The sequence below is a fragment of the Thalassotalea eurytherma genome (assembly GCF_030161415.1).
Taxonomy (GTDB): Bacteria; Pseudomonadota; Gammaproteobacteria; order Enterobacterales; family Alteromonadaceae; genus Thalassotalea_G; species Thalassotalea_G eurytherma.
Map to the genome: position 1 here is coordinate 57,672 of NZ_BSSU01000013.1, position 57,671 is coordinate 115,342.

General features: G+C 39.3%; 54 protein-coding genes, 1 other RNA gene and 1 pseudogene (2 of these 56 cut by a window edge). 38 read left to right on the top strand and 18 right to left on the bottom strand.

The genetic code is table 11. The features are described from left to right. Window positions 1-688, top strand: partial view of an SLC13 family permease gene (locus tag QQK02_RS13440; RefSeq protein WP_284208585.1) — the 3' end only. Its footprint begins 695 nt before the window's first position; only the last 688 of its 1,383 coding nucleotides appear in the window; the start codon falls outside the window, past its left edge; its stop codon occupies window positions 686-688. A gap of 54 nt (window positions 689-742) precedes the next feature. On the opposite strand, the gene dsbB is transcribed toward QQK02_RS13440, so the two are convergent. Then, the gene (gene dsbB / locus QQK02_RS13445) at window positions 743-1,261 is read right to left on the bottom strand and encodes a disulfide bond formation protein DsbB (RefSeq protein WP_284208586.1); all 519 of its coding nucleotides are present in this window, start codon (window positions 1,259-1,261) and stop codon (window positions 743-745) included. A gap of 71 nt (window positions 1,262-1,332) precedes the next feature. Further along, on the bottom strand, window positions 1,333-2,925 hold the full coding sequence (gene nhaB, locus QQK02_RS13450; protein ID WP_284208587.1) for a sodium/proton antiporter NhaB: 1,593 nt from the start codon (window positions 2,923-2,925) through the stop codon (window positions 1,333-1,335). A gap of 220 nt (window positions 2,926-3,145) precedes the next feature. Between nhaB and fadR the strand changes: the two genes are divergently transcribed. Further along, window positions 3,146-3,856, top strand: a complete 711-nt coding sequence (fadR, locus tag QQK02_RS13455) for a fatty acid metabolism transcriptional regulator FadR (RefSeq protein WP_284208588.1) — start codon at window positions 3,146-3,148, stop codon at window positions 3,854-3,856. A gap of 26 nt (window positions 3,857-3,882) precedes the next feature. Here fadR and QQK02_RS13460 read toward each other — a convergent pair whose 3' ends face one another. From QQK02_RS13460 to QQK02_RS13470, 3 genes are read right to left on the bottom strand one after another with little or no spacing between them, the layout of a single operon-like run. Further along, entirely contained in the window at window positions 3,883-5,397 is a 1,515-nt protein-coding gene (locus QQK02_RS13460; RefSeq protein ID WP_284208589.1) for a SpoVR family protein, read from the bottom strand. Window positions 5,398-5,408: 11 nt separating this feature from the next. Further along, a complete protein-coding gene (locus tag QQK02_RS13465) occupies window positions 5,409-6,686 on the bottom strand; it encodes a YeaH/YhbH family protein (RefSeq protein WP_284208590.1) in 1,278 nt (425 codons plus the stop codon). A gap of 12 nt (window positions 6,687-6,698) precedes the next feature. Beyond that, entirely contained in the window at window positions 6,699-8,633 is a 1,935-nt protein-coding gene (locus QQK02_RS13470) for a PrkA family serine protein kinase (RefSeq protein ID WP_284208591.1), read from the bottom strand. A 322-nt stretch (window positions 8,634-8,955) separates the two neighbouring features. Here QQK02_RS13470 and QQK02_RS13475 point away from each other — a divergent pair, with 322 nt between their 5' ends. From QQK02_RS13475 to QQK02_RS13485, 3 genes are read left to right on the top strand one after another with little or no spacing between them, the layout of a single operon-like run. Then, the gene (locus QQK02_RS13475; RefSeq protein ID WP_284208592.1) at window positions 8,956-10,575 is read left to right on the top strand and encodes a methyl-accepting chemotaxis protein; all 1,620 of its coding nucleotides are present in this window, start codon (window positions 8,956-8,958) and stop codon (window positions 10,573-10,575) included. A 34-nt stretch (window positions 10,576-10,609) separates the two neighbouring features. Beyond that, window positions 10,610-11,758, top strand: a complete 1,149-nt coding sequence (locus QQK02_RS13480) for a porin family protein (RefSeq protein ID WP_284208593.1) — start codon at window positions 10,610-10,612, stop codon at window positions 11,756-11,758. An 11-nt stretch (window positions 11,759-11,769) separates the two neighbouring features. Beyond that, window positions 11,770-12,186 carry a type 2 periplasmic-binding domain-containing protein gene (locus QQK02_RS13485; protein ID WP_284208594.1) on the top strand — a complete coding sequence of 139 codons (417 nt, stop codon included), beginning with the start codon at window positions 11,770-11,772 and terminating at the stop codon, window positions 12,184-12,186. A gap of 46 nt (window positions 12,187-12,232) precedes the next feature. Here the strand turns inward: QQK02_RS13485 and QQK02_RS13490 are convergent. Beyond that, window positions 12,233-13,323 (bottom strand): annotated as a pseudogene (locus QQK02_RS13490) (integrase core domain-containing protein). Between the two features lie 241 nt (window positions 13,324-13,564). On the opposite strand from QQK02_RS13490, the gene QQK02_RS13495 reads away from it, so the two are divergent. The 3 genes from QQK02_RS13495 to QQK02_RS13505 are packed head-to-tail and all read left to right on the top strand — an operon-like array spanning window position 13,565 to window position 16,788. Continuing rightward, window positions 13,565-15,184, top strand: coding sequence for a methyl-accepting chemotaxis protein (locus tag QQK02_RS13495; RefSeq protein WP_284208595.1), 1,620 nt, complete (start codon window positions 13,565-13,567; stop codon window positions 15,182-15,184). Between the two features lie 38 nt (window positions 15,185-15,222). Continuing rightward, window positions 15,223-16,362, top strand: a complete 1,140-nt coding sequence (locus QQK02_RS13500) for a porin (RefSeq protein WP_284208596.1) — start codon at window positions 15,223-15,225, stop codon at window positions 16,360-16,362. A 9-nt stretch (window positions 16,363-16,371) separates the two neighbouring features. Then, window positions 16,372-16,788: a type 2 periplasmic-binding domain-containing protein gene (locus tag QQK02_RS13505; RefSeq protein ID WP_284208597.1), complete on the top strand. Its 417-nt coding sequence runs from the start codon at window positions 16,372-16,374 to the stop codon at window positions 16,786-16,788. A gap of 74 nt (window positions 16,789-16,862) precedes the next feature. Here the strand turns inward: QQK02_RS13505 and sodB are convergent, their stop codons facing one another. Further along, entirely contained in the window at window positions 16,863-17,447 is a 585-nt protein-coding gene (sodB, locus tag QQK02_RS13510) for a superoxide dismutase [Fe] (protein WP_284208598.1), read from the bottom strand. Between the two features lie 253 nt (window positions 17,448-17,700). Here sodB and grxD point away from each other — a divergent pair, with 253 nt between their 5' ends. The 3 genes from grxD (at window position 17,701) to QQK02_RS13525 (ending at window position 19,243) form a co-directional block, all read left to right on the top strand. After that, window positions 17,701-18,033: a Grx4 family monothiol glutaredoxin gene (grxD, locus tag QQK02_RS13515; RefSeq protein WP_284208599.1), complete on the top strand. Its 333-nt coding sequence runs from the start codon at window positions 17,701-17,703 to the stop codon at window positions 18,031-18,033. Window positions 18,034-18,144: 111 nt separating this feature from the next. Next, window positions 18,145-18,750 carry a peroxiredoxin gene (locus QQK02_RS13520; protein ID WP_284208600.1) on the top strand — a complete coding sequence of 202 codons (606 nt, stop codon included), beginning with the start codon at window positions 18,145-18,147 and terminating at the stop codon, window positions 18,748-18,750. A 136-nt stretch (window positions 18,751-18,886) separates the two neighbouring features. Then, window positions 18,887-19,243, top strand: a complete 357-nt coding sequence (locus QQK02_RS13525) for a hypothetical protein (protein ID WP_284208601.1) — start codon at window positions 18,887-18,889, stop codon at window positions 19,241-19,243. 1 nt (window position 19,244) lies between these two features. On the opposite strand, the gene rnt is transcribed toward QQK02_RS13525, so the two are convergent. Continuing rightward, the gene (gene rnt, locus QQK02_RS13530) at window positions 19,245-19,967 is read right to left on the bottom strand and encodes a ribonuclease T (RefSeq protein WP_284208602.1); all 723 of its coding nucleotides are present in this window, start codon (window positions 19,965-19,967) and stop codon (window positions 19,245-19,247) included. Window positions 19,968-20,117: 150 nt separating this feature from the next. On the opposite strand from rnt, the gene QQK02_RS13535 reads away from it, so the two are divergent. Both QQK02_RS13535 and QQK02_RS13540 read left to right on the top strand, forming a co-directional pair. After that, complete coding sequence (locus QQK02_RS13535; RefSeq protein WP_284208659.1) at window positions 20,118-20,984, top strand: flagellar protein MotY; 867 nt, start codon at window positions 20,118-20,120, stop codon at window positions 20,982-20,984. A gap of 112 nt (window positions 20,985-21,096) precedes the next feature. Next, the gene (locus QQK02_RS13540) at window positions 21,097-22,923 is read left to right on the top strand and encodes a M1 family metallopeptidase (RefSeq protein ID WP_284208660.1); all 1,827 of its coding nucleotides are present in this window, start codon (window positions 21,097-21,099) and stop codon (window positions 22,921-22,923) included. 49 nt (window positions 22,924-22,972) lie between these two features. Here the strand turns inward: QQK02_RS13540 and QQK02_RS13545 are convergent, their stop codons facing one another. Genes QQK02_RS13545 through pspF form a run of 6 tightly spaced genes read right to left on the bottom strand, consistent with a single transcriptional unit; the run spans window position 22,973 to window position 29,386 of the window. Then, on the bottom strand, window positions 22,973-23,758 hold the full coding sequence (locus QQK02_RS13545) for an ATP-binding cassette domain-containing protein (RefSeq protein WP_284208603.1): 786 nt from the start codon (window positions 23,756-23,758) through the stop codon (window positions 22,973-22,975). Continuing rightward, window positions 23,755-24,750, bottom strand: coding sequence for a peptide ABC transporter ATP-binding protein (locus QQK02_RS13550; RefSeq protein ID WP_284208604.1), 996 nt, complete (start codon window positions 24,748-24,750; stop codon window positions 23,755-23,757). Before QQK02_RS13550 ends, QQK02_RS13545 begins: the two co-directional genes overlap by 4 nt. Continuing rightward, window positions 24,750-25,643 (bottom strand): ABC transporter permease subunit, encoded by an 894-nt coding sequence (locus QQK02_RS13555; protein WP_284208605.1) that lies wholly within the window; start codon window positions 25,641-25,643, stop codon window positions 24,750-24,752. Before QQK02_RS13555 ends, QQK02_RS13550 begins: the two co-directional genes overlap by 1 nt. Next, window positions 25,633-26,661, bottom strand: a complete 1,029-nt coding sequence (locus tag QQK02_RS13560; protein WP_284208606.1) for an ABC transporter permease — start codon at window positions 26,659-26,661, stop codon at window positions 25,633-25,635. Before QQK02_RS13560 ends, QQK02_RS13555 begins: the two co-directional genes overlap by 11 nt. Then, window positions 26,662-28,305: an ABC transporter substrate-binding protein gene (locus QQK02_RS13565; protein ID WP_284208607.1), complete on the bottom strand. Its 1,644-nt coding sequence runs from the start codon at window positions 28,303-28,305 to the stop codon at window positions 26,662-26,664. Then, complete coding sequence (gene pspF / locus QQK02_RS13570; protein ID WP_284208608.1) at window positions 28,292-29,386, bottom strand: phage shock protein operon transcriptional activator; 1,095 nt, start codon at window positions 29,384-29,386, stop codon at window positions 28,292-28,294. The genes QQK02_RS13565 and pspF overlap by 14 nt, the downstream gene beginning before the upstream one ends. A 195-nt stretch (window positions 29,387-29,581) precedes the next feature. Here pspF and pspA point away from each other — a divergent pair, with 195 nt between their 5' ends. The 12 genes from pspA to ffs all read left to right on the top strand — a co-directional run bounded on the left by pspA (window position 29,582) and on the right by ffs (window position 39,637). Next, window positions 29,582-30,250, top strand: a complete 669-nt coding sequence (gene pspA / locus QQK02_RS13575) for a phage shock protein PspA (protein WP_284208609.1) — start codon at window positions 29,582-29,584, stop codon at window positions 30,248-30,250. 25 nt (window positions 30,251-30,275) lie between these two features. Continuing rightward, window positions 30,276-30,509, top strand: coding sequence for an envelope stress response membrane protein PspB (pspB, locus tag QQK02_RS13580; RefSeq protein WP_284208610.1), 234 nt, complete (start codon window positions 30,276-30,278; stop codon window positions 30,507-30,509). Beyond that, window positions 30,499-30,942, top strand: coding sequence for an envelope stress response membrane protein PspC (pspC, locus tag QQK02_RS13585; RefSeq protein ID WP_284208611.1), 444 nt, complete (start codon window positions 30,499-30,501; stop codon window positions 30,940-30,942). The genes pspB and pspC overlap by 11 nt, the downstream gene beginning before the upstream one ends. Before the next feature lie 143 nt (window positions 30,943-31,085). Beyond that, entirely contained in the window at window positions 31,086-32,519 is a 1,434-nt protein-coding gene (locus QQK02_RS13590) for a YcjX family GTP-binding protein (protein ID WP_284208612.1), read from the top strand. After that, window positions 32,516-33,541, top strand: a complete 1,026-nt coding sequence (locus QQK02_RS13595; protein ID WP_284208613.1) for a YcjF family protein — start codon at window positions 32,516-32,518, stop codon at window positions 33,539-33,541. Before QQK02_RS13590 ends, QQK02_RS13595 begins: the two co-directional genes overlap by 4 nt. Before the next feature lie 229 nt (window positions 33,542-33,770). Continuing rightward, the gene (phhA, locus tag QQK02_RS13600) at window positions 33,771-34,583 is read left to right on the top strand and encodes a phenylalanine 4-monooxygenase (protein WP_284208615.1); all 813 of its coding nucleotides are present in this window, start codon (window positions 33,771-33,773) and stop codon (window positions 34,581-34,583) included. 9 nt (window positions 34,584-34,592) lie between these two features. Further along, window positions 34,593-34,931, top strand: coding sequence for a 4a-hydroxytetrahydrobiopterin dehydratase (locus QQK02_RS13605; protein WP_284208616.1), 339 nt, complete (start codon window positions 34,593-34,595; stop codon window positions 34,929-34,931). Window positions 34,932-35,027: 96 nt separating this feature from the next. Continuing rightward, window positions 35,028-36,581 (top strand): transcriptional regulator TyrR, encoded by a 1,554-nt coding sequence (gene tyrR / locus QQK02_RS13610; RefSeq protein ID WP_284208617.1) that lies wholly within the window; start codon window positions 35,028-35,030, stop codon window positions 36,579-36,581. 159 nt (window positions 36,582-36,740) lie between these two features. After that, window positions 36,741-37,733 carry a fumarylacetoacetate hydrolase family protein gene (locus tag QQK02_RS13615; protein WP_284208618.1) on the top strand — a complete coding sequence of 331 codons (993 nt, stop codon included), beginning with the start codon at window positions 36,741-36,743 and terminating at the stop codon, window positions 37,731-37,733. Beyond that, window positions 37,733-38,368 (top strand): maleylacetoacetate isomerase, encoded by a 636-nt coding sequence (gene maiA / locus QQK02_RS13620; protein ID WP_284208619.1) that lies wholly within the window; start codon window positions 37,733-37,735, stop codon window positions 38,366-38,368. Before QQK02_RS13615 ends, maiA begins: the two co-directional genes overlap by 1 nt. Before the next feature lie 165 nt (window positions 38,369-38,533). Further along, window positions 38,534-39,421: a DUF3014 domain-containing protein gene (locus QQK02_RS13625; RefSeq protein WP_284208620.1), complete on the top strand. Its 888-nt coding sequence runs from the start codon at window positions 38,534-38,536 to the stop codon at window positions 39,419-39,421. Window positions 39,422-39,539: 118 nt separating this feature from the next. Beyond that, an RNA gene (ffs, locus tag QQK02_RS13630) (signal recognition particle sRNA small type) lies at window positions 39,540-39,637 on the top strand. A 106-nt stretch (window positions 39,638-39,743) separates the two neighbouring features. Here ffs and QQK02_RS13635 read toward each other — a convergent pair. Next, window positions 39,744-40,010 (bottom strand): late competence development ComFB family protein, encoded by a 267-nt coding sequence (locus QQK02_RS13635; RefSeq protein WP_284208621.1) that lies wholly within the window; start codon window positions 40,008-40,010, stop codon window positions 39,744-39,746. A 168-nt stretch (window positions 40,011-40,178) separates the two neighbouring features. On the opposite strand from QQK02_RS13635, the gene QQK02_RS13640 reads away from it, so the two are divergent. Further along, a complete protein-coding gene (locus QQK02_RS13640; protein ID WP_284208622.1) occupies window positions 40,179-41,264 on the top strand; it encodes a tryptophan 2,3-dioxygenase family protein in 1,086 nt (361 codons plus the stop codon). Here the strand turns inward: QQK02_RS13640 and priC are convergent. Together priC and QQK02_RS13650 are read right to left on the bottom strand one after the other, a co-directional pair. Continuing rightward, window positions 41,254-41,844: a primosomal replication protein PriC gene (priC, locus tag QQK02_RS13645; RefSeq protein WP_284208623.1), complete on the bottom strand. Its 591-nt coding sequence runs from the start codon at window positions 41,842-41,844 to the stop codon at window positions 41,254-41,256. The genes QQK02_RS13640 and priC overlap by 11 nt on opposite strands. A gap of 4 nt (window positions 41,845-41,848) precedes the next feature. Then, window positions 41,849-42,610: a TSUP family transporter gene (locus tag QQK02_RS13650; RefSeq protein WP_284208624.1), complete on the bottom strand. Its 762-nt coding sequence runs from the start codon at window positions 42,608-42,610 to the stop codon at window positions 41,849-41,851. A 534-nt stretch (window positions 42,611-43,144) separates the two neighbouring features. Between QQK02_RS13650 and QQK02_RS13655 the strand changes: the two genes are divergently transcribed. The 4 genes from QQK02_RS13655 to QQK02_RS13670 all read left to right on the top strand — a co-directional run bounded on the left by QQK02_RS13655 (window position 43,145) and on the right by QQK02_RS13670 (window position 50,011). Beyond that, window positions 43,145-45,967 carry a TonB-dependent receptor domain-containing protein gene (locus QQK02_RS13655; protein ID WP_284208625.1) on the top strand — a complete coding sequence of 941 codons (2,823 nt, stop codon included), beginning with the start codon at window positions 43,145-43,147 and terminating at the stop codon, window positions 45,965-45,967. Between the two features lie 172 nt (window positions 45,968-46,139). Beyond that, window positions 46,140-47,963: a tetratricopeptide repeat protein gene (locus tag QQK02_RS13660; RefSeq protein ID WP_284208626.1), complete on the top strand. Its 1,824-nt coding sequence runs from the start codon at window positions 46,140-46,142 to the stop codon at window positions 47,961-47,963. 1 nt (window position 47,964) lies between these two features. Next, the gene (locus QQK02_RS13665; protein ID WP_284208627.1) at window positions 47,965-48,855 is read left to right on the top strand and encodes a class I SAM-dependent methyltransferase; all 891 of its coding nucleotides are present in this window, start codon (window positions 47,965-47,967) and stop codon (window positions 48,853-48,855) included. After that, window positions 48,848-50,011 carry an aspartyl/asparaginyl beta-hydroxylase domain-containing protein gene (locus tag QQK02_RS13670; protein WP_284208628.1) on the top strand — a complete coding sequence of 388 codons (1,164 nt, stop codon included), beginning with the start codon at window positions 48,848-48,850 and terminating at the stop codon, window positions 50,009-50,011. Before QQK02_RS13665 ends, QQK02_RS13670 begins: the two co-directional genes overlap by 8 nt. Before the next feature lie 12 nt (window positions 50,012-50,023). On the opposite strand, the gene QQK02_RS13675 is transcribed toward QQK02_RS13670, so the two are convergent. Further along, complete coding sequence (locus QQK02_RS13675; protein WP_284208629.1) at window positions 50,024-51,856, bottom strand: tetratricopeptide repeat-containing sulfotransferase family protein; 1,833 nt, start codon at window positions 51,854-51,856, stop codon at window positions 50,024-50,026. Window positions 51,857-51,954: 98 nt separating this feature from the next. On the opposite strand from QQK02_RS13675, the gene QQK02_RS13680 reads away from it, so the two are divergent. The 8 genes from QQK02_RS13680 to QQK02_RS13715 form a co-directional block, all read left to right on the top strand. Further along, complete coding sequence (locus QQK02_RS13680) at window positions 51,955-52,671, top strand: 2OG-Fe(II) oxygenase (RefSeq protein ID WP_284208630.1); 717 nt, start codon at window positions 51,955-51,957, stop codon at window positions 52,669-52,671. Between the two features lie 19 nt (window positions 52,672-52,690). Beyond that, a complete protein-coding gene (locus QQK02_RS13685; RefSeq protein ID WP_284208631.1) occupies window positions 52,691-53,380 on the top strand; it encodes a 2OG-Fe(II) oxygenase in 690 nt (229 codons plus the stop codon). A 368-nt stretch (window positions 53,381-53,748) separates the two neighbouring features. Beyond that, complete coding sequence (locus QQK02_RS13690; protein ID WP_284208632.1) at window positions 53,749-54,528, top strand: DUF3450 domain-containing protein; 780 nt, start codon at window positions 53,749-53,751, stop codon at window positions 54,526-54,528. After that, a complete protein-coding gene (locus QQK02_RS13695; protein WP_284208633.1) occupies window positions 54,528-55,877 on the top strand; it encodes a MotA/TolQ/ExbB proton channel family protein in 1,350 nt (449 codons plus the stop codon). The genes QQK02_RS13690 and QQK02_RS13695 overlap by 1 nt, the downstream gene beginning before the upstream one ends. After that, on the top strand, window positions 55,877-56,401 hold the full coding sequence (locus tag QQK02_RS13700; protein WP_284208634.1) for a MotA/TolQ/ExbB proton channel family protein: 525 nt from the start codon (window positions 55,877-55,879) through the stop codon (window positions 56,399-56,401). The genes QQK02_RS13695 and QQK02_RS13700 overlap by 1 nt, the downstream gene beginning before the upstream one ends. Before the next feature lie 12 nt (window positions 56,402-56,413). Then, a complete protein-coding gene (locus QQK02_RS13705) occupies window positions 56,414-56,815 on the top strand; it encodes an ExbD/TolR family protein (RefSeq protein ID WP_284208636.1) in 402 nt (133 codons plus the stop codon). 3 nt (window positions 56,816-56,818) lie between these two features. After that, complete coding sequence (locus tag QQK02_RS13710) at window positions 56,819-57,436, top strand: energy transducer TonB (protein ID WP_284208637.1); 618 nt, start codon at window positions 56,819-56,821, stop codon at window positions 57,434-57,436. Between the two features lie 2 nt (window positions 57,437-57,438). Next, window positions 57,439-57,671, top strand: partial view of a tetratricopeptide repeat protein gene (locus QQK02_RS13715; protein WP_284208638.1) — the beginning only. It continues 1,036 nt past the right edge of the window; only the first 233 of its 1,269 coding nucleotides appear in the window; it begins with the start codon at window positions 57,439-57,441; its stop codon lies off the right edge, out of view.

The window sequence follows — 57,671 nt, forward strand, 5'->3', positions numbered from 1 at the left end:
TGTAAAAAGTAAACTGTCGCTATCTTTACCTGAATTAAAGCCTTGGACTATTGCTGAGCGTCGCGTTCTATGGGTTTTTGGCCTTACCGCGCTAGCTTGGATAACACGCCAAGAGCCATTTGGTGGATGGACAGCTTTATTTGGACTAAAGGGCATTGGAGATAGTACTGTAGCGTTAACTGCCGTCGTTATTATGTTTATTGTGCCAGATGGTAAGAAAAGTCGTTTACTCGACTGGCAAACAGCGCAAAGCATTCCGTGGGGCATGCTACTGTTATTTGCTGGTGGTATTGCAATCGCGAAAGGGTTTGTTGCTTCAGGGTTAAGTGATTTACTCGGACAGTGGTTAACAAGTTTTGCCAATATTAATGTTTTCTTGCTCATTATTATTGTTTGTTTAGTCATCACCTATTTAACTGAAATTACAAGCAATACTGCAACGGCGACCTTGCTACTGCCAATTTTAGGTGTAACTGCTGTTTCGTTAGGTCTCGACCCATTATTGCTTATGGTGCCCGCAACCATCTGTGCTAGCTGCGCGTTTATGTTACCTGTTGCAACTGCGCCAAATGCAATTGTTTATGGCACCGGTAAAGTACAAATTAAAGAAATGGTACATGAAGGCTTTGTACTAAGTTTGATAACCGTATGCGTCGTTTCGTCGGTAAGTTATATGATGTTATCTTAGTGACAATTGATAGAAAAAAGCACGCAGATAGCGTGCTTTTTTGTTGTTAAATAACTATAAGCGCTTATAGACTTTTAGTGTACTTGCCAACACAACTAGCCAAATTAGGCTGTAGGTGGCAAAAACAATAATCATCCATTCTGGCATTGAATAACCTAAAAATTGCCAGCTGATCTTCCCGCAATCGCCGGTTGCAGCAAATATACTTGGTAACCATTCATGCAGTGGTGCCCAGCTAGGGAAATTAGGGACAACTTCACAGCTAAATAGGAAAGACATGCTGGATGTTTGCATTTCAACATGCTCTAAGGCAATGACTAACCCCCATATTGCACCAAGCCCCCAGCTTGCAAAAGCTAGTATTCTCGCGGTGATATTATCACTGCCAATAAAGCCAATAATACCTGCAAACAAAATACCGAATATTGCAACACGCTGGTAAATACACATGATGCATGGTTCTAAATTTAAAATATATTGAAAATAAAGAGCACAACCTTCAAAAACTAAAGCACTAAAAGCGAGTAATAGCCAAGCTTGTGGGTTGTTATGTAAATTAGCAAAAAATTTCACTGTGTTTCCTGTTGTTATTATTGTCGATAAAAAAGCGCCCTAAGGCGCTTTTTCATTATTACCAATTTTTTCTAGTGACTGCCAGTAGAATCTTCCATAGCTTCTGTAACTGTGTGGTGATTAATCCACCCCTTGTCATAGAAATCTTGCGTCATGGTTTCTAATTGGCCAGAAGAAATCGCTAACAAACCAACAATCGTTAATACAATTGTGTATGGGAATGCCATGATAACCATTCGGCCATAAGACAATCTAATTAATGGTGCAAGTGCTGACGTTAATAAGAATAAGAACGCTGCTTGACCATTTGGTGTAGCGACACTTGGTAAATTCGTACCTGTGTTGATTGCTACAGCAAGAAGATCGAACTGATCACGTGTGATTTGACCCGCGAGTAATGCTTTCTTCACTTCTGTAATATACACCGTGCCAACAAATACATTGTCACTGACCATCGATAGGAAACCGTTGGCCAGGTAGAACATGACAAGTTGCATGTTGCCTTCAAAGCCTAATACCCAAGTAATAACAGGCGTAAATAGTTGTTGATCGATAATAACCGCTACAACCGCGAAAAAGACCGCTAATAATGCTGTAAATGGCAAGGCTTCTTCAAACGCATGACCAATTTGATGTTCTTCTGTTACACCGGTAAAAGATGTTGCTAAGATGATAACTGTTAAACCAATTAAACCTACAGCAGCCAAATGCAATGCTAAGGCAACGATTAACCAAACGCCAACAACACCTTGCATAACTAACTGAACTTTATCTTGGCGTGTACGGTTTTTTGATTCTTCTTTATCAAACTTTTTAAGCACATTTAGTACGTTTGTTGGAATTTCAACACCGTAACTAAACCACTTCAGTTTCTCTAACGCGATACAAGTAATTAAACCAGCAACAAGCACAGGAAAAGTAACAGGTGACATTCGAATAGCGAACTCTACAAACTGCCAACCTGCTTGATGGCCAATAATTAAGTTTTGTGGCTCACCTACAATCGTACACACACCACCAAGTGCAGTACCAACACCTGCATGCATTAATAAGTTTCTTAAAAATGAGCGGAATTGCTCTAAATCTTCTCTAGAAAACTCGGTTACTTCAACATCTTGCGTGTGATCGTGATCGTGATGTGTTTGTTTACCTGAAGCGACTTTATGATAAACCGAATAAAAGCCGACCGCGACACTAATGATAACTGCGATCACAGTTAAGGCATCGAGAAAGGCTGATAGGAATGCACTAGCAAAACAAAACAGCACAGAAACCCAAATTTTAGATTTAACATTGGTTATTATTTTGGTGAATAGAAACAGCAATAAGTTCTTCATGAAGTAGATACCTGCTACCATAAAGATCAGTAACAATAGTACTTCAATATTGATTTGGATTTCGTGCATCACTTGATAGGGGGTTGTCATACCGATCACAACCGCTTCAATCGCGAGTAAGCCACCAGGCTGCAATGGATAACATTTTAAAGCCATCGCCAGCGTAAAAATGAACTCTAATACTAATGCCCAGCCAGCAATATACGGGCTGACAAAAAAGTAAAGAATTGGGTTTAATATTAAGAAGAAAATGATCGCGTTCTTATACCATTCAGGTGAATTACCTAGAAAGTTTTTATAAAACGCATTCATAAACGATTGCTGCATGTTAGACCTTTCAAATTATTAGTTTTATGCAAGCCCAGATACTGAGTTTGCCTTTTGTGTTCAATATATCACACTATGTTTAGCAATTTTAATAGTAACAATGCAAAAGAACGTATCATATATGGAAAATAAGGTTAATTAGTTTTATCAAACTTGTTTGAAAGTAATCTTCTGGTACAATCAGTTGAATTGACAAATTTAAAAGGGTTTAAAAGGCCGCATGGTAATTAAAGCACATAGTCCTGCAGGTTTTGCTGAGCAGTGGATAGTTGAATCTATTTGGAATGGTGGCTTCCCGCCTGGTTCTATATTGCCAGCGGAACGCGAATTGTCTGAATTAATTGGTGTAACCCGAACAACCCTACGTGAAGTATTGCAACGTTTAGCAAGAGACGGCTGGCTAACAATAAAACATGGAAAGCCAACAAAAGTTAACGATTTCTGGGAAACGTCAAGTTTAAACATCTTAGAAACGCTAGCGCAACTTGATCAAGACGGTATTCCAGATCTTGTTGATAACTTAATGGCTGCTCGCACTAATATTAGTGCAATATATGTGCGTGGTGCGATCAAGAATAATCCTGAGAAAACCATTGAAATCTTAAAGTCGCATGAAGAGGTTTCAGACGACGGTGACTCATTTGCAGATTTTGATTACCGCCTAAACAAAGAACTAGCAATAGCTTCAGGTAACCCTATTTATTTACTAATTTTAAATGGCTTTGCTGGTTTATATTCTCGCTTAGGTGGCTTATATTTTGCCAATCCAAAAGGTCGAGATATTTCACGTAAGTATTATCAAAAACTGGTACAACTGGCTGAAGCTGGCGAATTTGATGATGCAGTATTCGCTGTACGTAAATATGGTATTGAGTCTGGTCGTTTATGGTTAGAGCTTAAAGAAGACGTATTGAAAGAATTAGTTGAATAACGCTAATTGATAAATAAAAAGCGAGCTTAGCTCGCTTTTTTTGTTTCTGGCTCTGGCCATTGAGACAAAACCTTTTGTGAACCACTGTTTGATTCTTCAACAAGCTTAACGTCAAACTTCCACAAGTAATTTAAATGTTGTAAAACGTCTTTGTGATTATTAGCTAATGGCACGTCACTTTGTGGTGTGTAGCACAGGGTAAGTGAACGATCTCCATCTACGTCTGCATCAGTTATTTGGATATTCGATTCTAAAATACTCAGGTTATACTGCTCTGAAAGCTTACTTCTTATTTCTTTATAGCCCGCCTCATTGTGAATCGCACTCACTTCCACATAACTATTGTTTTGATCATCGTGAATGTTAAAAAATTTCATGTCTCGCATTAACTTGGGTGATAGGTATTGCAATATAAAGCTCTCATCTTTGAAGTTTTCCATTGCAAAATGCACGGTTTCAAGCCAGTCAGCACCTGCTATTTCAGGAAACCATTGTTTGTCTTCTTGCGTTGGTGCCTCGCATATTCTCTTTATATCCATAAACATATTAAAACCAAGTGCATAAGGATTAATGCCGGAATAAAATTTACTGTCATAACTTGGTTGACTGACAACATTTGTGTGGTTGTGTAAGAACTCCATCATAAATTTGTCGGTTACTTTCCCTTCGTCGTATAAGTGGTTCAAAATCGTATAGTGCCAAAAGCAAGCCCAGCCCTCATTCATCACTTGAGTCTGTTTTTGTGGATAAAAGTATTGGGAAATTTTTCTAACAATTCTGACGAGTTCTCGTTGCCACGGGGCGAGTAATGGTGCGTTTTTCTCAATGAAATAAAGAATATTTTCTTGCGGTTCTCTGGGGAATCTATGTGCTGTTGATGCCTTGTTTTCTTTCTGCTCAGGCAAGGTACGCCACAATAAGTTTACTTGAGATTGTAAATATTCCGCGCGCTCTTCTTGCTTTTTTAGCTCTTCATCAAGTGATAATTTTTGAGGGCGTTTATATCTATCAACGCCATGATTCATTAATGCATGGCATGCATCTAAACATGTCTCAACTTCGTCTATTCCATACTTTTGTTCACATTTGGCAACATAGTTTTTTGCAAACAGTAGATAGTCGATAATAGAGCTAGCATCAGTCCATGATTTGAATAAATAGTTATTTTTGAAAAAGGAATTGTGCCCATAACAAGCGTGCGCCATTACAAGTGCCTGCATAGTTACAGAGTTTTCTTCCATGAGATAGGCAATACAAGGATCAGAATTTATGACAATTTCGTAGGCTAGCCCCATATAACCACGTTTATATGTCTGCTCAGTTTCAATAAATTTTTTGCCAAATGTCCAGTGGTTGTAACCAATTGGCATGCCAATACTGGCATAGGCATCCATCATTTGTTCAGCGGTGATGACCTCAATTTGATTCGGGTATGTAGATAACCGATAATGCTTTGCAACCCGTTCAATTTCATCTTGATAGGTTTGTAATAAAGGAAATGTCCAGTCTGGACCGTCATCTAATGGGGTTGAATTAGCCATGATCAGTCTCCTTAAGCTGCTTGAGCTGACTTTTTGCTAAATAGCTCTCGAAACACAGGGTAAATATCTTCTGCTGACTTAATATGGGACATGGCAAAATGTGGTTGAGATTTTTGCACAAGTTCATATTGTTGCCACAAGGTTTGGTGGGCTCTTTGCGTTATTTCTATGTAACTAAAATAACGACATTTAGGCATTAGTGATTGCTCTAACAACTGTCTGCAGTGGGGAGAGTCGTCAGCCCAGTTATCGCCATCCGAAGCTTGAGCACCATATATATTCCATTGAGAGTCACTGTAGCGTTGTTCAATGATTTCCTTCATGAGTTCAAGGGCGCTAGAAGCAATCGTGCCGCCAGTTTCTTGGGAATAGAAGAACTCTTGCTCATCTACTTCTTTTGCCTGTGTATGATGACGAATATAAACCACATCAATTGATTTATATGTTTTAGTTAAAAATAAATAAAGCAAAATGTAGAAACGCTTGGCGATGTCTTTAGTTGCTTGATCCATAGAGCCTGAGACATCCATCAGGCAAAACATGACCGCTTTTGATGTTGGCACTGCTTGTTTGGCGTAGTTTCTATAACGCAAATCAAAACTGTCGATAAAGGGGACTTTTGCAATCTTCGCCTCTAACTCTGCTATTGCTTTTACTAGACGTTTTCGCGCTTGCGTTTCAGCGACAGGTGAAGCGTCTAACTTACTTAATTCATCTTTTAAGCTTTTTAATTCACGGCGTTTGCTACTTGTCATTGCAATACGACGAGCTATAGAGCCTTGAAGTGATTTTACAATATCAATATTAGCGGGCACACCTTCGGCACAATAGCCATTACGAACCGTTTTATACTCAATAAGCTTATCAAGCTGATTCTTTTCGAGGTTAGGAAGCTCAAGATTTTCAAATAGAATATTTAAATACTCATCTTTTGATATTGAAAATACGAAATCGTCATTACCTTCGCCATCGGCACTGGCATTTCCTTCGCCACTGCCTTGGCCTTGGCCACCTTGGGGGCGCGGAATTTTATCTCCTGGGCTAAATTGGTCATTGCCCGGGTGAACTTGATCTCTAACGCCACCTTTACCACGATGAAACATCGGCTCAGACAAATCTTTCTTAGTGATAGATACGTCTTCTCCTGAGTTAACATCGGTAACACCACGTTTATTGATTGCACCTTCAACTGACTGCTTTATTTGGTTTTTATACCGCCTTATAAAGCGCTGTCGATTGACGGTACTTTTATTTTTCGCGTTAAGTCTGCGATCGATAAAATTTGCCATATGGCCCCCTAATTAAGTTGACTTCCTTACGCGTAAATACCATTCCGATAAGAGTCTGACTTGTTTTTGGGTGTAGCCTTTGTCCATCATTCTTTCGACAAAGTTGTCGTGCTTTTTCTGATCTTCGGAAGATGTTTTCGTGTTAAACGAAATCACCGGCAACAGATCTTCCGTATTAGAAAACATTTTCTTCTCAATCACAGATTTGAGTTTCTCATAGCTTGTCCAATTTGGGTTTTGGCCATTGTTGTTCGCTTTTGCACGAAGGACGAAATTGACAATTTCATTGCGAAAATCTTTAGGGTTACTGATACCCGCAGGTTTTTCTATTTTCTCCAATTCGTTATTAAGAGCTTCTCGATCAAATAACTGTCCTGTTTCTGTATCTCTGTACTCTTGGTCTTGTATCCAAAAGTCGGCATAGGTCACATATCGATCAAAAATATTTTGCCCATACTCTGAGTAGGACTCTAGGTAAGCTGTTTGAATTTCTTTTCCAATGAAGTCGATGTATTCAGGAATTAAAAACTCTTTAATAAACGATAAATATTTCTCTGCCGTTTCTTGTGGAAGTTGTTCTCGTTCTATTTGTTGCTCTAGCACGTAAAATAAGTGTACTGGATTGGCAGCAACCTCTATGTGATCAAAGTTAAAAACTCGTGACAGAATTTTAAAAGCAAAGCGCGTTGACAGCCCAGACATACCCTCATCAACACCAGCAAAATCACGATACTCTTGGTATGACTTTGCTTTAGGATCTGTATCTTTGAGACTATCACCGTCATACACTCTCATTTTCGAATACAAGCTTGAGTTTTCAGGGGCCTTTAAACGAGACAGGACACTGAATTTTGCGAGTGTTTCAAACGTATCAGGCGCGCACTGTGCATTACTAAGCTCACTATTTTCAATTAATTTTTGATAAATCTTAACTTCTTCGGTAACACGCATACAATAGGGTACTTTGACGATATACACCCGATCAAGAAACGCCTCATTATTCTTATTATTGCGGAATGTTTGCCATTCTGATTCGTTGGAGTGAGCCAATATAATGCCGTCAAAAGGCAATGCGGATAAGCCTTCTGTAGGATTGTAATTGCCTTCTTGTGTCGCGGTTAATAATGGGTGTAATACTTTAATCGGTGCTTTAAACATCTCAACAAATTCCATAACACCTTGGTTAGCACGACATAGCGCACCTGAGTAGCTATAGGCATCAGCATCATTTTGTGCAAAGTGTTCTAATTGCCTGATATCAACTTTACCCACTAACGCAGAAATATCTTGATTGTTATCATCGCCGGGCTCTGTTTTAGCGATTGCTAATTGGTCAAGAATTGACGGGTAAACCTTTACCACTTCAAACTGGGCAATATCACCTTTAAACTCATGCAGGCGTTTTGCAGCCCAAGGCGACATAATTGTTTTTAGGTAACGTTTAGAAACGCCATATTCTTCTTGTAAAATTTTACTATCTGCATGGGCGTCAAATAAGCAAAAAGGATGATCGTTTACAGGGCTACATTGGCCATTGGCACTTAATACATAAATAGGTTCTTGTTGCATCAGCGCTTTGAGTTTCTCTGCAAGAGACGATTTACCACCGCCAACTGGCCCTAATAAATAAAGAATTTGCTTTTGTTCCTCTAACCCTTGAGATGCATGAGTGAGGTAGGAAACAATTTGCTCAATAGCTTCTTCCATACCGTAAAACTCAGAAAAAGCAGGATAACGCGCAATGACACGGTTAGAAAAAATCCTACTTAGCCTGGCATCTGACGAAGTGTCGATCATCTCGGGCTTGCCGATAGCATGAAGCAACCGTTGTGCTGCACTGGCATAAGCCATCGGGCTTTCGCGACATATATCTAGAAACTCTTGAATACTGTAACGCTCTTGTAACGCTTCGTCGTAACGACTTTTGAAATGTTGAAAAATAGACATATCCCCTCCAACGCTTTTCACGAAATTGGTTACTAATAAAGTAGACCGGGAAAATAAGAGACCTACTTTAAGCCTAGTTGCTTTACCGAAAATTTCGAGGAAATTTAATAAATTGTTGCGCCATCGATCATAGAAACAAATGCGAAACAAAAAACACCTTCTTTACTATGTTGTGTGGAAGCGCTTTCCATTAGAATCCTCGGTCATTAAATACACGGTTTACTTAGTACTATTCGTTTGGATACAAATAGATAACAATCTTTGACATATGGAAGCTAACGGAACTGATGCTTTGATTAAATAAATGAACTGGGAACACTTAATGAACTGGTTTAAAGCACTATCTATTCAAGTAAAAATATTATTGATTCCAATAGTCGGTTTGATTGGTTTTAGCACATATTTAACGACTAGCTTAATCAACATTAACAAAGCAGAAGCAATGCTAACTAATGCTTATCAGGTTGAGTATAGGTTACTTACGGCGTCTGAGTTTGGTTTGGTGAAGCTTGATAAAATACGTGAAACGTTAAGTAGCGCTGTAACTATGGGCGAAGCAGAGTTAATCGTTAGTGCCAACAAAACGGCAACAGAAATCAACGACCGATTACATCAACAAATTCCGCTTGATACTAACAGCGGGGAATTTCTAAAGCAGTGGTTAATAGATTTCGATAGTTATTATCAAAATACCGTAAGTTTAACTAAGGAAATGGTTGATGGAGTAGCTGACTTTGACCTAGTTGCAGACAAAGCAGCGCGAGTCAATTCTCAATATCAAGCGTTGGAAAGTGAGTTACAAAAGTTTCAAGAAACCCATTTGTCATTATTTGATAACGCATTTATTAATGTTATCGAGACCGCTGAGTCAAACGGAAAAATCGGCTTATTCGTTGGTATTGTTACAATTGTCATTCTTTTTGCAGTTGCTATTCCTATCGCTATGACAGCGAAAAAGAGTTCGGCCGATATTATTAACTCAATGCGCGACATCGCACAGGAGAACGGTGATTTAACTGTTCGACTGTCAACGACCAGCAAAGATGAAATAGGTGAGCTTGTTCACTGGTTTAATAGTTTTATCGAAAAACTACAGGGTGTAATAAAGAACGTAGTTGAAACAGCTAAACCGATTGAAAGTACTGCGCACAATATTCAGTCGCTATCAAATCAAACAATTACGTCTTTCAAAACGCAAAGCGATGCAGTAGTTCATTCTCGCCAATCAGTCGAGGAAATGAGCCACTCGGTCGCTGATATTACCAGAAATGCAGCTGATGCAGCTGATGCAGCCTCTAATGCCAACCATGAAGCTGAACAGGGCAGAGAGGTTGTGCAACAAACGGTAGAGGGTATTACAGAGCTGTCAAATATAGTGGCCGAAGCTGCTGAAACAATTAATCAGCTTCAAGAAGATACTAGTCAGGTGAATGTGGTGTTAGATGTCATCAAAGGTATCGCAGAACAGACAAATTTACTCGCCTTAAACGCTGCAATTGAAGCTGCGCGCGCTGGTGAACAAGGTAGAGGATTTGCGGTTGTCGCAGATGAGGTGAGAAATCTAGCATCAAGAACACAAGAATCGACGGAAGAAATTAACCTAATGCTTGAAAAGTTACAATTGGCTGCCGGCAAAGCAGTTGAAATGATGGATAACTCGCGTTCAAGTGTTGAAGTATCTGTTGAAAGTGCCAATCAAGCGGGTGAACGCTTAAGTGTAATCACCAGTACAGTGAATACCATTTCGGATATGAATGGTGCAATTGCCGTTGCTACGGAAGAACAAAATACGGTAGCGGGGCTAATGGTTGGTCAAGTTGAAGATATTCAACAATGCGCTGACGAAGCCTCATTAGCATCTAATGAAATTGCGAGTGTTTCAAATCAATTAAACGACTTGGCGATCGAACTCGCTAAGGTTACCAGTAAATTTAAAGTATAAACATCATAAGTGCCTTAATTGGCGGGATAAATAAATGAAAACAAAACTAAGTATGATTGTGCTAGCAAGTATGATCAGTGCTCCATCGTTTGCTGCAGATATTGAACGGAATGGCTTCGCCTCTATTGTTGCCGGCCAAACAACATCGTCAGATCAAGAATTTGATGGTTACACAAATGATTTAACTTTCGATAACGGCTCAATCATCGGCTTACAAGCTACGTCTGATTTAGGCAACGGTTTAGGTATGACTGCTCAGATTATCGCTAAGGGCGAAGATGGCTGGGACCCTGAATTTGCATGGGCTTATTTGAGCTATGATTTTACAGATGATACTCGTGTACTTGTTGGTCGCCAACGCGCACCCTTTTACATGTACTCTGACTATATCGACGTGTCATACGCTTACCCATGGATCACACCGCCAAGTGGTGTCTACAGTTTACCATTTGACGCGATTAACGGTGTTTCAATCATTCATAGTATGCAAATCGGACAGTTTGATACAACAACTCACGTGTCATACGGTCAGAACTCTGAACCAACTGAAGTTTTAGGCGAATTGGTTGACGTTGATGTAGAAAGTGTTGTGATTGGCTCATTTACTGCCAATCGCGATTGGTTAACATTGCGTGCTGCTTATGCGGTTGCTAACGTGTCTTTTTATGGAGATGAAGGTTCTAGTATTGATCAGATAGCTGACCTGGCGGCAATCTGGGAGGGGTTAGGTTATAGCAATATAGCAAATGGTCTTGTTTCGAATAGCGATCAAGGTTCATTTTTACAAGTAGGTTTTCAAATTGATCATAATGACTGGTTATTTGTCGGTGAATATACCGAAGTTGATCTAAGTGATTCAGTTATTGGTAAAGATGATTCATTTTATGTGATGGCTGGTAAACGTTTTGACAATATCATGCTACATGTTACTTATGGGCAAGATAACTCAGCCGGTAAATTACTAACGTCAGGTATTACTGAACCAGCATTTGTTGACTTAGTTGCGGCTACTGATGCTGCCATGAACTCACAAAATGAAGATTCTAATTTTGCAACAGTAGGTGCTCGTTGGGATTTTCATGAAGCGGCCGCTTTAAAGTTTGAATACACGAAACACTCAGATGATTTAAATGGCTTGAATGATGCTGACGTTGTTCGTATGGCATTCGTAACCGTATTTTAGGGAGATATATTATGAAGTTAATAATAAAAGGGGTAATAGTTGTGATTAGCTTAATGTCATCTGTGGTGTTGGCAGAGGTAGCTGTTGTTGTTAATACCACTAACGCAAACAGTTTGGCAAATAGTGACGTTTCGCGAATTTTTCTAGGTAAGATGAAAAGCTTTCCTGATGGCTCTTCAACGATACCCGTAAACTTAGAATCTGGCAGCACAGTGCGCGGTGAGTTTGAAGAAAAAGCACTAGGTAAAAGCTCTAGCCAGGTTAAAGCTTATTGGTCTAAGCAGGTTTTCTCTGGCAAAGGGAAGCCACCAAAGGAGCTTGCCAGTGATGCTGACATTATTCGTTTTGTAAGCGCAACACCAGGAGCTATTGGCTACGTTGATGCAACAAGTGTCAACGACAAAGTAAAGGTTATCGCAAAATATTAGCGTGATGCTGCATGGTCGGCCCAAACATGGGTTGACACAATTATAGTTAAAACGCCTGATGTATGTCATCGGGCGTTTGTATTTTAAGGTCCTGTGTGGCCTTCGTTGATTTTAGATAGCGATTGACTGTTCTAGCATTTTTCTAGCCTCCTCACGACTGTTTGGCTTTCTAATCAAGTATTCATTTTTCAATATACCATTTATCCGCTCAGCTAGTGCAATTGGGTAGCAGTCATAACCATCGATCATTGAGTTGGTAATGCCATGTTGCTCATGAAGTGCTTGATACTCGATTGAGCAGTATTTAATTATTATCGACTTGATAACCAACGACTTTACGTGAATAAGCGTCGGTCACTAAGCTCAGGTATATATCTCTTGCTACGTAGGTAAACAAGTAATATCAGCCACCCAGAGTTGCTCTGGAGCATGAGCAGTCATACCTTGCTTAATCAAGCTTGGATGGCAGTGAAACCGATGATGGTTTTGTGTGATGATATGCTCGCTTTACCGAGACAAGTAAACGGTTGTCTCTGAGCAAGTTGAACAACCGGTCACGTCCAATCCATAAATGTTGCAGAGTCATTAAGTATTGAAGCTTTCTTGCGCCAATACGTGGTTGAACAAGGTGCTCATCACCAGCGAAGCGCACGGTGATTTGCTCAATAGTTTGACGCGCGTTATATAACTGTAGGGGTTTCTAAAATGCCCGACGGTTAATGCCAATGAAGCGACAAGCTTGTGTTACGGTGAGTTTCTTAACCGTTTTTTTCAATAACTTTGCTTTGCGCTTTTTTGACAGGCGGACGCCAAAGTCTCTATCAATAGCTTTTACGACAGCTTAGAAGACGTCAGCTTTTGGCTGATTTCTTCTAACGCCTTCTCAAGTGCTTTGGTTCTCTGCTCTGGCATTAGATATTTAGATTCAGTCTTGATTGATTCCTTTGATAAGTGTTGAAGTGCGCCGCTAGTCCAATCTAGTCGACCATGCTTACGAAGCCAAACTAAAACTGTAGAGCGCCCTTGAATACCATAATTATCTTGAGCTTCTTTATAAGTCATTTCGACTTGGTCTACAGCAGATAATTTAAAAGCGTGATAATAATCGCGCTGAGTGCGCTTAGTGATTAGTTTTATTACTTTCTCTTAATTTAAGTGGAAAAAGTGTCTACCTTATTTAAGACGGGTCAACATGATTACAAAGCGGACGCAATTAGCCCTCTTTGTTTTTATTGGGGAGTGAATGTCTTTATTTCAGAGCCTAGCCATGGTTTTGTCAATTTTTTTCCCTTACTAAATAAAAAATAAGGCATTTTTTGAGATGTTTTCTAAACTTAAGAAAACATTAATGTTTAGCAACCAGGTGAGATAACACATTATGAATTGGTTTAGTTCATTATCGATACAAATAAAAATCCTCGTAATACCTGTTTTTGGTGCTGTAGGTTTCTGTATCTACTTGATGACAAGTTTAATAACAATGTCACAAACACAATCTTTGCTAAATAATGCTTATAAGGTTGAGTATAGATTATTAACAGCGTCAGAATTTGCCATTGTTCGGTTAGACAAAATTAAAGAAACACTCGCAAACGCCGCGACTATGGGCGAGGTTGAACTTGTTGATAATGCACAAGAAACTGCAAGTGAAATGAATGAAAAGTTAATGTCAGTATCTTCTCTTGATGCTGAAAGCGGGCGCTTTATTCGAGGTTGGCTTGATGATTTGGATGACTATTTAGTAGCGGCAAGTGGTTTATCAAATCAAATGATTGATGGCACCGCTGATTTCGACAAAATAGCAGATAGTGCCGCTAACATTAATAACCAGTACGAAACCATTCAAGAAAAAATGAAGACCTTTCAAGCAGCGAGATTAAATTCATTTAATACTGCATTTGAAATGGTAGTAGACAATGCTGAGTCAACCGGTCGCACGGGTATCATTATTGGCGTAGTGACCATTGTTCTGTTATTTGCTGTTGCAGTGCCTATTGCATTGACTGCGAAACGTAGCCTCGCTGATTTAATTGTCTCCATGAAAGACATTGCACAAGAAAATGGCGATTTGACGGTGCGAATTAAAACACAAAGCCAAGATGAAATCGGTGAGTTAGTTCATTGGTTTAATAACTTTATAGAGAAATTACAAGGCGTTATTAAGAACGTAGTAGAAACGGCAAGTCCGGTAGCCAACACCGCTAACAGTATTCAAGGCTTATCTAACCAAACGATAAAATCATTTGAAAAGCAAAGTACTGCAGTTGTTCAATCACGTCAGTCGGTAGAAGAAATGAGCCAATCCGTCGCTGATATTACGCGAAATGCAGCTGATGCGGCTGATGCAGCCAACAATGCAAATCAAGAAGCAGAGCAAGGTAGAGAAGTTGTTCAACAAACCGTTGATGGTATTAAAGACTTAGAGCAAACCGTGTCTAGCGCAGCAGAAACGATTAACCAGCTTCAAGAAGATACCAACCGCGTTAATGTTGTGCTTGATGTGATTAAAGGAATTGCTGAACAAACAAATTTACTTGCACTTAATGCAGCCATTGAGGCAGCACGCGCCGGTGAACAAGGTCGAGGTTTCGCAGTTGTTGCCGATGAAGTGCGTAACCTAGCTTCTAGAACACAAGAATCGACGGAAGAAATCAATCAAATGTTAGAGCAGCTGCAAAGTGCTGCGAGTAAAGCCGTTGAAATGATGGATAGCTCTCAATCTCGAGTAGAAGCATCTGTTGAAAGTGCTAATCAAGCGGGCGATAGATTGTCTGTTATTACGAGCACGGTAAATACGATTTCGGATATGAACGGGGCAATCGCTGTCGCGACTGAGCAACAAAGCACTGTCGCAGGAGTAATGGTAGAGCAAGTTGAAGATATTCAACACTGTGCCGACGAAGCTTCAACCGCCTCACTAGAAATTGCCTCTGTGTCAAACCAACTAAACGATCTCGCTGCGGAATTAGCCGACGTAACATCTAAATTTAAAGTTTAAACATGAAATAACGCCAACTAAGGCGGGGGAGAGTACACATGAAAGCAAAATTAAGTGCGCTAGCAATAGCAACACTTATGTCAACATCCGCAATGGCGGTTGACATACAATGGAATGGATTTGCCTCTATCGTTGCCGGACAAACACTGTCGAGTGGCGAGTCGGTTTATGGATTTAACGATGATATAAGTTTTGATTCAGGTTCATTGATTGCTATTCAAGCAAGCTCTGATCTTGGCAATGGCTTAGGAGTAACGGCGCAAATTCTATCTAAAGGTGATGATGACTGGGATCCAGAGTTTGCGTGGGCATACGTCAGTTATGATTTTACTGATAGTTTTAGAATGTTGGTAGGGCGACAACGCGCACCTTTTTATATGTATTCTGACTTTTTAGATGTGTCTTATGCATACCCTTGGATTACACCTCCTGAAGGCGTATATAGCTTACCATTCGATACATTCGATGGCGTTGGTTTTATATACAATGCATCTATAGGTGAGTTTGATACAACAACTCACTTCACTTATGGCGGTAATAACAACGGTACACAGATTGCAGGTGAAGATGTCGAGCCCGATTTTAAAGATATTATGGCATTATCCGTTACACTTAACCGAGAATGGTTAACCTTAAGGGCTGCTTATGCAGTTGCTGAGTCGACAATTCCTATTTCGAGTATAGAAGCACTGGCAGCAGGCTGGAGTCAAACACCGTTTGCTGACATAGGCGATGCGATTAGAGTATTTGAAGATGATGGTGAGTTTTTAGAGTTGGGCTTCCAGATCGACTACAATGATTGGATTGTTGTTGGTGAATATACAGAGATAGATACGGGGGATACCTTCCTTAACAATGATGATTCATATTACCTTATGGTTGGTAAACGAGTTAATTCAGTTACTTACCATATTACCTATGGTGCGGATAGTGCAGATCCTTTAAATGCTACTGAAGGCGTGCCGGTTGGTGTTGATCCTGCATTGGATTTTTTGGTTGCGAATACAAATGCTGCAACCGCATCACAAGCTGAAGATACCACATTTTTAACCGTAGGCGCCCGTTGGGATTTCCACGATTCGGCTGCCGTTAAGTTTGAATATACGGACTTTTCTGATGACTTAGATTCACAATCAGATGCTGGGTTATTACGAATGGCAATTGTGACGGTATTTTAAGGGGGCATTATGAAAAAATTTATTACAAGTTTATTGTGTACCTTGTGCTTAATATCTACCTCAGCACTTGCAGAAGTAGTGGTAGTTGTTGGCGCGTCGAATGGCAATAGCCTATCGGGTTCAGACGTATCACGTATATTTTTAGGAAAGCTAAAAAAGTTTGGTGATGGAAGCTCTGTTATACCGGTTAATCTGGCTTCAGGCTCTGATGTTAGAGCGGCTTTTGAAAAAAATGCCTTAGGTAAAAGCTCTAGTCAGATCAAAGCTTATTGGTCTAAGCAGGTGTTCTCCGGCAAAGGTAAGCCACCAAAAGAGTTAGGCTCAGATGCTGACGTTATCAATTTTGTTAGCAGCAACCCTGGTGCCATTGGCTATATTGATGCGGGTAGTGTTAATGATAGCGTTAAGGTGGTTGCAACGTTCTAAAAGCAAACATGCTTAAAACAAAAAGAGGTCAGCGTAATGTTACGCTGACCTCTTTTTTAATTGTCTAGCTAAAATTAGCCTGCGTAGTTTTGCGCAGCGAAATCCCAGTTAGCTAATGCCCAGAAAGCTTCCATGTAGCTCGGACGTAAATTACGGTAATCAATGTAATAAGCATGTTCCCATAAATCTACAGTGATTAAAGGTGTAACACCTTCTTCAGTTAACGGCGTTGCTGCGTTAGATGTGTTAACAATTGCTAAGCTACCATCTGCATTTTTAACTAACCAAGTCCAGCTTGAACCGAAGTTGTTTACTGCGCTGTTGGTAAATTGAGCTTTGAATTCATCAAATGAACCAAATTGTGCATTAATTGCATCAGCTAAAGCACCTGAAGGCTGACCACCAGCGTTTGGCGCTAAAGAGTTCCAGTAGAAAGTATGGTTCCAAATTTGTGCTGCGTTATTAAATACGCCACCTTCAGAAGACTTTACGATATCTTCTAAAGATTTGCCTTCGAAGTCAGTACCTTCAATTAAACCGTTAAGCTTTACCACGTATGTATTGTGGTGCTTACCGTAGTGGTATTCTAAAGTTTCAGCTGAAATGTGTGGCTCAAGAGCGTTTTGAGCGTACGGTAATGCTGGTAATTCAATTGCCATTTGTCTCTCCAGGAATGGTTTATATAATTTTAATCTTGAACAAAAACAAAGAAAGAGTTTGCTTTTGTTAAAAACCTAGTAAAATACTCAAGTTTTTTAAAGATAAGCTTATTCTACTCATATTTGTGGGGTTTGCCATAGGTTTTATCAAGACTAAATTGTTTTTTTATAGAATAAAATAGACGATTAAACCTTGATATCGAAGATTAAAGCCACCATTGAGTAAGCATTAGGTAGAACGATAGAGGTTACTATGGATACGATTGAACGTATTAAAGAACAGATTTCAGAAAATGCCATTTTATTATACATGAAAGGCTCACCAAAATTACCGAGCTGTGGCTTCTCAGCTCAATCGGCACAAGCAATGATGTCTATCGGTGAAAAGTTTGCTTATGTTGATATTTTACAAAATCCAGACATTCGCGCTGAATTACCTAAGTATGCTGATTGGCCAACGTTTCCACAATTATGGATCAACGGCGAGTTAATTGGTGGCTGTGATATTATTTTAGAAATGTATCAACAAGGCGAATTGCAAGAGCTAGTAAAGCAAGCTGCTCAAGCAGATAGCGAAAACGCATAAATTAACCGTTTACTGTTGAATTAATTTTTTATGTCCGCATCATATTTGATAGCTGATAATTAAACAGTGTACATATAAGTAAATATTTAAATAAAAATATTGGAGAATAAAATGAGTGTATTAGTTGGTCGTCCAGCTCCGGACTTTACTGCTGCTGCTGTATTAGGTACAGGCGAAATCGTTGATGAGTTTACGCTTAGTCAAGCAATCAAAGGTAAAAAAGCTGTTGTATTTTTCTACCCATTAGATTTCACTTTCGTATGTCCTTCTGAGCTACTTGCTTTCGATCACCGTATGGAAGAATTTAAAGCTCGTGGTGTTGAAGTAATCGGTGTTTCTATTGATTCTCAATTCTCTCACAATGCATGGCGTAACACGCCAGTTAACGAAGGTGGTATTGGTCCAGTTAAATACACTTTAGTTGCTGACGTTAAACACGAAATCTGTCAAGCATACGACGTAGAGCACCCAGAAGCTGGTGTTGCATTTCGAGGTTCATTCTTAATTGATGAAGAGGGTAACGTTCGTCACCAAGTTGTTAACGATTTACCATTAGGTCGTAACGTTGATGAAATGATTCGTATGGTTGATGCATTACAATTCCACCAAGAGCACGGTGAAGTATGTCCAGCAGGTTGGAACAAAGGTGATACAGGTATGACTGCATCTCCAGAAGGCGTAGCGTCTTACTTATCAGACAACGCTGACAAATTATAATAAATAGACATATCACATTTGTTTTAATTTAAAATTTGTATAAAAAAGGCCAGCTTTATGCTGGCTTTTTTCTTTTATAGGCGTAAAATTTTGATCGATTTTTAAACGGAAGTATCTTTGATTAAGGAATGATCATATGAAATTTTTGCCACTAGTTTGTTTTGTTTTTTGTATTTGGGTTGTAGCAATTAAAGCTCCAAGCCACGTATTGCTTTTGGCTGCATCACTTTATTGTTTAGCCAGTATTATTACCGTTCACTTTTACCTTGCCTATAAGTCGTCTTACCCATTTGGGAAAAGAACGGTTAAGTCTCGGTTACCGCATGTCGTTTATGAGTATTTACCATTCATATACGGCGCATTTGCACTGACGATTATTTATATTAGTCAGCATGTTGCAATCACGCTTGTCGCTATAGGCTTACTAGTACTGGCGGCTAGGCATATACTTTGCCGGTTTCATAATCGCGTATTTCAACCGACAACGTTTTAAACTATGCTTGGCTTTCTTCTTCAGATAATGGCCAACCGCCTAGCGATTGCCATTTATTTACGATAAAGCAAAATAGGTCTGCAGTGCGCTCGGTATCATAGAGTGCGCTGTGGGCTTCTTTATTATCAAAAGGAATGTTAGCTGCTTCACAGGCTTTAGCTAAGACCGTTTGCCCTAAAGCTAAGCCCGCCAACGTTGCGGTATCGAAACTCACAAATGGATGAAATGGACTGCGTTTAATATTGGTACGTTCAATCGCGGCATTAACAAAGCCAAGATCAAAGGCTGCATTATGTGCAACCATAATGGCGCGCTGGCAGCCAGCTTGTTTCATTTTTTTTCGAATCATTTTGAATAGGGTTTTCAAAGCCTCTGATTCGTCAACATTACCGCGTAATGGATGAGTCGGATCAATACCGGTAAAAGCGAGCGCTGAAGGTTCAAGGTTAGCGCCTTCAAATGGCTCGACATTAAAGCTGATGCTTTCGTCTAATGAAATAACACCTGACACTTCGTCCATAGAAAGTGTCGTTGCTGCAATTTCAAGTAATGCATCGGTTTTTGCATTGAAACCAGCGGTTTCTACATCGACAACAACAGGAAAATAACCTCTGAAACGTTGAGCGAAAGCAGACTTCGCTTCTTTAGTGCTTTGCTTTGTTTCTGTCTTTTCTTGTGTGTTAGTTAAAGAAGTATTTTCAGTGTTATCTTCAGATTGTGACATGAGCTATTTATTACGGCTTAATTTAAGGCTAATTATCTCAGAAATTCGCCAGCAAGCTAAGGCTTATTTCGACCTTTTGCTAAAATTATATTAAAGTTGTCAGTAGTAAAGCCGATATAAAAATGACGATTAACGATAGTTGAATTGATGATGAAGATACTTCCTTTTGCTTTAAGTGCAGCAGTTACGGCTTTTTCCTGTAATGCGATGGTTCGCCATTACGAAGCAGATCTATACGATTCAAGCTGGCAGGTTGCTGAAAATTCAAGGTTAAAATGTACGCTTACCCATCAAATTCCTAATTATGGTGAGGCGGTATTCTCCTCTGTTGCTAATCGTCAGTTAAATATGAACTTTGAGTTAGATATGCTTAGGTTGCCTGATACCTATGGTTTAGCTGAAGTTCGTTCTATGCCACCAAGTTGGAAGCCAGGACACGGTGGGCGTGTTATTGCTCAAATGGATTTGCATAAGCAGTTTTCGCCAAGCCTTTCTAAAAAAGTTGCTTGGACAATGCTCAGCGAACTAGAGCAAGGAATGAATCCTAAAATGTTCTACCAAGATTGGTATAACGAAACCAATAAAGTCGCTGTCGGTTTATCGCCAGCGCGTTTTTCAAAGGCCTATCAATCGTTCGTTAGCTGTGTTGGAAATTTGCTTAATTACAGCTTTGAAGACATTAGTTACACGGTGTTAAATTACCAGTCAAATTCTGATGAGTTAACTAAAGCCTCTAAAAAGCGTATATCGATGATCACAGAGTATCTAGCACTCGATTCTGAACTAGAAATCGTTTTGATCGATGCGTTTACTGATAGTTATGGTGGTCGATGGCCTAACCTTAAGTTGTCAGAAAAGCGCGCAGCTAAAATTCAAAAACACTTTATCGATGCTGGCATTGATATCGCCCGAATTACTGCAACCGGTTACGGTGAAAAGCGTCATATTGCCTCTAACCAAACAGTGTTAGGACGCGAGCAGAACAGACGCGTTGTGATTAGAATGGATAAGCCATAACGGTTTATACTTTGCTAATTACAAAGTAAAGATAATGATTGAATAGGCCTGTTGGTTGTCATAACCTACAGGCCTTAAATTTTTTTGGAGAGTTACATTGTTTATTTTACGAATGTTTCTAATCACTTGTCTTTTATTTGCTAGTAAAGGTTTTGCAAAATTAAATGATGCCTATACCTACGCAAACTATGATGAAGTCAAGGTATCCCATGTCTATTTAGACCTAGCCATTGATTTTGACGAAAAACAATTATCAGGTTTTGCAGAGTTGTCGTTAAACTGGATTGACAAACAGTCGCGGGTTATTAACCTTGATACGCGAGATCTTGTGATTAAACATGTGATGGCGAAAACCAGTAAAGGGCAATGGAAAAGCGTTCCTTTTAATTTAGCCGCTTATGATGATGTTTTAGGTCAAAAGTTAGTGTTGTCTGTAGGGTTTCAACCAAAAACCGTTCGTGTTTACTATCACTCAACACCGAAAGCTTCTGGTCTACAGTGGTTAACACCAGAACAAACTGCCGGCAAAAAACAGCCATTTATGTTCAGTCAGTCCCAAGCTATACATGCTCGTTCTTGGATGCCTATTCAAGATACGCCAAGTGTTCGAATGACTTATACCGCGCGCATTACAACGCCAAAAAATGTATTAGCGGTTATGAGCGCCAACAATGAACCTGATACAAAGCGTGATGGTGACTATTTCTTTGAAATGCCACAAGCAATACCACCTTACTTAATTGCAATTGCAGCGGGTGATCTCACGTTTAAGCCGATGAGTGATGTAACTGGGGTATATGCTGAGCCGAGCGTTGTTGACTCTGCGGTTGCAGAATTTAATGACACTCAAAAAATGATTGATGAAACGGAAAAGCTATTTGGTGAATACCGCTGGGGGCGATACGATTTATTGATTTTGCCTCCTAGTTTCCCATTTGGTGGTATGGAAAATCCACGTTTGTCATTCATTACCCCTACCGTGATTGCCGGCGATAAATCACTCGTTAATTTAATTGCTCATGAGCTAGCTCATTCTTGGTCAGGTAACTTGGTAACGAATGAAACATGGCGTGACCTATGGCTAAATGAAGGTTTTACGAGTTATGTTGAAAACCGCATTATGGAACAAGTGTTTGGCCGTAAACGAGCAATGATGGAGCAATCACTAGATAGACAAAGCCTAGGCTACGAATTAGCCGAATTAGCACCAGGTGACACACAGCTATACATTGATTTAGCGGGCAGAGATCCTGATGATGCTTTTTCTGGTGTACCTTATATTAAAGGGCAACAATTTTTAGTTTACCTTGAGCAGCAATATGGTCGTGAGATTTTTGACACGTTTATTCGTGATTATTTTGATGATCATGCTTTTGAGAGTTTAGGCACGAAAGCGTTCGAGCAATATTTACTAAAGAACCTAATAAACAAGTACCCAGGTACGGTAAGTGAAGCTGAGGTTAATGAATGGATTTACGAACAAGGTTTACCTTCATTTGCACCAAAGCCTAGCTCTGATGCCTTTACTACGATTGACCAGCAAATCTTTGACTTATTAGGTGGAAAGCTTGCTTTGTCTGCGTTACCTACAGCGAATTGGACAGTGCATGAGTGGCTTCACTTTATCAATAACTTGCCTTTAGATATCACGCAAGCGTGGATGACAAAACTAGATCAGCAGTTTAAGTTAACCACCAGTACTAATGCAGAAATAGCGCATGCTTGGTATCTGTTGTCATTACGTGTTGGTTATAAAGAAATATACCCAGCAATGAAAACATACTTAATTGGTATTGGTAGAAGAAAACTTATTGTACCATTGTACAAAACGCTTGCTGAATCTGAGGAAGGCAAGGTTTGGGCGACAGAGGTATATCAAATTGCTCGACCAGGCTATCACCCTTTAGCGCAAGGTACGGTAGATAATATTTTAAAATAAAATTTGAAGTTTACTGACATTGAAAAGCTCAACCTGATGGTTGAGCTTTTTATATGCCGTGACCTAATTTTAAGTGCTGGCTCATCATCAGGATTTTCGTGTACTTGTCTTTGGGGTTGCTAAAGACTTGCTGAGTAGGCCCTTGTTCAACAACTTTTCCGTCTTTTAATACGATTAAGTTATCGCTAGCATGCCTAACAATCCCCAAGTTTTGAGAGATTAAAATAAAAGCCAGCCCCATTTGTTGTTGAAGGTCTAACAAAAGGTTTAGCATTTGAGAACGTAATGAGGGATCAAGTGCAGCTAACGCTTCGTCTAAGATCAGTACTCTAGGCTGCAGAATGATGGCGCGCGCTAGTGATATACGCTGTTTTTGTCCACCAGAAAACATATGAGGGTAAAAGTGTAAATGTTCAGGTAGCAAACCCACTTTTTTCAATGTTTCTCGCATCAAATCTATGCGCTCAATATCATTTAATTGCGTATTAAGTTTAAGTGGCTCGTCGAGGATCTGTTGAATGGTTAAACTTGGGTTTAGAGTGGTTCCTGAGTCTTGAAAAATCATACGAACTTTTTGACAGCGTTCACTAAAGTCACCATCATGAAGGATTTCGTTACCAAGCTCTATTGTGCCGGTTGTTGGCTGCTCGGCGCCAACAAGTAATTTAGCTAAGGTTGATTTTCCTGAGCCTACTTCACCAACAATAGCTAAGGTTTGATTAGCTTCCACTGAAAAAGTAATAGGATCGAGCGCCGTAAATGTTTTTCGGTTTAGCCAGTAGCCAGGCAACTTATAGGTTTTACTTAAATCGGTGACGCGCAATAAACAACTCATACCTTACCGCTCTCTTTCATATTAAAATGGCAACTGACGACATGGCCATGATAGTTTTTTGCTTTAGGCGCTGTTACGCACTTACGTTGCGCTTTCGGGCAACGAGGGCCTAGTCGACAACCTATGGGTAAATGTTGCAGTATTGGAATACTGCCAGGTAGTGCTTTCAAGCGAGACTTAGGAGGCAATTCAATATTTGCCGCAGGACTACTGTCAACCAGCGCACGAGTATATGGGTGCAAAGGTGATTTAAAAATTTGTTTGGTTGTGCCAGCTTCAACAAATTGACCACTGTACATCACGGTAATCGTGTTAGTCCAATGAGTTACGTTTTCTAAATCATGGCTAATGAGCAAAATAGACATGCTTTTAAGTTGATTTAGGCTCGCTAGTAGACGAAAAATTTGACCTTGATTTCGGCTTTCCATCGCAGCAGTTGGCTCATCTGCAATCAGCAAAATTGGGCTTTTAGCTAATGCAATCGCAATCATCACACGTTGGCAGATTGCTTCTGTTAATTCGTGAGGGTAGCTCGACGTGCATATTTCATGATGCTTAATGCCTACTTTGTGCAATAACCTAATAGCTTCAGATTTTCTAGCTTTTCTGCGTTGCCAGAAATTTCCTTCTAGACTCGCTGGATCAATTGCTTCTTCAACTTGTTCTCCGATAGTTGTCGTTGGATCAAGGCTTAACATTGGCTCTTGGAAGATCATTGCCACGTCTTTGGCGATTATTGCTTTTCGCTCATGAGGGGATAAATTCATTAAATCTTGACCACGCCAATGAAAGCGGTCAGCAGTAACACTCCATTTAGGATCTAGCACGCCCATAATCGCCTGGGCTAATAGTGATTTACCTGAACCAGATTCTCCTACCAAACCACGGACTTCGCCTTCTTTCATGGCAAGGGATACGCGATCAACCGCTAAAATATCGGTATCGTTCGATTTAAGTGAAATAGATAGGTTTCTAATATCGAATAAATTCATTAATTTTCTTTCACCTCTTTTATCGAGTGTCGAATACCTTCGCCAACGAGGTTGGTAATGAGCACTGCAATAAAAATCGCCATACCAGGAAAATATATTGTCCATGGAGCAATGTAAAATAAATCGATACCGTCAGATAACATCGCACCCCATTCAGGCATAGGGATAGGTGCGCCCAATCCTAGAAAGCCAAGAGCGGCAATATCAATGATGGCTGCAGATTGAGCAAAAGTTGCTTGAGTAACTATTTTTTCTAAAATATTGGGGAAGATTGAATACGTAAGAATACGAAAGTTATTCGCACCATCTAGTTTAGAAGCGAGTACATAATCTTTTTTATATTCTTCTTTAATTGCGTTTCGTGTCACGTGAACAAATTGAGGTATTAACACCATTACAATTGCCCAGATTGTGTTCTCAATACCAGGCCCAAGTATCGCAACAATAATTATCGCCAATAACAATGAAGGGATTGAAAGTACGACATCTAGCAAATGATTCAGAACACTCGATTTAACGCCTTTTGTTAACGCTGAAAAAGAGCCAATCACCACGCCTACGACTAAAGAAATAACTACAACGACAAAACTTAATCCGAAGGTAAGAGATGTACCATGCAAAAGTCGAGATAAAATATCGCGCCCTAATTGGTCTGTACCTAAAAGGAAACTGACACTGCCCTCATTGTTCCATGATGGCGGCATGAGGAGACTATCGATATGACTATCGGTTGGCGAGTAGGGCGCCAAAATAGGGGAAAATATTGCAATAAACACCAAGACTAAAAAGCTAACAAAGGCGACATTGACGATAGAGAGTTTCCTAAACTCTAACCAAAATTGCACGATGGGGGATGGAAATTCTTCTTCTAAATAAATTTTATCACGAGCCATATTTTTTACCTCGCGCTAATGGATTTAATGCCGCATAGAGAAAATCAGACAGTATATGCACAATGAAGATAAAGCTTGATAACACGAGTAGTCCAATTTGAATTGCTGTGTAGTCACGTTGGTAAATACTTTCAATCAACCAACGACCAATACCTGGCCAGCTAAATATAACTTCGGTGATCATTGCGATGGTAATTAAGTTAGCAAACTGCAAACCGATATGACGAACAATCATGATTAACGCATTGCGAATCGCATGAGAATATACAACCTGAGCAAAGCTTAGCCCCTTGGCTTTTGCCGCTCGAATATACGGTGTTTCAAGCACTTCTAACATCGCGGTGCGAGCTAGGCGAATAAAAATCGTCGCTGGTGCCAATGCGATAACGGCAGCAGGGAGAATTAAATGACTGGTTGCATCAGAAAAAGCCTGCCACTTGTAATTACTGTCACTTAATAAAATATCGATAAGTAAAATGCCATATTGACGCTCAATTTCATAAACAGGGCTAATTTGTCCTGCAGAAGGGAACATGCTTAATTCGATTGAAAACAACTGAATTGCCATTAAACCGACCCAAAAAACAGGCACTGAATAACCAATCATTGCAATTGATAAAATAATATTGTCGCTGTTTTTTCTATGTCTAATTGCTGCGATAAAGCCAATAGGAATACCGAGTACCATGGCAATGAGCAGTGCAACTAAACTTAACTCCACAGTTGCTGGCAGTAAGGTTGAAATTACATCGAGCAAGGGTAAGTCTGAAATCATTGAAACGCCAAAGTCTCCACTGAAAACCTTACCGACATAGATTACGTATTGATTGAAAATACTCTGATCTTTGCCATAACTTTGAGCTAACTCAGCCAATACCTCTTGATTCGCGGATACTTGGCCTGAAATATTTACCAAGGCATCGCCGGGAAATAGAAACGCCAAACTAAAAGATAAAACTGTCAGCAAGAAGATAGTAAAAATAAATAAGTTTAGTCGCCTTAGCGTAAAAATAAGCATTTATTCACCACCTTCTACATTGCGCTGAATATTGCCTAAATGGATACCACCAAATGCGTCTAAGCTCTTACCGGAAATATAGTTAGCTTTGCCTTGATATCGTTTTGAGTGAGCGATAGGAAAAAGTGGGATCTCTTCTTTAACAATTGCCATTGCTTGACTGTAAAACGCTTTTCGTTGATTTGGGTTAGTAGTCGACAGGGCGTCACTTAATATATCGTCAAACGCCTGATTACACCAAAATGCTCGGTTTGACCCAGTTTCTGCTGAAGCGCAGCTTAGTAGAGGTGAGAAGAAGTTATCAGGATCAGGATGATCGGCAGACCAACCTAATAAAACACTTTGATGTTCACCTTTAGATAACCTTCGTAAGAAAGTCACCCATTCATAACTGATGATGTTTACACTAATGCCTATTTGCTGCAAATCTGACTGAATTAATTTAGCCATTGTTAGTGCATCTGGATTATATGCTCGCCTTACTGGCATCGCCCAAACATCAATGGTTAAACCGTTAGGGTAACCTGCTTGTGTCAATAACTGTTTAGCTAACTCGGGATCATACATGTGGTGCGTTAACGAGTTATCATATGCCCAAGAGCTTTGAGGCAATACCGACGTTGCTGCTTCTGCACGACCAAAATAAACCGCATCAATAATGGCTTTTTTATTAATCGCATGAGCAACTGCTCTCCTGACCATTTTATTATTAAATGGCGGTTTCGCAGTATTAAAGCCTAAATAAGCGACGTTCAATGAAGTAACAGATTCAAGTGTTAGATTAGGATTGTTGATAATTGGTTGATGTGCAATCGGGTAAGCGACTAAATCACATTCTCCAGCCAATAGTTTAGCCAAGCGACCTGAATTATTAGGTGTAATATCGAACACTACTTGCTGTGCGTCGTTAGTTTCTTGCCAATAGTCTGGATGCTTATAATAGCGAATTAGAGAACCTGTTTTGTATTCTTGGTATTTATATGGTCCAGTGCCAATAGGCAATTGATCGATTTGTTTTTCGTTTGATGCTAGCGATAATTGGTCTGCATATTCTTTAGATAGGATGACAGCATAGGTAGACGCTAAATGGGCAAGAAAAGATGCATCAGGATAATTTAAGCTAAAGCGAACGGTATAGTCATTTATTTTTTCTATCTTATTAACTAAACCACCAAAATTTACGTTTTGGAAATATGGAAAGTTACCCGCTACAACCTGATGATATTTACTTTCTTTATCAAGTATTCTATTAAAACTAAAAAGAACGTCATCGGCATTTAAACCGCGAGTAGGCGTAAAATAACGCGTTTGATGAAATGGAATATCTTTACGTAAGTAGAAGGTAACTTTTTTGCCATCTCGGGTAACGTGCCAAGATTTTGCGATTGCCGGTACAATGGAATTGTCTTCCGTGTTGTATGTTATTAAACGGTTATACAATTGGTTGGCTATAGCATCAATTGTTGTGCCGGAAGTAACCGTTTGCGGGTTAAAGCTCTCTGGGCTGCCCTCAGAGCAATAAATGATACTTTTTTCACGTAACGAAATGTCTTCGTCAGTACTACAGCCAATCAATAAAAGACAGGTTGCTATGGCCCATGTATAACTGAGTTGAAAATGAATCAACCGTCTATTCTTCTTCATTCATATTACCATCGAGTAAATTGTATTTTTTCAAATACCCTCGAAGTTGGTGATAAGTTAACTCAAGTGCTTCCGCTGTTTTCTTCTGATTAAATTGATTTGCCGCTAAGGCATTGTTAATCAATTGTATCTCGTGCTCTTGAGAGAGTTTTTTCAATGATACTGGAAACTTATATTGTTGTGGAGTACTTTGTTGAACCTGTTGAATTGATGTTTCAACAGGTGATTGTACTTGCGGCTCTTTCGTTTCAGTAACTGTACTAACTCTATCATGAGTTTTGATTCTATTTTGTGGTCTATAAGGCGACTCAAATGGGTCGATAACCAATTCGTGAACAGGTAAATGCGGGTTGTTACAACGATAAACACTGCGCTCCACGACATTCTTTAATTCACGGATATTACCTGGCCAATGGTATTCAAGCATGGTTCTGCGGGCTTTTTCGGTAAAACCGCTAAAGAGTTCAAATTCAAGCTCTCGTGCCATATTAATAGCGAAGTGCTCGGCAAGTACCATAATATCGTCTGGTCGTTCTCTTAATGGCGGCAGGGTGATCACATCAAATGCTAACCTATCGAGTAAGTCGGCTCTAAATTCGCCTTTATCCGCAAGCGTAGGTAGATCTTCGTTTGTCGCAGCAACTAACCTGACATCGGTTTTCAATGTGCGAGAGCCACCTACCCGTTCAAACTCACCATATTCAACAACTCGCAATAGTTTTTCTTGAATGAGGCCTGAAGTATTCGCTATTTCATCTAAGAAGAGTGTGCCTAAGTGTGCTCGCTCAAAACGACCTTCGTGACGTTTGTTCGCGCCAGTAAAGGCTCCGCTCTCATAACCAAATAATTCACTTTCTAATAGGTTTTCATTTAAAGCCGCACAATTAAGTTTAAGGTAGTTCTGTTCCCAGCGTTTAGACAGGTAATGAAGACGAGCTGCAATTAACTCTTTACCCGTTCCTCGTTCACCTATTATTAATACCGGTTTACTCAAAGGAGCAATTTGCGATATTTGCTCCAAAACTTCGAGAAAACTATTTGATTGTCCTATTAAATTATCTTGTTGTTGGAAACGTGTCATCCTAGAACCTAATTATTGGTTTATTTTACTAACAAATAGTCTATTTGATTAAAGGGTGTTATTGAAGAAGTTTTTAAAATAAAGTTAATTTCTTTATTTATCAGTGGTTTATTTGTATTTTTAATGTTGGCTTGAATTCTGTATATAGAGTATCAAGTATAAAAGTTTAAAAGATTTTAAGAAGAGGAAGTTATTATGGGTATTTTTTCACGTTTTACCGACATCATAAACGCTAATATTAATAATTTATTAGATAAAGCTGAAGATCCAGCAAAAATGGTTCGACTGATTATTCAAGAAATGGAAGATACACTTGTTGAAGTAAGATCTTCTTCAGCTAAAACACTTGCAGACAAGAAAGACTTGCAACGTCAAATTACACGTTTTCAACGTGACGCTGAACAATGGCAAGAAAAAGCCGAGTTGGCTTTGACTAAAGAGCGTGAAGATTTGGCCCGCGCTGCATTAATGGAAAAGAATAAATGTAGTGAATCTGCACAGGCGATGACAGAAGAATTGGCACATGTTGATGAACATATTGCTAAGTTACAAGACGAAATTAGTCAACTACAAGAAAAGCTTGCTGATGCCAAAGCACGCCAAAAAGCGATCATCATGCGAGAAAAAACAGCAAGTTCTCGATTGAAAGTGAAAAGCAAAATTGATAGTGATAAAGTTAATGATGCATTGAATCGCTTTGATAGTTATGAGCGTAAGATTGATGATATTGAAGCGCAAGTAGAGTCATACGACTTAGGTGCAAAATCATTATCTGATGAAATTGCAGAATTAGAATCTAGTGAACAAGTTGATGATGAATTAGCAAAATTAAAAGCTAAAATGAAATCATCTGATAAATCATAACCAAACATAACATAAGGAGAGTACCATGGAAGAAGTGATTATGGCCCCGGTTATCATCTTTATGGTTGTAGTGGCACCAATTTGGTTGATATTACACTATCGTAGTAAGCGTCAGATGAGTCAGGGATTGAGTGAAGAAGAGTATCAACAACTGCAAGAGTTATCTGAAATGGCAGATAGTATGGCTGAACGTATTCATACATTAGAAGCTATCTTAGATGAAGAAACACCAGAATGGAGAAACAAACATGGCCAGTAATCGAAAAGGGGAACTGTTTCGTGACCCTAAAAATGGCAAGATAGCAGGTGTTTGTGCTGGTATTGCTGATTACTTTGGTTGGGAAACATGGCTTGTAAGAATATTCGCGGTTTCTGCTGTTTTACTTGGCGCTGGTTGGATTATTCTTATCTATATTGCAGGTTGGTTTATTTTAGATAGAAAACCTGCTCAGGGTGTGATGAAACAAGACGGTAGTCAATCAAATGCATCAGATGCTGAACAGCCAAAAGATGATATTTTAGACGCGTCTATTAAAGTAAAAACACGTATATGGCAATCAGGAGAGCCGCCTAAACAAGCGTTTTACGATATTCGTCGAAAGTATAGAAAACTAGAAGGTCAGTTACGCACAATGGAAGAGTATGTAACCTCACCGCAATTTACGGTTAGTAGAGAAATCAACAAGTTATAAATTACCGTAACAATTAATGAAGAAAGCGACTTAGGTCGCTTTCTTTTTTTATGAAATACGAAATGTTGGCTATCATCACTTACTAAAAGTAAGTAATATGGGGATATCTAACTCATTAAGAATGTTAATGAATATAGTTTGTAATGAATAAAACATCGATAGAAAAAAAGCTCAAAAAAATTAAGCATAAAGCTGATGAACTGCTTCACCGATCTCTTGATCAGCAGGTCAATGTTGCCGTGACAGGTTTGAGTCGCTCCGGTAAAACTGCATTTATAACGTCGCTGGTTAATCAACTGATTAGCGAGAACCAACAATCAGAACTCGCGTTTTTCACCCCTGTATCCCAACAACGTTTTATCGCAGCCAAGCGAGTACCGCAGCAACACAATCTTATTCAGCGTTTTACCTATGACGAAGGTATTGCTGCGTTAAGCCAACATACGCCAACATGGCCCAAGCCAACAAAAAGTATTAGTGAGCTCCGTTTAGCTATTCGATACCAACCGACTAGCTCATTGCTTAAATTAGCGACAGATGTCGTTACGTTATATATCGACTTTACCGACTACCCAGGTGAGTGGTTACTTGATTTACCTATGTTGAATCAAACCTTTGAAGAGTGGTCTGAGCAAACGATGGCACTCTTGACTAAAGAGCCTAGATTGTCAGTCGCCAGTGAATTTATTGATGAAGTAAATAAACTTGATCCGTTTGCTCCACTTGATGAGCAGGTGCTTGCTGAGCTGTCAGAGAAGTACACAGATATTTTGCATACGTTTAGAGAAGAATTAGGCATGTCAGTTATTCAGCCAGGCCGTTTCATTTTGCCTGGTGATTTAGCAGGCGCACCTATACTTCAATTCTTTCCGTTTACTGGCTTTGATAGTATCGATAAAAATGAGTATCAAAATGCTGAAACAAACAGCATGATAGGTACATTGAGAGCGCGCTTTATTGAATATAAATCACGCGTTGTTAAAAAGTTTTATAAACAGTATTTCGTTAATTTTGATCGCCAAATCGTCTTATGCGATAGCTTGTCTTCATTAAATCATGGCAAGGCTAGTTTTGACGATTTACAACTGGCTATTTCGATGATCTTAGAAAGTTTTGACTATGGTAAGTCAAGTTTATTAAAACGACTTTTTTCACCAAAAATCGACAAGCTTCTCTTTGCCGCTACCAAGGCGGATCATGTCACGCCGGATCAACATAGCAATATGGTTCATTTGCTTAATAAAATGGTCTACAAAAAACGTCATGAACTTCATTATCAATCCGTTGATGTTAAAACGTTAGCCATTGCCTCTATTAGAACTACTGACGTAGGTAAAAGTCGTTATCAAAATAAAGATATAAATGTCATCAAAGGGCAAAGAGCCGCTGACGACAAAGTGATTACTGTGTTTCCCGGAAGTGTACCTAGCGAGATTCCTAAAGACGATTACTGGCAAGCTAATACGTTTAATTTTATTGAATTTTCACCAAGGGTACCTTTGCGTGACCACCAAGCATTACCCCATATCAGAATGGATCAAGCGCTTGAGTTTTTGTTAGGAGATAAAATGCGATGAGTACTGAACAAGATCAATTTCAGCAACAAATACTTTTTGATGAAAAAAGCGCGGAAACAAACAATGAAACAACAGATGAAACACTCGTAGAGCCGATTTATTTTGATAATGATGATTGGCAGGCAAGTGATCAAGAGCTGCAAGATATTGAACAACAAATTGAGCAACGAACAAAAGCTAGCTGGGGCATGCGTTTAGGCCTTAGTGTTTTATTTCTAATTGTTGCTATTGAAGCGTTTGATTTTTTCAGTACCGGTTTTATCGAGTCACCAATTATTACAGGCCTTTATGCTGTTCTATTTACTGTCATTACACTGACGGCTGGCACCTCTTTTTTAAAAGAAGTAACGGGCCTTTCGCAGTTAAAAAAGCAAATTAAAGTTCAACAAAAAATTGTTGATATTAATCAGGGCTACATTGATGGAGAAGCGGTAGAAGTTTGTAAAAAAATAGCAAGCAATCTGCCATGTGATATTGCTTTACCAGATAATGATGCTTGGCTGACAAAAGAATATAAACATTTATCAGATGCTGAAATTGTGCAGCTTTTTAATAAGCAAGTGATGAGTGTTGTTGACCAAAAAGCGATGAGTGAAATTGCGAAACATTCAAGTGAAACCATGTTGATGGTGGCGATAAGCCCTATTGCCTTTGTAGATATGCTTATTGTCTTTTGGCGTAACGTGACAATGATCGACCGTGTGGCAGGCTTATATGGTATCAAGCTTGGTTATTGGAGTCGTATTAAACTGATTCGAGAAGTGCTAAAAACGATGATCTTTGCCGGCGCAACAGAAATTATTGCTGATGTTAGCACTGAAATGGTTGGTGCTGACTTATTAGGCAAGTTATCTGGCAGGGCTGCGCAAGGATTGGCATCAGGTATGTTAACGGCAAGACTGGGTATAAGAACCGTTCACTTATGTCGTCCGCTACCATTTAATCAAGACACGCCAAGTATTAATTCTGTACGCCAAATATTAGTTGGCAAACTTAAACAACTGATTACAAAAAAGCCATAAATAATCATGCCTAACACGAATTGCACGTTGCGCAAATACGCCAAAATACTTTGTGTATTATGTGAATAAATAGCTAACCTGTAAAAAGGATTGTAATTAAAAATTTACAATCCTTTTATTCTGGTTAGTTATTGACCTAATGTTAAAAGGTGACCTACGTCTTGCCATTGGCATAAGATGAAGGCAACTAAAGTGGGAAACCACAATTATAAATATACAAGGTTACAACATGTCAAAGGCGACAAAATATGTTTCTAAACCAGCCGATGAGAATGGAATTATTCATTGGACTGAAGAAGAAAACAGTATTTGGCAGGCACTCATAACAAGACAACTTCCGTTAATGGAAGGACGCGCCTGTGATGAATTCATTCTAGGTTTAGAAAAACTAAACTTACCGATAGATCGTGTGCCGCAACTTGCTGAAATAAATAGTGTGCTAGTTGAAAGTACGGGGTGGCAATGTGAACAGGTGCCAGCATTAATTGGTTTTGAAAAGTTTTTTAGCTTATTAAGTCAAAAAAAGTTTCCAGTAGCGACCTTTCTTCGTTCAAAAGAAGAATTTGATTACCTGCAAGAGCCGGATATTTTTCATGAGCTGTTTGGCCATTGCGCAATGTTAACAAATCCTGAGTTTGCAAAATTTACGCAAGCGTACGGTGAGATTGGTTTAGCAGCAAGTAAAGAAGACAGAGTATTTTTAGCTCGATTATACTGGTTTACCGTTGAGTTTGGTTTAATGAAAACCAGTGATGGCTTAAGAATTTATGGCGGAGGTATTTTATCGTCGCCAGGTGAAACTAACTATGCCCTCGAGCAAGATACAGCTGAATATCGATTTTTAACCAATGAAGAGCAAGTTGTTGATGTACTTCGTACACCGTATCGTATTGATATCATGCAACCAATATATTTCATGATAGAAAAAATGAGCGATTTAGATGCGATTAGAAATCTAGATTTAATGGCATTAGTTGAACAAGCTAAGGCATTAGGTTTACATGAACCTAAATTTCCACCAAAAGAAAAAATAGCCAGTTAAGGAAACATAATGAATTCAACTTTATCTACCCAAAAATGTGAAGCGTGTCACGTTGATGCGCCAAAAGTAACCGACGAAGAGTTACAAGCGTTTATGTCGCAGTTACCGGATTGGGTGCCAGAAGTGCGCGACGGCGTTATGATGCTAGAGCGCGTGTATAAATTTAAAAATTATAAATTAGCTTGGGCTTTTGCAAACAAAGTATCAGAGCTCGCGGAAGAAGAGTTTCACCACCCTGCAATACTTTTAGAGTGGGGCAAAGTAACAATTACTTGGTGGACACACGCGATTGGTGGTTTACACAAAAATGACTTTATTTGTGCTTCTAAAACAGACGCACTTCTGTAAGTTTAATGAAAAATTTCAAAGCCTCCTTCACAGGGGGCTTTTTTTATGTGTACAAAATAGTTTACAATGGTGTTTTTACCGTTAGGAATCTGATAAATGCGTTTGAAGATCACCTGTGAAGACAGGTTAGGTATTGCCCAGCAAGTGCTTGGCGTGTTTGTTGAACATAATATTAATATTAAAGGTATTGATACTGCGACTGTCGCAGGACCAATATTTGTTCATATTCCTGATCTGGAATTTTCAGAACTACAAAGCTTCATGCCTCAACTGCGTTTAATTGATGGTGTGGTAGATGTGCAAACAACGCCATTCATGCCGTCCGAATTAGAGCGCAATGAACTTTCTACATTAATTCGAACATTTCCAGATCCCTTTATTTCGATTGATGCGCGCGCTAACGTTCGCATACTTAACGATGTTTCCAAAAACTTATTAAATACCAAAGATGAACAAGTTATTGGTGAGCCAATTAGCCAGTTCGTTAAAGGCTTTAATTTTACGAAATGGTTAGAAAGCGACGAAGTCTTAGCGCAAACAAGACGTTTAAAGCTAAGTGATGAAGACTTTGTGGCCGATATTTTACCTATTCATGTCGATGACAGTGAAGGAAACTCAATTTTAGCTGGTGCGGTGCTTATATTAAAATCAGAAGCACGCTTGGGCCAGCAAATGAATGCATTTAAGCAATCGACAGAAAATAGTTTTTCAGGTATTCAAGCAACAAGTGGTAGCATGAGAAAGGTTGTTCGAGAAGCAAAACGAATGGCTATTCTAGATTCAACCATGTTGATTACTGGTGAAACCGGATCTGGTAAAGAATTAATCGCAAGAGCATGTCATCAAGCCAGTGATCGCAGTGAATTCGCCTTTATGACGCTTAATTGCGCTGCATTGCCAGACGAAGCAGCTGAAACAGAGTTATTTGGCACAGGCACACCGGGTACCGAACAAGCAAAGAAAGGGTTATTTGAACAAGCAGATGGTGGCACAATCTTTTTGGACGAAGTAGGGGAAATGTCCTCTAAACTTCAGACCAAGTTATTGCGTGTCATTCAAGATGGCAGTTTTCGTCGTGTCGATGACGAAACTGAAATAAAAGTTGATGTTCGAATTATTAGCTCTACCAATAAAGACCTGCTGAATATGGTTTCAGGTGGTGAATTTAGGGAAGATCTCTATTACCGAATTAATGTTCTGGGTTTAAATGTTCCCTCTTTACGTGAGCGCCGTAGTGATATTATTCCACTTGCAGAGCACTTTATTGCTAAAGCCAGTTATAACATTGGTCGATTAAATGTCAGATTATCGGATGATTGCCGTGAGTTTATTGAACATTATCCATGGCCAGGTAATGTTAGGCAGTTAGAGAATGTTTTGATTCGTGCAGTATCATTAATGGAAGGTGATTTAGTACAAACTCAATATCTGGAATTACCTGCTTATACCCGTGAATATGGTTATCTGGAACAAGAGTTTGAAGGCACTTTAGATGGCGCAGTAAAAAATTTTGAAGCTGATTTACTAAGAAAGCTCTACCCAGCCTATCCAAGTACTCGACAACTCGCCAAAAAGCTTGGTTTAAGTCATACTGCTATTGCTAATAAATTAAGAGAGTACGGTATTAATAAAAAGACCGTTAAGATTTAACTCATTTCTCACTTTATGTTTGGGTGTAAAGAATTAATAACAGTATTTCTGAACTTTGCACCCAAACGAAAATTCACTGCCTACTAGTATTTGTGTTGAGTTGTCGTAGAATCAGCTCCAAGTTATTGATGATTACAAAAAGAATGATTAGGACAAGACATGAAACTAGCCACGTTAAAAAATAACACTAGAGATGGCCAATTAGTTGTTGTTAGTAAAGATTTAAGTAAAGCTGTCGCTGTGCCACATATTGCCGCTACCATGCAAATGGCAGTCGATAACTGGGACACGATTGCACCACAACTTGATGTTGTGTATCAGTCATTAAACACTGGTGATGTGGAAGGCCAAATGGCTTTTGACCAAGGTACTTGTGAATCTCCATTACCTCGTGCTTATCAATGGGCTGACGGCAGTGCTTATGTAAACCACGTAGAGCTAGTGCGTAAAGCACGAAATGCTGAGATGCCTGAAACATTCTGGACCGATCCTTTAATGTACCAAGGTGGTTCAGACGCGTTTATTGGCCCTAAAGACAATATTGAAGTCATTTCTGAAGATTTTGGTATTGATTTTGAGTCAGAAGTTGCCGTCATTACGTCAGACGTGCCTATGGGAGCAACGCCAGATCAAGCGCAAGAGCATATTAAACTACTGATGCTAGTAAATGACGTTTCTTTACGTAACTTAATTCCAGCTGAATTAGCTAAAGGTTTTGGCTTCTTTGGAAGTAAGCCTTCAAGTGCTTTTTCTCCTGTAGCGGTAACGCCAGATGAATTAGGCGATGCGTGGGACGGTAAGAAATTACACCTACCACTAACAACGCATTTAAATGATCAATTATTTGGTGAGCCCAACTGTGGTGTAGATATGACGTTTGATTTCCCAACGATTGTTGCTCATGCTGCAAAAACACGTCCATTAGGCGCGGGTTGTGTCGTTGGTTCAGGTACTATTTCAAACTACGATCGCTCGGCTGGCTCAAGCTGTTTAGCAGAAAAGCGCATGTTAGAGATTATTGCTGACGGCAAACCATCAACAGCATTCATGCAATTTGGTGATCGCGTTCGTATTGAAATGTTTGATAAAGCGGGTGACAGTATTTTCGGCTCAATCGATCAGCTGGTTGTTGAGTATCCAGGGGTTAAATAATGCAACTATACGGTTATTGGCGTTCGTCTGCTGCTTACCGCGTCAGAATCGCTTTGAACTTACTAGGTTTAGATTGTGACTTGTTATCTGTTCATCTGGTAAAAAATGGTGGCGAGCAACATAGCGACGAATATAAGCGTAAAAATCCGCATGAATTAGTACCGTGTTTAATTGATGGTGATGTTTGTTTAAATCAGTCGTTGGCCATCATCGACTATTTACAAGCTAAGGCGAATAAAACACTGTTACCTGAAGATATTGTCGAGCAATGCATGGTAAAAGCGTTAGCCTATGATATTGCGTGTGAAATACACCCATTAAATAATTTGCGCGTACAACAATATTTAGTAAACGAGCTAAATGTTAGCGATGATAGCAAGATGCAGTGGGTACACGACTGGATGCATACAGGGTTTAAGGCGGTAGAAGTTAAATTGCAGTCTCAAAGTGGACAGTTTTGTGTTGGTGATGCAGTGAGCTTGGCGGATGTGTGTTTAATTCCACAGGTATACAACGCACTGCGTTTTAACGTCGATATGAATCGTTACCCTTTAATTATGGGTATTTACGAACGTTGCAATCAGTTTCCTACCTTTATCAAGGCGCAGCCTGAAAATCAGGATGATGCCCACTAATAAAATTGGATCGTTTCTCAAAATTCAATAAATAGCATGGGGGATAGTACTTTTTAAGTATTATCCCCTTTTTCATGAAAAGAAATGTAAAACAATATGTGTTCCATTGAATATCACTCAGTTAAACAATATATTGTAGGTAATTATCCTGTAGCGGTAGGAAGCATGAGCGAAACAGCAAATTCAGAAAATACAACACCTTGGTTAGTCATTGTTATTATTGTAGCGGTGATCTTTGGTGGTATTGCGTTTTGGTTTACATCGGAAGATAACGATCAACAACCTGTTGTCGAAGCACCTATAGTTGAAGTTGTCGAAGAAAAAGTACCTGAAGAGAAAGTCGTTGAAAAGGTATCGCCTGAATCAATTCCTGAAATGCCTGACATCATGGATATTCCTGAAACAGAAACAGAGCCTGTAGAAGAACAAAGTCCATTGCCTAAATTAGATGAAAGCGATGACTTTCTTAAAGCTGCGCTACCAGATTTAACTTGGCGAAAAGAACTATTAAAGCTAGTGATCACTGATGATCTGATACGCCGTGTAGTCGTTTTTACCGATAACTTTGCTCAAGGCACACTTGCTTATGAGTACACACCTTTTGTGCAACCCGCAGTTAAATTTTCTGCGGTTGAACAAGTAAACGAAAAAGGTATTTCAACAGGTCAATGGCAGTGGGATGAAAGCACAGCGAGACGTTTTACCTTATACATTGATTTATTGCGCTCTATCGACAGTGAATCACTTGTAGAATTATACATTGAGGTAAAACCCTTGATAAGTGAAGCATATGCTGAACTGGGTTATCCAGACCAAGATTTCACTGATGTTTTACAAGATTCTATTGTTCGTGTGCTTGATATGGAGTTGCCTAGACAAGAAATGACATTAGTTCGCCCAAGCGTTATGTATAAATTTGATAATAGTGAACTTGAAGCATTGCCAGAAACCGATAAATTATTGCTGAGGATCGGACGAGAAAACTTACTGGTATTAAAATCTGTTCTTCTCGAATTCAGTGATAAATTGGCCAAAGCAGAAGCTGAAAATTGACGGAACAAGGTTTTGGTCAAAATATCATCGATCAACCTTAAGATACAAACTATTACTTGCAACCCATACAGGGATTAGTGATAATCCCTCGCGCCTAACGGCAACATTATGGTGACCCTCTTGGTTCCCTCGCAATGATACTCTGTGAACTCGGCCAGGTCCGGAAGGAAGCAACCGCAGCAGACGACTCATGTGCCGAGGTGTTAGCTGAGAGGGTGACCACCCAAATCTTCTTGTATTTAAATCTAATTGTTACTCCATTTTCAAAATTCAGGCATAAAAAAAGCCATGCACAGCACAGCTTTTTAGTCACCCGAGCACTTTACATTTTTCCTTGAGATTCCATGAATTCAAGCGCTTTTTTGATCGCGATATTGACCTTGTTTTCCATTTCAAATCGATCAGAGGCTGGCAAATAGAAAGCCATATCTACTTCATGTCTAATGTATCTTGCGGGTAATTGGTTTAACACGACACATGTTAAGTCTGCAATAAAATCTTGGTCGTGATTTTCTTCTACCTTCATTTGCGCAAACTGCTGAATAACTAACTTTTCATAATAGTTATGGATATCATCAGATATTTTCATTTTTATTCCTTTTTAACGTGCATGTAGCCAAGTATAGCTTAACGTAAATATATTCAATAGGTTGGCCAAATTGATTAAAGAAAATATACGTGCTTTTTGATAATTTTAATAGCGTAATCATCAAATAGTAAGGTATAAAAGTACTGGGTTAATAATAACTAAAATAATATGAATAAACCGATAGAGCCGTGCTATTACGGTGATTACTTAAAACTTGAAAAGTTTCTTGATGCACAAAAGCCTGTGAGCGGTAAATATGGCGAAGAAGCGCATGATGAAACTCTATTTATCATTGTCCACCAAGCTTACGAACTTTGGTTCAAGCAAATTTTGCATGAACTTTCTTCTGTAATCCATATTTTTAAACAACCATCTGTATCTGAACAAAACTTAACAACCGTCGTTCACCGCCTAAAGCGAGTTGTAAAAATACAACACCTTATCAATGATCAAATCGATATTATTGAGACGATGACGCCACAAGACTTTCTAGACTTTAGAAATTACCTAGTGCCAGCCTCTGGTTTTCAAAGTATTCAGTTTAAAGTGTTAGAAATAAGCTTAGGTTTAAAGTCTAAACAGCGAATCGACTTTGACAAGCAATCGTTTTATAACCGATTAACGGATGAGCATCGAGAATTTCTAGAAGACTTAGAAAGTGAAATGAGTTTATTTGAAGCCGTTGAACAGTGGTTAGAGCGTTTACCGTTTTTGTCTTTTGGCGAATTTAATTTTTGGCAACAGTATCAACAAGCAACCGACGAGATGCTAAACCAAGAAAAGAAAATTATTGAAGGTAATCGTTTACTTACTAAACTAGAGCTTCGCCATCAACTGAAAGAGCACGAGAATACCCGTGCTAACTTTGACGCCTTGCTGAATGAGGATGAATACCAAAAGGCACAAGAAAATGGTCGTGTACGACTTAGCCAAAAAGCGACACTTTCAGCTCTGTTTATTTCGATGTATCGCGAAGAACCATTGATGAATATTCCGTTTCAGTTTATTACGTTGCTTACAGAGGTCGATGAAGCATTAACATTATGGCGTTACAAACATATGATGATGGTGCAACGTATGTTAGGAACTAAAATTGGTACAGGTGGTTCATCAGGTCATGATTATTTAAAACGTACAACTGAAAGCAATCGAATTTTTACTGACTTCTATAACTTGGCGACCTTTTTATTACCTAAACAGGCGATGCCGAATTTACCTGAGTCTGTTAAGAAAGCTTTAGGCTTTAGCTATTAGTTTTTTCGAATAGTTCGATTTGACGTTCAACTTGAGAAATAGCTTTTCTGCATCGGCCTAATCGCTGATGCAGAGCCAATACTTCTTCATTTAATGATTTGTCGCCTTTGCTATTGAGCATGCTCTCGTCAATCATCGCCTTCAATCGACGCTCAAATTCATGGTATTCAGATAGGGTTTGATAGAGCTGATGGGAGTTTTGCATCAAATTTTTCGCTGCTTTTTTAGCGAAGAATTGTTTTCTTGCATCAAGTTTTATTTGCGCTTCATGATGAATTTCATCGTTAGCGCCAAGCGCCGTTGTCAGCGCGGCAATTTGGCGCTCTACTTCACCTAATACATCATTTGCGACATGGCGACTACCGTGTTTCAACATTGCCTTAATCGTGAAGCATTTCTTTTCTGTCTCAATAACATAAGCTAAGTATTTATCACTAAATGTTGAAAACAAGTCGGGAGAGAATAGTCGTCTTTCAGCAAAATATTTATGAGAGGGTTTATTCGTGTTTGCTTGATCAAGTTTATTCGCTTTGTGTTTTAAGTCAGCGATAATCGGTTCGAGCTTTTCAATAGACTTCACAGTATTACCACGCTTTATAAGCTAGATATAACGACATTATGATCACAACAGTTAAAAAGATGGGTTTAATAAACTTATTCCCATACTTTATCGCCGAATGAGCACCCATCCATGAGCCTAACATAATAAAAATCCCCATGGATATACCGATCATAAAGTTTACTTGGGCTAAATAAATAAAGGTAACCAACGAACAAAAGTTACTTACGAAATTTGTCGAACGCGCTAAGCCACTACTTAGCAATATATTTAGTTTATAGATAGCACTGCTTGATACCGTCCAGAAGGCACCCGTGCCTGGGCCAGCGACACCATCATAAAAGCCGAGAATTAAGCCTTGACCAGCTTGTTTACGATCAAGAGCTTTGTCTTTCCTAGGTAAATTCCCGTCGGTATGGATCATTTGTTTACTAAATAGCGTGTAAATCGCAATGGAAAAAACAATGATGGGCAACATTTTCTCTAGCCAAAGTGTATTTATGCTACTTACTAGCAATGTGCCAAATATTGCACCAATCGCCGTGAACAGAATTGAACGCCACCAAAAGATAGGATCAAATAACCTTTTTTTATAAAAAGTAAGTGATGCGGTAAAAGAGCCGAAAGATGCAGCAAGCTTATTGGTGCCTAATGCTATGTGTGGAGGAAGTCCTGTTGCTAGTAACGTAGGGATCGTTAGAAGACCACCACCACCGGCTATTGCATCAATAAAACCAGCAATAAAGCCGACTGCAGACAGTAAAGCGAGCAGTTCTAAATCAATCATATAAGTTTGGGATTACATAAGATGGATGGCATTTTATCACATTGGTGAATAAAACGATTAAAGAAAAAAATTCATTTATATTGTTATAAAACCCTTACATATGTCACAAATTCTTTACGTATTTTGCGTTGTTAATGGTTTGTTGATTCAGCCGTAGTGCATTTGTAGTCATTTAGCAAATGTTTGTGTAAGGGAAATGTGTTCATCGTTAACTTTATGTTTTATAACGGGTTGTGTTGTTAAAGCTATATCCATTAAATATGTTCTTAATTGAATAATGTTTTTATTTATTTTCCTTTAAATACCTCATTTTGTTTGTTTTTTATTCAGCAATAGCCTGTTTGGAGCAAATAAAATATTGATGCAATGTAAAAATTATTAAATAAACATAAAAATCTTGGTTGACCAATAGATTCAAAAGCGTTTACTATCCTAAGCGACAGATCAGGTCTATACGACCCGAAATAACAAAAAAGACAACATAGTCTTGAATTTAAAACACTAGTATCACGGAAGTGATCCAGGGAGTACATAATGTATCAAAGTAATAAGCTTAGTAGAGCTGTAAAGCTTGCTATTGCAGCTGGTGCAACAGCTACAGCAATGGCAGCACCAAATGTTTACGCATTTGCAGATGAAGCAAACGCTGAAGAAGGCGTAGAGCGTATTCAAGTAACAGGTTCTCGTATTAAGCGTCAAGAACTTACAGCTGTTACACCAATTATCGAAGTTGACGCACAAGAGTTCGCAATTTCTGGTAACTTAAATATTGAGCAAAAACTTGCTGAATTACCTTCAACGCTTCCTGCGTTTGGTCCTAGTTCAAACAACCCAGGTGACGGTACGGCTCGTGTCGATTTACGTGGTTTAGGTACTTCACGTACGTTAGTTATGGTTAACGGTCGTCGTTGGGTTCCAGCAAGCCAATCAGGTGTAGTTGATTTAAACACAATCCCAGCTTCTTTAATCGAAAACGTTGAAATCATCACTGGTGGTGCTTCTGCGGTATACGGTTCAGATGCATTAGCTGGTGTTGTTAACTTCAACATGAAAGACGATTTTGAAGGCGTTGAATTTTCAACGCTTTACGACGTAACAGATCACAACGACGCTGAAAAGTTCAACTTAGACATGACTATGGGTGGCAACTTTGCTGATGACCGTGGTAATGCTGTTGTTTACTTAGGTTACTCAAAGCGTGAATCATTAATGCAAGGTGACCGCTCATTCTCAAGCGTTGCGTTAACTGAAAGTGGTGACGAGTTAGTAGCTGGTGGTTCATCAGGTGTACCAGGTACCCGTTTATTCGCAGGTGACGTTGTTAAAGCTGACGGTACTGTTGTTGGTACATTCGGTCCAAATGGCGACGGTCAAGCATGGGTTGAACCTTCAAGCCGTTTCAACTACGCACCAGATAACTTCTTACAGTTACCTCAAGAGCGTTACTCAGCAAGTGCTTTCTCACACTTTTACATCAATGATGAGCACCGCATTTACTCAGAAGTTTCTTTCGTACGTAACTTCGTACCACAAGAATTAGCACCAACGCCAGCATTCACTTCGGTTGAAATCAACCCTAACAGTGTTTTCTTTGATGCAGCTACACAACAAGCATTCTTAAATAGTGGTAGCCTAAATGCTGATGGTAACTACGAAGGTTTCATTGGTCGTCGTATGGTAGAAAATGGTTCACGTCAATCTATAGATACACGTGATGCATTCCGTATGTTAGTTGGTATCGACGGTTACATTAATGACGATTGGTCATACGATGTATACTACAGCCGTTCAATGTTAGACCAAACTAACTTATTAAATAACGACGTTGCAGCGTCTCGCTTTATCCAAGCAGTTTTAACTACTGATGACGGTACAGCGTGTCAAGATCCATCAGGTGGTTGTGTACCAATCAATATCTGGGGTGAAGGTAACATCTCTCAAGAAGCTATTGATTTCGTAAATGTTGGTGCTGCTAACGTAACTAGCATTACTCAAGAAGTATTCATGGCTAACGTTGCTGGTACTACTTCATGGCAAGTACCAAGCGCTGATGAAGCGGTTGGCTTAGTATTCGGTTACGAGAAACGTCAAGATTCATCTTCTTTCCGTCCAGATGAGTTCTTAGCTAGTGGCGACGTATTAGGTTTCAACGCTGGTGAAGCAACTGTTGGTTCTTACTCTTCAGATGAAATCTTCATGGAAGTTAACGTGCCATTAGTATCAGGCGCTGACTGGGCTGAAGATTTAACATTCTGGGGTGCTGCACGTTTTGCTGATTACTCTAACATCGGTAACGTTGAGTCTTTCGCAACTGCATTAAACTGGACTCCTACAGATTGGATGTCAGCTCGTTTTGGTTTCCAACAAGCTGTTCGTGCGCCAAACGTAGCTGAGTTATTCCAAGGTTCTGCAAACGGTTTCCCAGGTGCAACGGATCCATGTTCTGCTGACGGTTTCCAATCTGGTGTTACTGATGTAGCGCTTTGTGAAGCAACTGGTGTTGCAGCTGGTCAAGTAGGTGTTTTCGCTCAAGCTAACTCGCAAATCGAAGGTTCTTTCGGTGGTAACGAAAACTTAAACGAAGAGTCTTCTGATACATTAACTGTTGGTTTCGTATTCAACCCAATGGAAGGCCTAGACTTCACAATCGATTACTACTCAATCGAAATTGAAGACGCTATCTCTTCTTACGGTGTAAACAACACGCTTAACGTTTGTTATAACATAGTTAAAGATATTAACGACGTAACGTGTCAAAACATTTCTCGTCGTGCAGACGGTAACGTTTCTGTTGTTAAGTCTTTAAATGAAAATATCGGTTTAATTGAAACTTCAGGTATTGACTTTAACATTACTTACAACACTGACTTCGATAACGGTTCAAGCTTAAACATTCAGTTCCGCTCAACTTGGTTAGACAAGTTCGACGTTACTTCAATTGCTGAATTACCAGATGAGATTGATAACTGTGCTGGTTACTTTGGTAACACATGTGGTACTCCACGTGCTGAATTCCAATCTAACACTCGTATCAACTGGACTAAAGACGACCTAACGTTGTCTGCGTTAATCCGTCACATCGGTTCAACTGAAGATGACCAAATCATGGTTGCTAACAACAACAATGCTACTGCTCCTGATTTAGTTGTTCCAGAGTTAGATACTAAGTTCTACTTAGATGTAAGTGCTAGCTACAACGTTTCAGATGCTTTCAAAGTAACTGGTGGTGTTAAGAACATCTTAGATGAAGAACCACAAGCGTTAGGTGATTCTCAATCACAAGCTAACACTTTCCCTGAGTTATATGATGCAATCGGTCCACGTTTATTCGTGAGCGCGACTTACACATTTAACTAATCGAAAGATAGTAAAATAATAAATGGCCAACATCTGTTGGCCATTTTTTTTGTCTTAAATTTGATTATTATCATGTTGCAATAACTTGTAAGATGTTACTTTAGTGTTCTCTAGATGTTTCAATTGCATCTGCTTTTTAGTAACGCGGTTTCATAATTATAAAAATAGAAAAATGAATTTCAGTCTTCAAAATCAAATTGCCCACTTGGCACAACTATTAAATCAAAAACATTACGGTAAAGTTATTCAAAGCGTTGACGGTTTGCTTGATACGAATCAAAGTAATGATATTTTGCATCACCTAAAAGCATTAGCATTGAAAAATTTGGGTGAACATAGACCAGCAATTGAAAGCTTTAAATTATGTTTAGCGATAAAACGTGATCAGGTTGAAGTACTTAATAATTTGGGCAATACCTACAAGATTGATGAACAGTTTGAACAAGCGGTTGATTGTTATCAGCAAGCATTAACGTTAAAACCTAACTTTACCGAAGCCAAGAGAAACCTTGCGCTAGTTTATCAACAACAAGGTAAGTTTACCCAAGCGCTTACGCTGTTCCAGGAGATTACATCTACTAATCCTAACGATGTATCAGCACTTACGTCTATTGCTAACATTACGAAAGAGCAAGGCGAGTATCAGCAAGCAATTACGTTGTATAAAAATGTAATACAAATTCAGCCAACCTATGTGAATGCACTTCATAACTTGGGTTTAACCTATAAACTACTTGAAGATCACCAATCTGCTTTGGCGTGTTTTAAACATGCACAACAGTATGCACCTAATATTGCAGAAATAGATTTTAGCCTTGCCAATACCTATTTTGAAATCAATCAATACCCGTTAGCTGAGCAATCTTATTGGTCAGCGATTAACAAAAAACCTTTATATGTTGAAGCGCATAGTACACTTAATGAATTCTATTGGCAGTTAGGTAAACAAAATGAATTTGGAAAAAGCTATGACTTAGTGCTACAAAAAATTAAAAATGCGCCTGAGCTTTCAGCCTCGTACATTGAACAATTATTTTCTGCAGGGGCCGACGAGAAAGCCCAAGCTATCTTAGCAAAAACCCCAAATATTGCTTTAAACGATAAGCTAATGGCAATTCAAGCAAAAGTATTGATTATTCAGCAAGACTTTAGTGGTGCAATAGATGCTTTTAAACAATCGTTAGCGCTTCGCTTTGAAGTGAATGTTGCATTGGATTATATAGAGCTATTGATTAAACAGGCTGAATATAACCATGCGCTTGAAGTCATCCAGCAAGTAGAGCTCGTTCAACCGTTCCATCAGTTGAATATTGCGTTTAAGTCTCTTTGTTGGCGTTTACTAGGAGACGAGAGGTACCATTGGTTAGTTGATTACAATCGATTTATTCAACCTTATGAATTACCAACGCCCAAAGGCTACCAAAACCTTGCTGAGTTTTTAGCGCGACTTGAATCGACGCTACTGGGCATGCATGACAAAGTACATGAACCACTCAAACAAACACTAAAAAATGGCACACAAACGCCAGGGCGCTTATTGCATAAACCGGTTAGTGTTATTCAACAGCTAAAAGGTTCTTTGGAGCAAGTGGTAAGTCAATTCGTCGCATCTTTGCCTGATGATAATACACACCCATTATTAAAGCGTAAGTCTTCACAGACGAAATTTAGTGGCTCATGGTCGGTAAAACTCAAGCCAAATGGCTTTCATGTTAATCATGTTCATCCTGATGGGTGGTTGAGTTCTGCGTTCTATATAAAACTGCCTAACTTTCAGAGCTATCCACAAGAAAACCAATATGCTGGTGCCATCAAATTTGGGGAGTCTGGCATTCAATTAGGTGAACGGGAAGTTGTCGAACGTATTATCCAACCTGAAGCCGGGCAGCTGGTCTTATTTCCATCTTATGTCTGGCATGGCACATATGCTTTTAATGGAGATCGTGATGACTTTAGAGTGACATCGCCTTTTGATGTTGTGCCAGTAGGGGAATAGTATGGATAACGCACATTCATGGACACATTATTGGCAGCAAGGCCACCAAGAGAGTTGCATCGATAACCAATCGTCAGACAATTCTGAGCTTGATACACTTTGGCAAAACGTCGCCAACCAGTTGAGTGAGCAAAATGTTGTTGTTGATTTAGCAACAGGTAATGGCAGCGTTTTAAGAAAGCTCTTTCAATATCAATCTAAACCTCATTATATTGGTGTTGATTATGCGGATATTCAGCCTGCGTGGGCTATCGATTGCCCAAGTGTTGAATTTATTGGCAACACCGATATTGCAACCTTGCCTTTTGAAGACGGTCAAGCTGATCTGGTGACTAGTCAATTTGGTTTTGAATATGGCCTGTCGAGCGGTTCATTAGCAGAGCTAGCACGAGTGTTAAAAGACAAGGGGCAACTTGCTCTAGTGATTCATCATCATGAAAGTGAGGTCGTTAAACCGGCGAAAAACCGCTTGAATGAGCTCTCTAATCTGTTATTACCTGCTGGAGTCATTGACAAAGTAAGTCTGTTTATAAATAAAACCATAACAGTACAAGCACTCGAGAAAGTAGGTGAGGATTACCTTAGTCAATATAAAGGCCAAATTACTCAGCCGGTTAGTGGGCAGTGCTTTCAAGTGGTGAATAAAGTTATTGAGTTAGTAGAAAGTGGTGAACAACACTCGGCAGAAAGCTTGTTTACCCAATTTAAAGAAAGCATGAAGCAAGAACACTCTCGATTAACCCAGTTGATTAATGTAGCTAAAGACCAGCAAGCAGTAACAGACATTATTGGCGAGCTCAATACCTATGGTATAACAAGTAAAGCGGCGTTAGTTAACACGAACCAAAATCAAATAATTGGCTGGTTTATTACAGGAACTAAACATGGCTAAAGTTATAGATGTTAAGCGCATTGATGAATTATTTGCACAAGGCAATTCAGAACAGGCTCGGGATTTATTAAAGGCATTTTGTCAGGATAACTTAACCAACTTGAACCAGTGGTTGCGTTTAGGGATTGTTGAAGAACAACTTGGGACCAAGGAATCCACGGAGCAAGCTTACCAGCATTGCTTATCTATCGGGAGCCACTCTCCTCAGGTTTTGCTATTTGCAGGTATGTTTTTTCTAAATACCAATCAAAAAGATAAAGGTTTAGCATTGCTCTCCCTAGGGTTTGACATGGATAAGGGCATGATCTACTGGTTTCAAAATGAATCACTAGAAGAGCCTCTAAGAGCAAGATCATATTATGCAGGCCTTGCCTTACGTAATCATTATACTGAACTGTCTCAAATTAACTTAAAGCAATCGTCCCATTGTAATGGTGCCCTCTGGCCACAAACTCACAATGAAAATTGGCAGTACCTTACTGAAAATCAAAAGCCACATTTATTTTATTTACCTAAATTAAAAGCTCAACCTATTTGGCCAAATGCAGCATTTTCTTGGGTTGATGTGTTTAAGGAAAACTTTGAGCCGTTAATGTCGGAATTTCGCCAAATTACTCAGGACATTGAAGAACAAGGCATGCCTTATGTCGATGAAAAGTTTGCCGATAAAAGTTTTGAAAAATTAGCCGGCTCTAAGAACTGGACAGCGTTGCATTTGTATCAAAACGGCGTGCCAAATACACCTATCATTGAGCGATTACCAAAGCTTCACAAGCTGCTAATGTCAATTGACCTTTATGGCTTAAATGAGCATCCGTACGAGGTATTCTTCTCTTTGTTGAAGGCAGGTCAGCATATCGTCCCGCACTATGGTTTATCAAACCATAGTTTAACGGTACACATTCCCTTTATTGTTGGTGACAGTGGCTGTTTGACCGTGGAAAATCAGCGAATTTCATGGCAAGTTGGAGACGCTATTGTGTTTGATGATTCATTTATTCATGAAGCAGAAAATACATCAGAACAAGATAGAGTCGTCTTAATTTTTTCGGTTTGGCATCCTGATTTAACCTTAGATGAACAAACTGCCATACAACAAAGCTTTAACGCACGGCAAACATGGTTAGACGAACGAACTAAGTACCTTACTGACTAAGCATTTAACTAGTTAAAGCTTTCTAATGAGTTGCTCATAAGCCTGTATAAATGGCGTCAGTTGCTTTTGGTAATGTTTTGAAAAACCAATTTTACTGCGGTTAATTGGTTTTCTTACCTGAGTTTCACTAAAGGTAAAACTAGCGACATTTTGTTTATGAAATTCTAAATATTCGTCTTGCCACGTTAACGCTAAATATTTAAAAAGCGTTTCGAACCCACCACTTGGGTTCGTTGCTAGATCTTCATAGTGAACATCGATGACTTGTTCTGGATACAAATCACGCCAGTAATCCATCAATTTGTTGGCTTCGACGATGGCGTGTGCAATGTCTGTCAGGTTGCATGCGTAACTGTGTTGGCGATTAAAAAATTGTGAATAGATTGATAGGGCTAAATCATTTGGTGATCTGCGCATTTGAATGATTTTAGCATTAGGAAATGTCGCCAGTATGGCACCTACATACCTAAAATTATGTGGCATTTTGTCAACAATCTCGTGACTAGGTATTTTATTGAATTTACGGTAAAACGCTTGGTGTTCAGTGCTGTTTTCTTGCAGCCAATTTGTAATCACCTCGTCAGAGAGATTTTCATTATACAAACGGTTTTCAAATAGGGTAGCAACTGCGTTACTTTCACCACAACTATCGATGGTTGGCAGTTGGCTCAATACTCGGTTAACAAGGGTTGTGCCTGAACGGGGCATGCCTACGACAAAGTAATGTTGAGTCGGCTTACTATCGTTTGGTAGTGCTGCATAATTTAGCTTTTTAAGACGCGTAAAAATACGCTCATCACGCGCACGATCGTAAGCATTATCATCTTGTTTAAATTGCTGTGATTGTAGTTGGTTAGCTTTATCAAAGGTGGTGAACGCTTCTTGATATAAAGCGTCCTTTTGTAATGCTTTTGCTAGTGTGTATAGGTTGTGTTGTAAATCATAACTGTATTGAGAATCATCAGCTGTTAGCTGACTTAGTTGCTTAATACATTGTTTGTTATCTTCTTCGTTGCCCAAATCATGCTTAACCTGCCAGGCGAATTCTGCCTCCAGTTTTATTGAAATCGCTTTATCAGCGGCTACTAAGGCATCTGATTTATTATTCTCTAATCGACAGACCTTACATTCAATGTCGTAACGCATTAAAGAAGTGTCTTTTAATGATATAGCGATATCTAGCTGAATTCGTGCATTGTTTACTTGCTTAGCCATCAAATACAAATCGGCAAATCGCAAGTGCTTGGCACTTTCATTTTTATGATTGTCGATAAGTTTACTAAACACCTCGATGGCTTCATCGAATTTATCTAGCTTTGCAGCACAAATCGAAAGATTATTTAAAGGTACTTCTTCTTCGGGGAATTGTTTAACAAGCGCTTTAGCTTCAGTATAGGCCAGAAGCCATTGTTCTAACTTCATATAAGCCTGGCATTTTATGTTTTTCCCTGCAGGAATCTCAGGAGCTACTATGATCGCTTGCTCAAAGGTGTTTAGTTGCAAAGCGACGTTTGCTAACTGAGTCTGAAGTGTTGGGTCACTGGGGCAATTTTTAATGCAAACTGGTAATAATTTTATTGCCGTTGCTCGTTGATTAGCACTTAATGTGGCAAGTAAGTAATTATACGCAATATCGAAAGCGTTAGGTTCATCGATTAATGCTTGTTCAAAAAGTGGCTGGGCTTGCAGGTAGTCATTTTTCTGATGATATAAAGTCGCTAAACCAAATAGCGCATCAGTATTTTTATTTGTCGCAAGTATTTGCTGGTAAAGCGCTTCAGCCTTTTCTAATTGGCCTTGTTGGTGAGCAGATTCTGCTAAAGCAAGAGTTTGAGACAATGACATAGAATTGATTACAGCTAACGGTTTGATATATTTTTTAAGATGATACTATAAGGCAACAAATATATTAATGCTTAATAAGCGAAACTGTTTTCAACAATATGCAGACCTTATCACTTAATCATCAAAAACCCGCGCCAGAACTGAGAGAATTTTTTCAAGAACATGGTTTTGTCAAAGTAAAAAAGGCACTATCTGAACAATCCGCACAAGCCATATATCAAACAATCAAATCACAGCCTACATGGAACCTTGTATTTGACGCAAATGGTAAGCATCAAGATCTGAATAACCAAGAAGTTGCAAAGTGGTCAAATAGCCAGAAGAGCGAACTTCAAGACATTATTTATCAGCAGGCCTCAAATGGTTTTCAATATCATTACGAAACCATTCCACTTTATGATATTTATCAAAATAACCTTATGCCGGGTCACTTCTTTAATCAAATTATTGAGTTTCTTAATGAAGAGACAACGTTAGATTTTTTTAGGGAGCTATTAGGAGCGCCAGATATCGCATTTGCGGATGGGCAAATTACCAAGTTTAGCGCGGGCCATTTTCTTAATGTTCACAATGACGATGTCGAAAATAAAAATAGAGTGGCTGCCTATGTCATCAATTTAACACCTAGTTGGCAGGCAAATTGGGGTGGTGCATTACATTTACTTGATGATGAACAGGCATTAAAGCAAAGTTTTTTACCAACTTTTAATGAAATTAATATTTTCAACATTCCTGTTGATCATTATGTTGGTTTTGTCAGTCCTTTTGCGTCAAAACCAAGACTATCTATTACCGGCTGGTTGCGCCGAAAATAATCAAAATAAGAAGAATAGAATGAATATAAATTTAACAAGCTTTGATTTAGCAAAACTCACTGAACATTTTAATGAACATGGTTACGTTCGTGTTGATAACTTTTTATCCGTCGATGATGCAGATGCATTAGCTGACTTTTATAAAAATAGCTGTAAATTCACTAATGCGTTCTTTACCGATAACCATAACCGTGAAGCAACAGATGAGCAGATAGGTGCTTTGTCCTTAGAGAAAAAGCGTGGTTTATATCAAGCCATACAACAGAATGCGGCAAAAGGTATTGGTTTTCTATACGGTAGAAAGAAAGTAGAAGTAACTGATACGGATCTGCCAGGGCAATTGTTAAAGGCAATGAATGAAGAAGCGGTCGTTAACTTTATTAGCCAACTCACAACTAAACCCGAGTTAAAGTATGCAGATGGTCAGGCAACACGTTATCGCGTAGGTGATTTTCTTACTCGCCATATTGACAACCTAGCAGGAGAAACTCGTCAAATTGCTTACGTTGTTGGCTTAACAAATCTGTGGCACCCGGATTGGGGAGGTTTGTTACAATTTTTTGAGCCAAATGGCGAGCCAACAAATAGTTTAGCGCCTACATTTAATAGTTTAACCCTATTTGATGTCAACAAGGTTCATTCAGTAACGTCTGTAGCGCCTTTTGCCCCGCAAAACAGATATTCATTAACGGGCTGGTATCGAAAATAAAATTGGTTTATAAATAATCACTTGAATAAAAAATAAAATATTACATTTGACTTACTACGAAGTAATTAGTAAAACATACAAACGCAAAAATTAGGTTAGCGGGAATATCTGAACGATTTAGTTACTCTAAAATAAAATGTATTGGCTGATAATTAATCAAATTAGCTGAATATCTAAGCACAAAAAAGCTTGAATTTATTTTTTTAAATAAATTGGGCTATCTTTTTAGATCTCATATTGACACTTTGCGTGTCGTTTGGGACTATTGCGTGGTTTTATTCTAAAGAAACTAAAACTTAAGGCAGATTATTCTATTTGCATTAACATAATATTTGTTATCAAAACTAAATAACAATTGGTTGGGAACTATGTCCAAATTAAGTAAAAAAAGCCTTATCGCTTCAACGATAGCTGGCGCATTAGCTCTTACAGTAAGCAACTTTGCTGCTGCAGACGCTCTTAAAGATCTTCAAAAAGCAGAAGAAACAATCGTAAAGTCTTCAGCTAAATCTCAAAACAAAATCAACAACATCTACGAGCAAACGCAAGACCTACTTGCCGAATACCGTAACGTAGTTGACCAAGCAGACGTTTTGGAAGGTTACAACGACCACGTACAACGTATGGTTGATGATCAAAATGCGAACATCGCTTCATTAGAGCGCCAAATCGCAGGTATCGACAAAATCAAGCAAGGTGTTGTTCCTTTAATGTACAAGATGATTGATACATTAGAAAAGTTCGTTGAATTGGATGTGCCAGTAAACCTTGAACCACGTAAAGAGCGTATCGCTAACTTACGCGACGTAATGAGTGATTCAAATGTTACAACTTCAGAGCAGTTCCGTTTAGTATTAGAAGCATACGAAATTGAAGCTGGTTACGGCACAATCTTCGATGCTTACCAAGGTGAATTAGACCTAGGTGGCTCAACAATCACTGCTGACTTCGTTCACATGGGCCGTGTTGCATTAATTGCTCAGTCTTTAGACTACAAGCAAGCATGGGTTTGGAACAACGAAGCGCGTTCTTGGGATCAATTAGGTGATGAATACCTTAAAGGTATTACAGACACTATCCGTATGGCTCGTCAGCAATTGCCGATGGACTTAACTAAATTACCAGTATTTGCAGCAGGAGCTCAATAATGAAAAAAGTAATTAATTTCGTATTACTTGCTGCATCTATGTCAGCAGGTTTCACCGCTGTTTCTCAAGCAAACGAGCTTGATGACTTATTGAAACAAGTTAAATCTGACCGTATTTCTGAAGCTAAAATTGACAAGCAACGTGAAGCTGAGTTCTTATCAGCACGTGCTGACAAAAACGCTTTATTGAAAAAAGCACAAACGCGTTTAGCTAACGAACAAGCACGTAATACACGTTTAACTAAAGAATATGCAGCTAACGAAATCACATTAGCGCAAAAAGAAGTTGAATTAGACAACGCTAAAGGCACATTAGGTGAAATGTTCGGTGTAAGCCGTGCAGCTGCAGCTGATGCATATGGTCAAATCACTACTTCAATCGTAAGTGCTGAATTCCCAGGCCGTGGTGATGCTTTAGACCGTATCGCTAATGCTAAAGAAATTCCAGCATTAGAAGACTTAGAAGAGTTATGGTTTGCACTTCAAACTGAAATGACTGAGTCTGGTAAAGTTTCTAAATTTACGGCTGAAGTTGTAAACTTAGACGGTACGAAGGCTACTCAAGAAGTAACGCGTATCGGTAACTTCAACTTAGTAAATGTTGACGGTTTCTTAAACTACAACGATGAAGTTGGTCAAATTCAACCTTTAGCTAAGCAACCAGCAGGTTACATTTCAGCGACAGCGTCTGATTTCTTCGACGCATCATCTGGTTTCTCAGGTGTTTACCTTGACCCTTCACGTGGCGCAATCTTAGCGTTAGAAACTCGTAAGCGTACGCTTATGGAATTCTACCACCAAGGTAAAGAAGTTGGTTACGGTATTACCGTATTGCTTATTATTGGTTTACTAATTGGCCTAGAGCGTATGGTAGTGTTAGGTGCAATGACTTCTAAGATCAAAGCACAAGAGAAGAACATTGATACGCCAAACGAAAACAACCCACTTGGTCGTTTATTAAAAGTTTACCAAGATAACAAAGGTGCTGATGCTGAAACATTAGAACTTAAACTTGATGAAGCTATTTTACGTGAAACGCCTAAAGTTGACCGTGGTATTAACTTAATTAAGATGTTCGCTGCTATCGCTCCTCTAATGGGTCTATTAGGTACTGTTATCGGTATGATCATGACCTTCCAAACGATTACATTATTCGGTACTGGTGACCCTAAAATCATGGCGGGTAACATCTCATTAGCACTTGTTACAACGGCATTAGGTCTAATCGCTGCATTACCACTAATCTTAGTTCACAGCATCGTTGCTGGTAAGAGCAAGTCGGTACTACACAAGCTAGACGAACAATCTGCAGGTTTAATCGCTTCTATCGCAGAGAAGGAGTCTAAATAATGCTTTTCCTGATAGAGTTATTAGATTCTGTCAGGGGCTTTATTGCGCAAGGCGGTAATGTACTTTACATCGTCGCCTTTGCACTCTTTTTGATGTGGATCTTAATGATCGAGAAGTACTGGTATTTAGCCTCTGTTTACCCGAAAAAGCGTGATGATATTATCGCTCGCTGGGAAGCACGAACAGATACTACTTCTTGGTATGCACATCGAATCAGAGACAAATGGATCTCCGAAGCGACAGAAGAACTTGAAAGTCGTATGATTACGATTAAAACGTTAGTGGCAATGTGTCCGCTAATTGGTTTACTAGGTACTGTAACTGGCATGATTGGTGTATTCGAAGTTATGGCACAGCAAGGTACTGGTAATCCTCGTCTAATGGCCGCAGGTATCTCAATGGCAACAATCCCGACAATGGCGGGTATGGTTGCAGCGTTATCTGGCGTGTTCTTTAGTTCAAGATTAGATACTAAAGTTAACATGGCGAAAGCCAAGTTAGTTGATAGCTTACCTCACCACTAGAGAGAGATTGGAATGGCACGTAAACGTATTCGTGAAGAGGAAGAAGCAGCAATTGATATGACACCGATGCTAGACATCGTGTTTATCATGCTTATCTTCTTCATCGTTACCACCTCTTTCGTGAAGGAGGCAGGTATCGAAGTTAACAAACCAGTTGCTGTGAACCAAACAAAGCATAAAAATGCCAACGTGTTTATCGCAGTAAATGGTGATGGTGAAGTTTGGTTAAACAAGAAACAAGTTGATGTTGAGCGTGTCGCGGCAACATTAGAGAAGTTACTTGCAGAGCAACCAACCGACATCATCTTTATCCAAGCTGACAAAGAAGCTAAGCATAGCAACGTTGTTAAAGTGATGGATGCAATTAAAGAAGCAGGAATCGACCAGATTTCGATTGCGGCAGCTAAGGGGTAATTTATGGTTCGATTATTAGCATCAATTTTACTCGGCGCAGCAGTTACCTTTGGACTGTTCTCTTTCATGGCTTTCTTAGTACAATCAGGCGATCGTGCTCAAGAAGAAGTGCAAGACAATATTGTTGTAGAGGTTAATAGTACGCCACCTAAGTCAGCAGCAGAAACTCGTCGTCGTGTTCCACCGCCGCCGCCACCGCCGCCAAAAGCGCCACCTAAGCCACAAGCGCCGGAGCCGGATACAAGTGCTAACAATGCAGGTATGTCTTTTGAAATGCCTTCAGTTAACCTTGGTGGAGCAGATACTGGTATGTCAGCACCTGGTGCAGGTTTTGCCCGTGACGGTGACGCAACACCTATCGTTCGTATCGAGCCTAAGTACCCAGTACAAGCAGCTCGTGACGGTAAAGAAGGTTGGGTACGTTTATCTTTCACTATCAACGAGATTGGTGGGGTAGAAGACGTAAAAGTTATCGAAGCACAACCGAAACGTATTTTTGACAAAGAAGCGCGTCGTGCACTTCGTAAGTGGAAATACAAGCCAAAAGTTGTTGACGGCAAGCCGCAAAAACAATTTGGTTTAACTGTTCAACTAGACTTTAAAATGGATGGAGGTGCGTAATCATGCTTAAGAAGTTATCAACCTCTTTAATCATTGCATTGGCAGTTACTGCCGTACAATTGCCAATGGTTTCTGAAGCGAGCGCTGCAAGTGCTGCAGAAATTGCTGAAAGGAAGAAGAATCGTCCAACGAATCTAGTAGGCCCTAATATCGGTAAGAAGATAGCGAAGGCTTTTGAATTATATTCAGCTGATGATATTGATGGTTCGATTGTTATCTTAAACGAGATAAAAGC

Coding starts and splice junctions, on each gene's coding strand:
- nhaB (WP_284208587.1), bottom strand. CDS start 2,925: ATGCAGCAATCGTTTATGAATGCGTTTTATAAAAACTTTCTAGGTAAT.
- QQK02_RS13485 (WP_284208594.1), top strand. CDS start 11,770: ATGAAGTTAATAATAAAAGGGGTAATAGTTGTGATTAGCTTAATGTCA.
- QQK02_RS13480 (WP_284208593.1), top strand. CDS start 10,610: ATGAAAACAAAACTAAGTATGATTGTGCTAGCAAGTATGATCAGTGCT.
- QQK02_RS13470 (WP_284208591.1), bottom strand. CDS start 8,633: ATGTCTATTTTTCAACATTTCAAAAGTCGTTACGACGAAGCGTTACAA.
- QQK02_RS13700 (WP_284208634.1), top strand. CDS start 55,877: ATGCTTTTCCTGATAGAGTTATTAGATTCTGTCAGGGGCTTTATTGCG.
- QQK02_RS13475 (WP_284208592.1), top strand. CDS start 8,956: ATGAACTGGTTTAAAGCACTATCTATTCAAGTAAAAATATTATTGATT.
- QQK02_RS13615 (WP_284208618.1), top strand. CDS start 36,741: ATGAAACTAGCCACGTTAAAAAATAACACTAGAGATGGCCAATTAGTT.
- QQK02_RS13665 (WP_284208627.1), top strand. CDS start 47,965: ATGGATAACGCACATTCATGGACACATTATTGGCAGCAAGGCCACCAA.
- QQK02_RS13460 (WP_284208589.1), bottom strand. CDS start 5,397: ATGGCTAATTCAACCCCATTAGATGACGGTCCAGACTGGACATTTCCT.
- pspB (WP_284208610.1), top strand. CDS start 30,276: ATGGAAGAAGTGATTATGGCCCCGGTTATCATCTTTATGGTTGTAGTG.
- pspF (WP_284208608.1), bottom strand. CDS start 29,386: ATGACACGTTTCCAACAACAAGATAATTTAATAGGACAATCAAATAGT.
- QQK02_RS13650 (WP_284208624.1), bottom strand. CDS start 42,610: ATGATTGATTTAGAACTGCTCGCTTTACTGTCTGCAGTCGGCTTTATT.
- QQK02_RS13505 (WP_284208597.1), top strand. CDS start 16,372: ATGAAAAAATTTATTACAAGTTTATTGTGTACCTTGTGCTTAATATCT.
- QQK02_RS13535 (WP_284208659.1), top strand. CDS start 20,118: ATGAAGATACTTCCTTTTGCTTTAAGTGCAGCAGTTACGGCTTTTTCC.
- QQK02_RS13660 (WP_284208626.1), top strand. CDS start 46,140: ATGAATTTCAGTCTTCAAAATCAAATTGCCCACTTGGCACAACTATTA.
- QQK02_RS13495 (WP_284208595.1), top strand. CDS start 13,565: ATGAATTGGTTTAGTTCATTATCGATACAAATAAAAATCCTCGTAATA.
- QQK02_RS13675 (WP_284208629.1), bottom strand. CDS start 51,856: ATGTCATTGTCTCAAACTCTTGCTTTAGCAGAATCTGCTCACCAACAA.
- pspC (WP_284208611.1), top strand. CDS start 30,499: ATGGCCAGTAATCGAAAAGGGGAACTGTTTCGTGACCCTAAAAATGGC.
- QQK02_RS13590 (WP_284208612.1), top strand. CDS start 31,086: ATGAATAAAACATCGATAGAAAAAAAGCTCAAAAAAATTAAGCATAAA.
- maiA (WP_284208619.1), top strand. CDS start 37,733: ATGCAACTATACGGTTATTGGCGTTCGTCTGCTGCTTACCGCGTCAGA.
- QQK02_RS13640 (WP_284208622.1), top strand. CDS start 40,179: ATGAATAAACCGATAGAGCCGTGCTATTACGGTGATTACTTAAAACTT.
- sodB (WP_284208598.1), bottom strand. CDS start 17,447: ATGGCAATTGAATTACCAGCATTACCGTACGCTCAAAACGCTCTTGAG.
- QQK02_RS13670 (WP_284208628.1), top strand. CDS start 48,848: ATGGCTAAAGTTATAGATGTTAAGCGCATTGATGAATTATTTGCACAA.
- QQK02_RS13560 (WP_284208606.1), bottom strand. CDS start 26,661: ATGCTTATTTTTACGCTAAGGCGACTAAACTTATTTATTTTTACTATC.
- QQK02_RS13525 (WP_284208601.1), top strand. CDS start 18,887: ATGAAATTTTTGCCACTAGTTTGTTTTGTTTTTTGTATTTGGGTTGTA.
- QQK02_RS13465 (WP_284208590.1), bottom strand. CDS start 6,686: ATGGCAAATTTTATCGATCGCAGACTTAACGCGAAAAATAAAAGTACC.
- QQK02_RS13550 (WP_284208604.1), bottom strand. CDS start 24,750: ATGAATTTATTCGATATTAGAAACCTATCTATTTCACTTAAATCGAAC.
- QQK02_RS13555 (WP_284208605.1), bottom strand. CDS start 25,643: ATGGCTCGTGATAAAATTTATTTAGAAGAAGAATTTCCATCCCCCATC.
- QQK02_RS13705 (WP_284208636.1), top strand. CDS start 56,414: ATGGCACGTAAACGTATTCGTGAAGAGGAAGAAGCAGCAATTGATATG.
- QQK02_RS13545 (WP_284208603.1), bottom strand. CDS start 23,758: ATGAGTTGTTTATTGCGCGTCACCGATTTAAGTAAAACCTATAAGTTG.
- QQK02_RS13540 (WP_284208660.1), top strand. CDS start 21,097: ATGTTTCTAATCACTTGTCTTTTATTTGCTAGTAAAGGTTTTGCAAAA.
- QQK02_RS13520 (WP_284208600.1), top strand. CDS start 18,145: ATGAGTGTATTAGTTGGTCGTCCAGCTCCGGACTTTACTGCTGCTGCT.
- rnt (WP_284208602.1), bottom strand. CDS start 19,967: ATGTCACAATCTGAAGATAACACTGAAAATACTTCTTTAACTAACACA.
- QQK02_RS13500 (WP_284208596.1), top strand. CDS start 15,223: ATGAAAGCAAAATTAAGTGCGCTAGCAATAGCAACACTTATGTCAACA.
- QQK02_RS13655 (WP_284208625.1), top strand. CDS start 43,145: ATGTATCAAAGTAATAAGCTTAGTAGAGCTGTAAAGCTTGCTATTGCA.
- tyrR (WP_284208617.1), top strand. CDS start 35,028: ATGCGTTTGAAGATCACCTGTGAAGACAGGTTAGGTATTGCCCAGCAA.
- pspA (WP_284208609.1), top strand. CDS start 29,582: ATGGGTATTTTTTCACGTTTTACCGACATCATAAACGCTAATATTAAT.
- grxD (WP_284208599.1), top strand. CDS start 17,701: ATGGATACGATTGAACGTATTAAAGAACAGATTTCAGAAAATGCCATT.
- QQK02_RS13625 (WP_284208620.1), top strand. CDS start 38,534: ATGAGCGAAACAGCAAATTCAGAAAATACAACACCTTGGTTAGTCATT.
- QQK02_RS13565 (WP_284208607.1), bottom strand. CDS start 28,305: ATGAAGAAGAATAGACGGTTGATTCATTTTCAACTCAGTTATACATGG.
- QQK02_RS13710 (WP_284208637.1), top strand. CDS start 56,819: ATGGTTCGATTATTAGCATCAATTTTACTCGGCGCAGCAGTTACCTTT.
- QQK02_RS13605 (WP_284208616.1), top strand. CDS start 34,593: ATGAATTCAACTTTATCTACCCAAAAATGTGAAGCGTGTCACGTTGAT.
- QQK02_RS13685 (WP_284208631.1), top strand. CDS start 52,691: ATGAATATAAATTTAACAAGCTTTGATTTAGCAAAACTCACTGAACAT.
- QQK02_RS13635 (WP_284208621.1), bottom strand. CDS start 40,010: ATGAAAATATCTGATGATATCCATAACTATTATGAAAAGTTAGTTATT.
- fadR (WP_284208588.1), top strand. CDS start 3,146: ATGGTAATTAAAGCACATAGTCCTGCAGGTTTTGCTGAGCAGTGGATA.
- QQK02_RS13595 (WP_284208613.1), top strand. CDS start 32,516: ATGAGTACTGAACAAGATCAATTTCAGCAACAAATACTTTTTGATGAA.
- QQK02_RS13680 (WP_284208630.1), top strand. CDS start 51,955: ATGCAGACCTTATCACTTAATCATCAAAAACCCGCGCCAGAACTGAGA.
- QQK02_RS13690 (WP_284208632.1), top strand. CDS start 53,749: ATGTCCAAATTAAGTAAAAAAAGCCTTATCGCTTCAACGATAGCTGGC.
- phhA (WP_284208615.1), top strand. CDS start 33,771: ATGTCAAAGGCGACAAAATATGTTTCTAAACCAGCCGATGAGAATGGA.
- QQK02_RS13695 (WP_284208633.1), top strand. CDS start 54,528: ATGAAAAAAGTAATTAATTTCGTATTACTTGCTGCATCTATGTCAGCA.